This window comes from Shewanella sp. SR44-3, from assembly GCF_014163735.1.
Lineage (GTDB): Bacteria > Pseudomonadota > Gammaproteobacteria > Enterobacterales > Shewanellaceae > Shewanella.
The window spans coordinates 1-57,671 of the sequence record NZ_JACJDV010000005.1 but is presented as its reverse complement, the minus strand read 5'-3'; the positions used below and the strand labels follow the sequence as shown (position 1 = coordinate 57,671).

General features: G+C 44.7%; 54 protein-coding genes, 1 tRNA gene and 2 pseudogenes (1 of these 57 running past the window's edge). 30 read left to right on the top strand and 27 right to left on the bottom strand.

Annotated features, from left to right (window positions below; translation table 11 throughout):
- From H5073_RS04390 to pepN, 6 genes are all read left to right on the top strand, one after another.
- Nucleotides 1-584: the 3' portion of a WD40 repeat domain-containing protein gene (locus H5073_RS04390; RefSeq protein ID WP_182677368.1), read on the top strand. Its footprint begins 373 nt before the window's first position; the window shows 584 of its 957 coding nt (coding positions 374-957); its start codon lies off the left edge, out of view; the stop codon is at nucleotides 582-584.
- A 52-nt stretch (nucleotides 585-636) separates the two neighbouring features.
- A complete protein-coding gene (locus tag H5073_RS04385; RefSeq protein ID WP_182677366.1) occupies nucleotides 637-849 on the top strand; it encodes a SlyX family protein in 213 nt (70 codons plus the stop codon).
- 165 nt (nucleotides 850-1,014) lie between these two features.
- Nucleotides 1,015-1,527, top strand: coding sequence for a peptide deformylase (gene def, locus H5073_RS04380; protein WP_182677364.1), 513 nt, complete (start codon nucleotides 1,015-1,017; stop codon nucleotides 1,525-1,527).
- Nucleotides 1,524-2,885: a COG3014 family protein gene (locus tag H5073_RS04375; protein ID WP_182677363.1), complete on the top strand. Its 1,362-nt coding sequence runs from the start codon at nucleotides 1,524-1,526 to the stop codon at nucleotides 2,883-2,885. The genes def and H5073_RS04375 overlap by 4 nt, the downstream gene beginning before the upstream one ends.
- 80 nt (nucleotides 2,886-2,965) lie before the next feature.
- A complete protein-coding gene (gene lpoB / locus H5073_RS04370; RefSeq protein WP_182677361.1) occupies nucleotides 2,966-3,559 on the top strand; it encodes a penicillin-binding protein activator LpoB in 594 nt (197 codons plus the stop codon).
- Between the two features lie 78 nt (nucleotides 3,560-3,637).
- A complete protein-coding gene (pepN, locus tag H5073_RS04365) occupies nucleotides 3,638-6,274 on the top strand; it encodes an aminopeptidase N (RefSeq protein ID WP_182677359.1) in 2,637 nt (878 codons plus the stop codon).
- Nucleotides 6,275-6,418: 144 nt separating this feature from the next.
- Here pepN and H5073_RS04360 read toward each other — a convergent pair whose 3' ends face one another.
- From H5073_RS04360 to H5073_RS04305, 12 genes are all read right to left on the bottom strand, one after another.
- Nucleotides 6,419-8,605: an OsmC domain/YcaO domain-containing protein gene (locus tag H5073_RS04360; RefSeq protein WP_182677357.1), complete on the bottom strand. Its 2,187-nt coding sequence runs from the start codon at nucleotides 8,603-8,605 to the stop codon at nucleotides 6,419-6,421.
- 237 nt (nucleotides 8,606-8,842) lie between these two features.
- Nucleotides 8,843-10,135: an O-acetylhomoserine aminocarboxypropyltransferase/cysteine synthase family protein gene (locus tag H5073_RS04355; RefSeq protein ID WP_182677355.1), complete on the bottom strand. Its 1,293-nt coding sequence runs from the start codon at nucleotides 10,133-10,135 to the stop codon at nucleotides 8,843-8,845.
- A 141-nt stretch (nucleotides 10,136-10,276) separates the two neighbouring features.
- The gene (gene blaDIM, locus H5073_RS04350) at nucleotides 10,277-11,131 is read right to left on the bottom strand and encodes a DIM/SIM/IMP family subclass B1 metallo-beta-lactamase (RefSeq protein WP_259394819.1); all 855 of its coding nucleotides are present in this window, start codon (nucleotides 11,129-11,131) and stop codon (nucleotides 10,277-10,279) included.
- A gap of 31 nt (nucleotides 11,132-11,162) precedes the next feature.
- Nucleotides 11,163-11,510 (bottom strand): hypothetical protein, encoded by a 348-nt coding sequence (locus tag H5073_RS04345; RefSeq protein WP_182677353.1) that lies wholly within the window; start codon nucleotides 11,508-11,510, stop codon nucleotides 11,163-11,165.
- A 598-nt stretch (nucleotides 11,511-12,108) separates the two neighbouring features.
- Nucleotides 12,109-12,918, bottom strand: coding sequence for an ABC transporter permease subunit (locus H5073_RS04340; RefSeq protein ID WP_182677351.1), 810 nt, complete (start codon nucleotides 12,916-12,918; stop codon nucleotides 12,109-12,111).
- Nucleotides 12,915-13,820, bottom strand: a complete 906-nt coding sequence (locus tag H5073_RS04335) for an ABC transporter permease subunit (RefSeq protein ID WP_182677349.1) — start codon at nucleotides 13,818-13,820, stop codon at nucleotides 12,915-12,917. Before H5073_RS04335 ends, H5073_RS04340 begins: the two co-directional genes overlap by 4 nt.
- The gene (gene potA, locus H5073_RS04330; protein ID WP_182677567.1) at nucleotides 13,817-14,941 is read right to left on the bottom strand and encodes a polyamine ABC transporter ATP-binding protein; all 1,125 of its coding nucleotides are present in this window, start codon (nucleotides 14,939-14,941) and stop codon (nucleotides 13,817-13,819) included. The genes H5073_RS04335 and potA overlap by 4 nt, the downstream gene beginning before the upstream one ends.
- Nucleotides 14,942-15,130: 189 nt before the next feature.
- Complete coding sequence (locus tag H5073_RS04325) at nucleotides 15,131-16,231, bottom strand: polyamine ABC transporter substrate-binding protein (RefSeq protein ID WP_182677347.1); 1,101 nt, start codon at nucleotides 16,229-16,231, stop codon at nucleotides 15,131-15,133.
- A 339-nt stretch (nucleotides 16,232-16,570) separates the two neighbouring features.
- Nucleotides 16,571-17,926, bottom strand: coding sequence for a glutamine synthetase family protein (locus H5073_RS04320; protein WP_182677345.1), 1,356 nt, complete (start codon nucleotides 17,924-17,926; stop codon nucleotides 16,571-16,573).
- Between the two features lie 2 nt (nucleotides 17,927-17,928).
- Complete coding sequence (locus tag H5073_RS04315; RefSeq protein WP_182677343.1) at nucleotides 17,929-18,693, bottom strand: gamma-glutamyl-gamma-aminobutyrate hydrolase family protein; 765 nt, start codon at nucleotides 18,691-18,693, stop codon at nucleotides 17,929-17,931.
- 184 nt (nucleotides 18,694-18,877) lie between these two features.
- Nucleotides 18,878-20,377, bottom strand: coding sequence for an aldehyde dehydrogenase (locus H5073_RS04310; protein WP_182677341.1), 1,500 nt, complete (start codon nucleotides 20,375-20,377; stop codon nucleotides 18,878-18,880).
- A gap of 253 nt (nucleotides 20,378-20,630) precedes the next feature.
- Nucleotides 20,631-20,825: a hypothetical protein gene (locus tag H5073_RS04305; protein WP_182677339.1), complete on the bottom strand. Its 195-nt coding sequence runs from the start codon at nucleotides 20,823-20,825 to the stop codon at nucleotides 20,631-20,633.
- A gap of 255 nt (nucleotides 20,826-21,080) precedes the next feature.
- Here H5073_RS04305 and H5073_RS04300 point away from each other — a divergent pair, with 255 nt between their 5' ends.
- On the top strand, nucleotides 21,081-21,425 hold the full coding sequence (locus H5073_RS04300; protein ID WP_182677337.1) for a DUF3634 family protein: 345 nt from the start codon (nucleotides 21,081-21,083) through the stop codon (nucleotides 21,423-21,425).
- A gap of 141 nt (nucleotides 21,426-21,566) precedes the next feature.
- Here H5073_RS04300 and H5073_RS04295 read toward each other — a convergent pair whose 3' ends face one another.
- Nucleotides 21,567-21,806: a hypothetical protein gene (locus tag H5073_RS04295; protein ID WP_182677335.1), complete on the bottom strand. Its 240-nt coding sequence runs from the start codon at nucleotides 21,804-21,806 to the stop codon at nucleotides 21,567-21,569.
- Nucleotides 21,807-21,968: 162 nt separating this feature from the next.
- Nucleotides 21,969-22,045: transfer RNA gene (locus H5073_RS04290), tRNA-Trp, on the bottom strand.
- A gap of 269 nt (nucleotides 22,046-22,314) precedes the next feature.
- On the opposite strand from H5073_RS04290, the gene H5073_RS04285 reads away from it, so the two are divergent.
- The 7 genes and pseudogenes from H5073_RS04285 to H5073_RS04250 all read left to right on the top strand — a co-directional run bounded on the left by H5073_RS04285 (nucleotide 22,315) and on the right by H5073_RS04250 (nucleotide 28,863).
- Entirely contained in the window at nucleotides 22,315-22,599 is a 285-nt protein-coding gene (locus tag H5073_RS04285; protein WP_182677333.1) for a J domain-containing protein, read from the top strand.
- A gap of 7 nt (nucleotides 22,600-22,606) precedes the next feature.
- Nucleotides 22,607-23,143 (top strand): hypothetical protein, encoded by a 537-nt coding sequence (locus tag H5073_RS04280; RefSeq protein WP_182677331.1) that lies wholly within the window; start codon nucleotides 22,607-22,609, stop codon nucleotides 23,141-23,143.
- Entirely contained in the window at nucleotides 23,143-23,901 is a 759-nt protein-coding gene (locus H5073_RS04275; protein ID WP_182677329.1) for a hypothetical protein, read from the top strand. The genes H5073_RS04280 and H5073_RS04275 overlap by 1 nt, the downstream gene beginning before the upstream one ends.
- Before the next feature lie 10 nt (nucleotides 23,902-23,911).
- On the top strand, nucleotides 23,912-24,802 hold the full coding sequence (locus tag H5073_RS04270; protein ID WP_182677327.1) for a hypothetical protein: 891 nt from the start codon (nucleotides 23,912-23,914) through the stop codon (nucleotides 24,800-24,802).
- A 338-nt stretch (nucleotides 24,803-25,140) separates the two neighbouring features.
- Nucleotides 25,141-26,964, top strand: a pseudogene (locus H5073_RS04260) (FAD/NAD(P)-binding protein).
- Nucleotides 26,954-28,174: a YbfB/YjiJ family MFS transporter gene (locus H5073_RS04255; RefSeq protein ID WP_182677321.1), complete on the top strand. Its 1,221-nt coding sequence runs from the start codon at nucleotides 26,954-26,956 to the stop codon at nucleotides 28,172-28,174. The pseudogene H5073_RS04260 and the gene H5073_RS04255 overlap by 11 nt, the downstream one beginning before the upstream one ends.
- A 20-nt stretch (nucleotides 28,175-28,194) precedes the next feature.
- Nucleotides 28,195-28,863, top strand: a complete 669-nt coding sequence (locus H5073_RS04250; protein ID WP_182677319.1) for a glutathione S-transferase N-terminal domain-containing protein — start codon at nucleotides 28,195-28,197, stop codon at nucleotides 28,861-28,863.
- A 9-nt stretch (nucleotides 28,864-28,872) separates the two neighbouring features.
- On the opposite strand, the gene H5073_RS04245 is transcribed toward H5073_RS04250, so the two are convergent.
- The 3 genes from H5073_RS04245 to H5073_RS04235 form a co-directional block, all read right to left on the bottom strand.
- Complete coding sequence (locus H5073_RS04245; protein WP_259394818.1) at nucleotides 28,873-29,319, bottom strand: alpha/beta hydrolase; 447 nt, start codon at nucleotides 29,317-29,319, stop codon at nucleotides 28,873-28,875.
- Nucleotides 29,320-29,785: 466 nt separating this feature from the next.
- The gene (locus tag H5073_RS04240; protein WP_182677317.1) at nucleotides 29,786-30,733 is read right to left on the bottom strand and encodes a sterol desaturase family protein; all 948 of its coding nucleotides are present in this window, start codon (nucleotides 30,731-30,733) and stop codon (nucleotides 29,786-29,788) included.
- 88 nt (nucleotides 30,734-30,821) lie between these two features.
- Nucleotides 30,822-31,847 (bottom strand): DUF2804 domain-containing protein, encoded by a 1,026-nt coding sequence (locus H5073_RS04235; RefSeq protein ID WP_182677315.1) that lies wholly within the window; start codon nucleotides 31,845-31,847, stop codon nucleotides 30,822-30,824.
- 278 nt (nucleotides 31,848-32,125) lie between these two features.
- Here H5073_RS04235 and H5073_RS04230 point away from each other — a divergent pair, with 278 nt between their 5' ends.
- From H5073_RS04230 to H5073_RS04215, 4 genes are all read left to right on the top strand, one after another.
- The gene (locus H5073_RS04230) at nucleotides 32,126-32,692 is read left to right on the top strand and encodes a YajG family lipoprotein (protein ID WP_182677313.1); all 567 of its coding nucleotides are present in this window, start codon (nucleotides 32,126-32,128) and stop codon (nucleotides 32,690-32,692) included.
- A gap of 17 nt (nucleotides 32,693-32,709) precedes the next feature.
- On the top strand, nucleotides 32,710-33,294 hold the full coding sequence (locus H5073_RS04225) for a peptidylprolyl isomerase (RefSeq protein ID WP_182677312.1): 585 nt from the start codon (nucleotides 32,710-32,712) through the stop codon (nucleotides 33,292-33,294).
- 536 nt (nucleotides 33,295-33,830) lie between these two features.
- A complete protein-coding gene (locus tag H5073_RS04220; RefSeq protein WP_182677563.1) occupies nucleotides 33,831-34,187 on the top strand; it encodes a hypothetical protein in 357 nt (118 codons plus the stop codon).
- A 177-nt stretch (nucleotides 34,188-34,364) separates the two neighbouring features.
- The gene (locus tag H5073_RS04215; protein ID WP_182677310.1) at nucleotides 34,365-35,747 is read left to right on the top strand and encodes an AmpG family muropeptide MFS transporter; all 1,383 of its coding nucleotides are present in this window, start codon (nucleotides 34,365-34,367) and stop codon (nucleotides 35,745-35,747) included.
- 74 nt (nucleotides 35,748-35,821) lie between these two features.
- Here H5073_RS04215 and H5073_RS04210 read toward each other — a convergent pair whose 3' ends face one another.
- Nucleotides 35,822-36,307 carry a YajQ family cyclic di-GMP-binding protein gene (locus H5073_RS04210; protein WP_182677562.1) on the bottom strand — a complete coding sequence of 162 codons (486 nt, stop codon included), beginning with the start codon at nucleotides 36,305-36,307 and terminating at the stop codon, nucleotides 35,822-35,824.
- Between the two features lie 169 nt (nucleotides 36,308-36,476).
- Here H5073_RS04210 and H5073_RS04205 point away from each other — a divergent pair, with 169 nt between their 5' ends.
- On the top strand, nucleotides 36,477-36,857 hold the full coding sequence (locus H5073_RS04205) for a VanZ family protein (RefSeq protein ID WP_182677308.1): 381 nt from the start codon (nucleotides 36,477-36,479) through the stop codon (nucleotides 36,855-36,857).
- A gap of 2 nt (nucleotides 36,858-36,859) precedes the next feature.
- Nucleotides 36,860-37,852 (top strand): ketopantoate reductase family protein, encoded by a 993-nt coding sequence (locus tag H5073_RS04200; protein ID WP_259394817.1) that lies wholly within the window; start codon nucleotides 36,860-36,862, stop codon nucleotides 37,850-37,852.
- Here H5073_RS04200 and H5073_RS04195 read toward each other — a convergent pair.
- The 3 genes from H5073_RS04195 to H5073_RS04185 form a co-directional block, all read right to left on the bottom strand.
- Nucleotides 37,841-38,236, bottom strand: a complete 396-nt coding sequence (locus H5073_RS04195; RefSeq protein ID WP_182677306.1) for an ACT domain-containing protein — start codon at nucleotides 38,234-38,236, stop codon at nucleotides 37,841-37,843. The two genes, H5073_RS04200 and H5073_RS04195, sit on opposite strands and share 12 nt — an antisense overlap.
- Nucleotides 38,237-38,285: 49 nt before the next feature.
- Nucleotides 38,286-39,443, bottom strand: coding sequence for an endonuclease/exonuclease/phosphatase family protein (locus tag H5073_RS04190; protein WP_182677304.1), 1,158 nt, complete (start codon nucleotides 39,441-39,443; stop codon nucleotides 38,286-38,288).
- Between the two features lie 67 nt (nucleotides 39,444-39,510).
- Complete coding sequence (locus H5073_RS04185) at nucleotides 39,511-40,179, bottom strand: hypothetical protein (RefSeq protein WP_182677302.1); 669 nt, start codon at nucleotides 40,177-40,179, stop codon at nucleotides 39,511-39,513.
- A 139-nt stretch (nucleotides 40,180-40,318) separates the two neighbouring features.
- On the opposite strand from H5073_RS04185, the gene H5073_RS04180 reads away from it, so the two are divergent.
- Nucleotides 40,319-40,912 (top strand): HAD family hydrolase, encoded by a 594-nt coding sequence (locus H5073_RS04180; protein ID WP_182677300.1) that lies wholly within the window; start codon nucleotides 40,319-40,321, stop codon nucleotides 40,910-40,912.
- Nucleotides 40,913-40,928: 16 nt separating this feature from the next.
- On the opposite strand, the gene H5073_RS04175 is transcribed toward H5073_RS04180, so the two are convergent.
- Nucleotides 40,929-41,693, bottom strand: a complete 765-nt coding sequence (locus H5073_RS04175) for a ribonuclease H family protein (protein WP_182677298.1) — start codon at nucleotides 41,691-41,693, stop codon at nucleotides 40,929-40,931.
- Nucleotides 41,694-41,846: 153 nt separating this feature from the next.
- Complete coding sequence (locus H5073_RS04170) at nucleotides 41,847-42,674, bottom strand: hypothetical protein (protein ID WP_182677296.1); 828 nt, start codon at nucleotides 42,672-42,674, stop codon at nucleotides 41,847-41,849.
- A gap of 448 nt (nucleotides 42,675-43,122) precedes the next feature.
- Between H5073_RS04170 and yjjX the strand changes: the two genes are divergently transcribed.
- The 7 genes and pseudogenes from yjjX (at nucleotide 43,123) to H5073_RS04135 (ending at nucleotide 49,840) form a co-directional block, all read left to right on the top strand.
- Complete coding sequence (yjjX, locus tag H5073_RS04165) at nucleotides 43,123-43,689, top strand: inosine/xanthosine triphosphatase (protein WP_182677294.1); 567 nt, start codon at nucleotides 43,123-43,125, stop codon at nucleotides 43,687-43,689.
- 37 nt (nucleotides 43,690-43,726) lie between these two features.
- Nucleotides 43,727-44,197 (top strand): annotated as a pseudogene (locus H5073_RS04160) (GNAT family N-acetyltransferase); the annotation flags it as partial.
- 148 nt (nucleotides 44,198-44,345) lie between these two features.
- Complete coding sequence (locus H5073_RS04155; RefSeq protein WP_182677290.1) at nucleotides 44,346-45,386, top strand: NADP(H)-dependent aldo-keto reductase; 1,041 nt, start codon at nucleotides 44,346-44,348, stop codon at nucleotides 45,384-45,386.
- A 117-nt stretch (nucleotides 45,387-45,503) separates the two neighbouring features.
- Complete coding sequence (locus H5073_RS04150) at nucleotides 45,504-46,772, top strand: cysteine desulfurase (RefSeq protein ID WP_182677288.1); 1,269 nt, start codon at nucleotides 45,504-45,506, stop codon at nucleotides 46,770-46,772.
- A 122-nt stretch (nucleotides 46,773-46,894) separates the two neighbouring features.
- Nucleotides 46,895-47,338 carry a SufE family protein gene (locus tag H5073_RS04145; RefSeq protein WP_182677286.1) on the top strand — a complete coding sequence of 148 codons (444 nt, stop codon included), beginning with the start codon at nucleotides 46,895-46,897 and terminating at the stop codon, nucleotides 47,336-47,338.
- A gap of 17 nt (nucleotides 47,339-47,355) precedes the next feature.
- Nucleotides 47,356-48,531, top strand: coding sequence for a membrane dipeptidase (locus tag H5073_RS04140; RefSeq protein ID WP_182677285.1), 1,176 nt, complete (start codon nucleotides 47,356-47,358; stop codon nucleotides 48,529-48,531).
- Nucleotides 48,532-48,859: 328 nt separating this feature from the next.
- Nucleotides 48,860-49,840: a sensor domain-containing diguanylate cyclase gene (locus tag H5073_RS04135; protein ID WP_182677283.1), complete on the top strand. Its 981-nt coding sequence runs from the start codon at nucleotides 48,860-48,862 to the stop codon at nucleotides 49,838-49,840.
- A 28-nt stretch (nucleotides 49,841-49,868) separates the two neighbouring features.
- Here the strand turns inward: H5073_RS04135 and recJ are convergent, their stop codons facing one another.
- The 4 genes from recJ to brnQ all read right to left on the bottom strand — a co-directional run bounded on the left by recJ (nucleotide 49,869) and on the right by brnQ (nucleotide 54,992).
- Nucleotides 49,869-51,593 carry a single-stranded-DNA-specific exonuclease RecJ gene (recJ, locus tag H5073_RS04130; RefSeq protein WP_182677281.1) on the bottom strand — a complete coding sequence of 575 codons (1,725 nt, stop codon included), beginning with the start codon at nucleotides 51,591-51,593 and terminating at the stop codon, nucleotides 49,869-49,871.
- An 80-nt stretch (nucleotides 51,594-51,673) separates the two neighbouring features.
- Nucleotides 51,674-52,402 (bottom strand): bifunctional protein-disulfide isomerase/oxidoreductase DsbC, encoded by a 729-nt coding sequence (gene dsbC, locus H5073_RS04125; RefSeq protein ID WP_182677279.1) that lies wholly within the window; start codon nucleotides 52,400-52,402, stop codon nucleotides 51,674-51,676.
- A 194-nt stretch (nucleotides 52,403-52,596) separates the two neighbouring features.
- Nucleotides 52,597-53,508 (bottom strand): site-specific tyrosine recombinase XerD, encoded by a 912-nt coding sequence (xerD, locus tag H5073_RS04120; RefSeq protein ID WP_182677558.1) that lies wholly within the window; start codon nucleotides 53,506-53,508, stop codon nucleotides 52,597-52,599.
- Nucleotides 53,509-53,663: 155 nt separating this feature from the next.
- Nucleotides 53,664-54,992, bottom strand: coding sequence for a branched-chain amino acid transport system II carrier protein (brnQ, locus tag H5073_RS04115; protein WP_182677277.1), 1,329 nt, complete (start codon nucleotides 54,990-54,992; stop codon nucleotides 53,664-53,666).
- Between the two features lie 639 nt (nucleotides 54,993-55,631).
- Here brnQ and H5073_RS04110 point away from each other — a divergent pair.
- On the top strand, nucleotides 55,632-56,447 hold the full coding sequence (locus H5073_RS04110) for a methyltransferase (protein ID WP_182677275.1): 816 nt from the start codon (nucleotides 55,632-55,634) through the stop codon (nucleotides 56,445-56,447).
- Between the two features lie 247 nt (nucleotides 56,448-56,694).
- On the top strand, nucleotides 56,695-57,671 hold a 977-nt coding region (gene srmB / locus H5073_RS04105; RefSeq protein WP_182677273.1), incomplete at its 3' end, for an ATP-dependent RNA helicase SrmB.

Sequence of the window (57,671 nt, the reverse complement as noted above, 5' to 3'; positions counted from 1 at the left end):
GACAAGTTTTAGTGGGTTTAGTGGATGGTTCAGTCTTGTCTCTTGCCCATGACAGGCAAAGCTTAATTAAATTCCTCGGTCACACAGAAAAAGTCACTAGCGTGTCAGTGTCTGCCGACGGTCAATATGCCCTTAGTGGCGGTAATGATGCCCAAGTCATTCTTTGGCATGCCCAAACTGGCCAACCGATTCACCGCTGGCTGATGAAATCACGGGTCACTAAAGTATTACTCAATGATGACGCCAGTATTAGTTTTGCCAGCGATATCATGGGCAATGCTTCCTTGTGGAACAGCCAAAGCGGCAAGTTAAAGACCCAACTTGATATCAAGCGTCGCCAGATGACCTTTTCTGCGGCGCGCTTTATCGACCAAGATAAATACTTATTGACAGGTACGCCCTCCAAGGAAGTGTTTCTCTGGGACAGTAAAACCGGTAAAAAAATCGCCAGACGTCAAGTTCAAGTGACTAAGGATAACCAAAATCGCGGCGCCGTTGTATACTCGGTGGCACGCCAGAGTCCAAGTAGGCTGGTGAGCATTAGCAGCCAAGGCTTGCTGGAGTCTTGGGACATTACGCATTAATTATTTATCGGTTAGCGTTAAGCGTTAGTCGGGTGAACTTTCAGAGGTATCAATGCAAGAGTTGCAACAAAAAATCGAAGACTTGGAAACTAAATTGGCTTTTCAGGAACTAAGTGTTGAAGAGTTAAATCAAGAAGTGATTAAACTCAACCAATTAGTGGCTAAACAGCAACAGCAAATATCATTAATGGTCAATAAGTTAATGGATATAGAGCCCAGCAATATGGCTTCAGAAGCCGATGAAACACCGCCGCCCCATTACTAATATTAAATTAATAGTGAATGAGAATTAGCTAAGCTTATGAGTATTAGCTAGATTGCAACTGGTGGGATTTATTAGCCTCAGCAAATTTACTGTATTTTATGGCCATTACGACCATTGCCAATAGCACAGCCATTAGTCCTAACAATCGGAGTACCCATACTGATTATGCCCGCGAGCCAAATACTGCCCATAGCGTTAACCGGTGAGTCTATTCTTAATCGAGTTGCTCTCAAGGTAAGTCAATTTGATGCCAGCTTAGCTCAGTTGGCAGAAGATATGTTGGCGACCATGATGGAGGCAAAAGGTGTAGGCATAGCTGCAGGGCAGGTTCACAGTCCATTGGCGCTATTTATTATGGCATCGCGCCCCAATGAGCGTTATCCCGATGCACCGCTGACGGCGTCTAGAGTCATTATCAACCCACAAATATTGTCTTATTCCAGCCAGACTCAAGCGGGCATTGAGGGTTGCTTATCAATTCCAGGGTGCAGAGTGAGTATTGTACGCGCGCAACATATTGAGACTCGATTTCAAAACCTAAAAGGCGAATTTATCGAACAAAGCTTCAGTGATTTTGAGGCGCGTATCTTTCAACATGAATTTGACCACCTCAATGGCATCACGCTCATTGAGCGACTAGTTAAGCCGTCACCACAGCTGCAGGCATACCCAGTATGAGAATCGCCTTAATACTTTGCCTAAGCTTTTGTCTATCTGGCTGTGCCATGAATAGCATTTTTATTAACTACCCATCACAGATCCAGCCGTTAAAACAAGCTTTGCGTAGCCAAAGCGCCCCTAAGCTTGATGAACTTGCCGATAACATCAATGGCAAGGATGGCTTACTCTACGCCCAAGAAGCTGGCCGTATTGCGCAAGTGTCCGGTAATTTCACGACCAGTAAAAATTATTATCAAAGTGCAATTAACGCCTATCAAGCATTTGATGAACAAGCAAAAGTGAGCCTGTCTAATGTAGGCGCCAATGCCACTAGCCTAGTGCTAAATGACAATAGCATTCCTTATCGCGGCCCAGGGTTTGAGCGCATTATGTTGCACCAATACCAAGCCTTTAATTACTTGTTCAGTGGCGATTTGCAAGGGGCGTTAGTAGAAGTGCGCCGCAGTAACGAGCTACAAGCTAGCGAGCAAAAGCGCTACCAAAAATCTCAAAAATCGGTGCAATCTATGGCTAATGGTGCCATAGACAATGAAGTCAACCGCTTATCCAGCTCCGCAGGCACAGTCACTAGCTCATTTTTAAATGCTTACAGCTACTACATCACAGGATTGCTACATGAACTACTCGGCGAGCCTAACGATGCTTTTATCGATTACCGAAAAGCTGCGCAAATAAGCCCCAACAATCCCAGCTTACAGCAAGACTTAGTCCGACTAGCTGAAGAGTTAGGCATGGATGAGTATGAAGATTATCGCCGCCGCTGGGGAGAGATAAAAAAACCTAAGGCTGATGAGGGCCAAGTGGTGGTTATCGTCGAGCGCGGCTTTGTACCAGAAAAGCAGAGTATTACGATCCCTTTTAGGCTGCACGATAATTGGCAAACCGCTTCCATGGCCACCTATGCCAACAATGGATTAGCACCAATGCCTAGCCCCATTTATGGCCTGCCTACGCCCTTAAATGCTGCGCCCATTGCCAATATTGATGCTTTAGCTATCAATGCATTAAAAGAGGATTTGCCTGCCGCATTAGTGCGCCAAGCACTGCGTGTGTATACTAAATCAGAGATGGCCCGCAGGGTGCGCAGCGACTCAAAGAATCGCCACAATGAACTCGACCCCGCCGCTATTTTAATGCAAATATTTAATGTGGTGTCAGAGCAAGCCGACAGGCGCAGTTGGCTGACCCTACCAAGGCAGGCACAAATCGCTAAGCAATATCTGCCAGCAGGGAGTTATCCACTGCGGTTAACCCAAGCTAGCGGTATTAATATTCAAGTAGAAACCAACCGAACAACCTTGGTCTGGGTGATAGAAACTGCGGGAAATTACCGCTATTACTCGATCATATTGTAATTCAATTTAAACACTGAACATTTATTGCTAAATTTAATGTTATCAGAAACTAAGGCCCACTTTAACTAATGGAAATGACTATGAAACAGTTAAAAATTATTTTTGTATTAGCCGCCGTCATGGGCCTAAGTGCCTGTCAATCTAAGGTTGAGTATGGCGATGCCACAGAAGTTGAAACCGTCAACGAAAACTTTGGCTCCACAGATTTGCAAGCCATCGCCGCTAAGATGGTCGACAGCATGATGGTGTTCCCACCTGTGATGTCGATTACCGATACAGGTCGTCCGATCATCTTTGTAGATAAGATCAAAAACAAGACCTCTGAGCATATCGACACAGAATCGGTGACAGACACCATAAGCAACAAGTTACTGCGCTCAGGTAAATTCCGCTTTATCGATATGACTAAAGTCGACACTGTACGTAAACAGCTTGATTATCAAAACAATGCTGGCATGGTGGATCCAAGCACTGCCATCAAGTTTGGTCGCCAGATTGGTGCTCAATTTATGCTTTACGGCAACCTATCTAGCATAGTTAAGCAAGATGGCAGCACCACAGATGTGTATTACAAGATGACAATGCGTCTGATGGACTTAGAAACAGGCTTGATTGAATGGTCAGATGAAAAAGAAATCAGAAAAACGAGATCTAAGTCATTCTTAGGATTATAATCCTGAGCTAACTTAGCCCAAAAAGCCGACTACCTTGTCGGCTTTTTAGTGACCTTTTGAACCCATAGGAAAATAGTCGTGGATTTTTTTAAAGTTGTCATCCTGTCAGTCACCCTTGCAAGCCTTGCTGCCTGCTCAACGAACCAGAGCACCTCCCCTTCAAAGCGCGATGGCAGCGCCTCTATTAGCCAATTTCAGGCCCAAGAACGTGCCAAGGTGATTTCCGATGTCAACTATCAGCTCACCTATAACTTAACCGGTGATAGTCGCTTCAGCGCAACCACCAAGGTGACGTTTAACTTATCCAGCACCAGCAAAGCCATCACCTTAGATTTAAATAAAGCTGATATCAGCCGCTTTGTGGTCAACGGCACTAAAATTTACCCCAGCTACAACGGCGCTTACATCACAATTAATGCCAGCTTATTAAGTAGCGGTGAAAACATAATAGAAGTTGATTTTAGCCGCGAGCACAGCACCAATGGCGAAGGATTACACAGATTTGTTGACCCAGTGGATGGCAAGGTTTACTTGTATTCCCATTTTGAGCCCGCGGCAGCTCAGCAAATGTTTGCGGTGTTCGATCAACCCGATCTTAAAGCGAATTACCTGCTGAGTGTTATCGCTCCCGCCGACTGGCAAGTGGTCAGCACCATGCGTGAAACCAGTATAGAAGCACGGGGCGCCACTAACTTATGGCAATTCCCGCTAACGCCTAAACTCAGTCCATATAACTTCTCTATGCACGCAGGTCCTTACCATGTGTGGCAAGATGACACCGCCGCCTACCCCATGCGCCTGTTTGCCCGTCAGTCGGTAGCAAGCCAAGTCGCGCCGGAGGATTGGTTTACTTACACTCGCCAAGGCCTAGCCTTCTTTGACCGTTATTTTGGCATTAACTACCCCTTTAAAAAGTACGATCAACTGCTAGTGCCTGATTTTCTCTATGGTGCCATGGAAAACGCCGGTGCGATTACTTTTTCAGAAAATTACTTCCTGACTAGTGCGCCAATGACCGCCCAGCAGAAAGAAAGCTTAGCCTCGGTAATCATGCACGAAATGGCCCACCAATGGTTTGGTAACTTAGTCACCATGAAATGGTGGAATGGCCTATGGCTTAACGAATCCTTCGCCTCATTTATGGGCACCTTAGCCACCAGCGAAGCCACAGAGTTTCACCATGCTTGGCGCACCTTTTATGCCAAAGGTAAGCAAAAGGCTTACCATCAAGACAGCTTAGTCACCAGCCATGCTATTGAAGTGCCTGTCGCTACTACGGCCAATGCTTTTGATAACATCGATGCTATTACCTACCAAAAAGGCGCTTCGACTTTAAAGCAGTTGCGTCATTTGCTCGGCGATGAAATGTTTCGCCAAGGAGTGAGTCAATACTTAACAAAATACAGCTATCAAAATGCGCAGCTCTCTGATTTTATTGATAGTCTTGCTGATGCAGGTAATAGAGATTTAAGCCGCTGGACCAAAGAGTGGCTCTACAGCGCTGGGGTTAACAGCCTTAAAGTGCAGTTCCAGTGTAGTGGTAATCAGATAAGTCAGTTTGCGTTAATTCAATCCGTACCGGGTCCTGAATTTCCGACACTAAGAGAGCAAAAAGTCCAAGTGGCGCTGTTTAATAAAGGCCGCCATTACCTTGAGCAGCAGCAAGTGGTTGCAGTGACATACAAAGGCCGCTTCACCAAGGTGCCTGAACTCATTGGTGAAATTTGCCCCGACCTTGTTTATCCCAATTTTGACGACTGGGGTTTTGTTAAGGTGCAACTGGATGACAAATCATTCCAAACCGCCAAACAACAACTGAGTAATGTCCACGATCCGCTGCTGCGCTCCATGTTGTGGCAAAGCTTGTGGGACAGTGTCGTCGACGGTAAAACAGGCTTAGATCAGTTTATCAATGTCGCCTTAGTCAACGCGCCTTTAGAGCAAGATTACACCATCTTGGGCCAAGTTATCGCCAACTTACACCAAGCCATGGACTACCTCAATGCGATGGCGCCAAGCCAAAAGAACTACACTGACAAAGTCGCTAAAGCCTTTAGCCAAATGAGCCTACGCCGCGCGATGGAAAGCCATAAAGACAGCGACTTCCAGCGCCGCTGGTTCGATGCTTACGTGGCCTTCTCACACAATGGCGCTGCTTTAAGTCACCTCAGTCAGTTATTAGATGGCAAGGTTAAGGTGCAAGGGTTAACCCTAGGCCAAGATTTGCGCTGGGATATCATCAGGCAGCTGAATCGCTTCGATTTCCCCCAAAGCCTTCAGCGTCTACAGGCCGAAAAACGCCGGGACAACTCAGATTCAGGTGAGAAAGCCGCCATTGCTGCCGAAGTTATTCGCCCAGAGGCCGCCCTTAAGCGCCGTTGGTTAAACACCATAGAAAATAATGAGCACATGCCGTTTTCTAAAATTCGCGTCGCCATGGAGAACCTCTACCCCAGCGAGCAGCAATTGTTTAGTGCCGCTACTGCAGAGCAGCGCCTTGCCAATCTGCCATACACAGATAGCAAAGGCCCAGTGTTTATGCGCAGTTACGGCACCACACTTATCCCAACCTCATGTAGCTATGCCGGCATCAGCGCCTTAGATCAAGTATTAAATACTAACACTAGCCTGTCCGCCCTCACCCGCAGAGCGGTGCTGGAAGCGCGCCAGGAAGAACACCGCTGCGTACGCATAAAGGCCCAGATGAGCAATTAGTCTCAGCTTATTACAGTGATCGAATTACAGTGTTCGAACACTGCGTTTAGCGTAACGTACAGATAAAAAAATGAGCCACTGGATCATCAATGGCTCATTTTTTATCTGCAGCTTTTTACTTAGCGTTTATTTAGCTTAGGTGACTTACAAGCCGGCTTTAATTTTGCGGGCTAAGTGAAGCTTTTTGTAGCTTTCAATCAAGCGTAAATGCGGCTCTATACCTTCGAGTTGCATACTGGTCTTGGTGAGGCCGTAAAAACGCACCGTGCCATTGACTGAACCGACGACATTATCCATGACGTCTTTGCCATACATTCTGTTAAAGCTTTCGATAAAGTGCTCAAGCTCGAGATCTTCATCTAAGGTGACTTCAAGCACCGCGCTCACCGCTTGATAGAACAAACCGCGCTGAACAGTATTGTCGTTAAACTGCAGGAACTCGCCCACCAACTCAATAGCATCTTCATGGGAGCCAAGCGTCAAATAAATCAATATCTTAAGCTCGATAATAGTCAACTTACCCCAAGGAGTATTCTCATCGAACACTATGCCAATTAAGGTGCGAATATCCGTGTGATTATCCAGCTGGCTCTCTTCTAAACGATTGACTAACTTCACCAAAGCTTTAGTGCTCAGCGAGTGCAGATTTAAGATATCTTCACGGTAAAGTAGCGCTTTATTGGTGTTGTCCCAAATGAGGTCATCAACGGGGTACACTTCTGAATAATCGGGCACCAGAATACGGCAAGCACTGGCGCCAAGCTCAGTAAATTCGGTGATATACACCTCTTTACCCATGGTTTCTAAAATGCCGAATAAGGCGTTTGCTTCTTCTTCGCTGGTACCAGAAAAGTCCCATTCGCAGAATTCATAGTCATGCTTGCTGCTAAAGAAGCGCCATGAAATTACCCCAGTTGAGTCGATAAAGTGCTCAACAAAGTTCTCGGGCTCTGTCACTGCCATGCTGTTAAAGGTCGGCTTTGGCACATCATTTAAGCCTTCAAAGCTGCGGCCTTGCAGTAACTCAGTCAGGCTGCGCTCCAGTGCCACCTCAAAGCTTGGGTGGGCACCAAATGACGCAAACACACCGCCGGTTCTTGGGTTCATCAAGGTCACGCACATCACAGGAAACTCGCCGCCCAATGAGGCATCTTTCACCAGGATTGGAAAGCCCTGTTCCTCTAACCCCTTAATGCCGGCTAGAATACTTGGGTATTTCTCAAGCACGCTCATGGGCACGTCCGGCAGGACAATTTCTTGCTCGATAATTTGGCGTTTCACCGCCCGTTCAAAGATTTCCGATAAGCACTGCACCTCGGCTTCTTGCAGGTTATTACCCGCGCTCATGCCGTTACTTAGGAATAAGTTTTCAATCAAGTTTGACGGGAAATACACTGTCTTGCCATCTGACTTGCGACGATAAGGAATGGCGCAAATACCGCGCGCGCTATTACCTGAGTTAGTATCAATCAGGTGCGAGCCTTGCAGCTCGTCATCGGGGTTGTAAATCTCTAAACAATAATCATCTAGCATGCCTGCTGGCAGGGCGTCGTCATCTTCTAGTGGGAACCATTTCTCATTGGGGTAATGCACAAACTCGCTGTTAGCTATTTCAGTGCCAAAGAATTGATCGTTATAGAAAAAGTTATTATTAAGACGCTCAATGAACTCGCCTAATGCCGAGCATAACGCGCTTTCTTTGCTGGCGCCTTTACCGTTAGTGAAACACATGGGCGAGGCGGCATCGCGAATATGCAAGGACCAGACGTTTGGCACTATGTTGCGCCATGAAGATATTTCTATCTTCATTCCAAGCTCGGCCAGCATGGCGGTCATGTTGGCTATGGTCTGCTCTAGGGGTAAGTCTTTACCGAGAATAAAGGTGCTGGCATCTTGGTCGCTCGAACCCATTAACATGGCATTGGCGTCGGCACTTAGGTTTTCAACGGTTTCGATTTTAAATTCAGGCCCAGTCTGAACCACTTTTTTTACCGTACAGCGATCGATTGAGCGCAGTATACCTTCCCTGTCTTTAGCTGAAATATCATCAGGCAGCTCAACTTGAATTTGGAAGATCTGGTTATATCTGTCTTCGGGGTCGACGATGTTGTTCTGAGATAATCTAATATTTTCAGTAGAAATATCCCTAGCCTTGCAGTAGACCTTAATAAAATAAGCGGCGCACAAGGCAGAAGATGCGAGGAAATAATCAAAGGGGCTAGGCGCTGAGCCATCGCCTTTGTAGCGGATGGGCTGATCGGCGGTGACGGTGAAATCATCAAACTTGGCTTCAAGTCTAAGATTGTCGAGAAAGTTAACTTTGATTTCCATTACTTGGTACCCATTGCTTTATATCTAGAGTCGGCTGCTAAGTGCTATAAGAGTCATATCAGCGAGCCGTATAATTGAGGGGAATTATCGGTGTTTTTGCCCCAATAGTCTTGGGTTAATTGCAAGATAGATGAATAAAGCGCCCGTAGGCGCTGTTAGTTGGGATGGGTGATGGCTTGCGATACCGAATATCTAATATCTAATATCTAATATCGAATTGCGCGCTTAGTTGAGCCTTTAGCTTACGCTAGCGGCCAGAGCCTGCTCTACATCGGCGATAATGTCATCTAGGTGCTCTATACCCACTGAAATCCGAATTAAATCCTCACTCACGCCGGCTTTAGCTAATTCCTCGGGGCTGAGCTGCCGATGAGTCGTGCTGGCTGGATGACAGGCGAGGGATTTAGCATCGCCAATATTCACCAGCCTTAAGATCATTTTAAGCGCATCAATAAAGCGCCCACCGGCAACTTTACTATCTTGACTCGCCTGAGCCTTAATCCCAAAGCTAATAATCCCTGAGGCTTTGCCTGAGGTGATTTTATGGCAATTATCTTTATAAGGGCTATTTTCTAAGGCGCCATAATTCACCCAGCTGACATTAGGATGTTGCTGTAAATACTGGGCTAACGCTAAGGCATTACTGCAATGGCGCTCCATTCTAAGGCTTAGGGTTTCTAAGCCTTGTAGCAATAAAAAGGCACTCTGAGGCGCCAGCGCCGCGCCGGTATTTCTTAAGGGCACCACGCGGCAACGACCGATAAAGGCAGCGGGGCCAAAGGCCTGAGTGTAAACCACCCCATGATAGGAAGGATCTGGCTCATTGAGCAGGGCGAACCTGTCTTTATTAGCGGCCCAATCAAACTTACCCGAGTCAATAATCGCGCCGCCTATTGTAGTGCCGTGGCCGCCTATGTACTTAGTTAATGAATGAATAACGATATCGGCGCCATGCTCAAAGGGGCGGCACAATACTGGCGTCGCCACTGTATTATCGACAATTAAGGGGACGCCGTGGCGGTGCGCAATTTCGGCCAAAGCCTGCAAATCGACAATATTCCCCGCCGGATTACCGATAGATTCACAAAAAAGCGCCTTGGTGTTGTCGTCAATGAGCGCTTCAAGCTCATCGAAAGCATCAAAGGCAGCCATGCGCACTTCAACGCCTTGGCGCGGCAAGGTATGGGCAAATAAATTATAGGTGCCGCCATAGAGCTGACTGGTGCTGACAATATTGTCGCCAACTTGAGTCAATGCAGCGATAGCATAAGTAATGGCGGCCATGCCAGACGCCACAGCTAGCGCTCCTATACCACCTTCAATTGCCGCTAAGCGCTGCTCTAACACATCAGTGGTGGGATTCATGATACGGGTGTAGATGTTACCTGCCACTTTCAGGTCGAATAAATCGGCCCCATGCTGGGTATCATCGAAGGTATAAGAGGTGGTTTGATAGATGGGCACCGCCGCAGCTTTAGTGCTTGCCTCAGATGTATAGCCAAAATGCAGTGCCAGTGATTCAAGTTTCATGATGCCATCCTCTTATGCTATTGGTGTTGAGTCGCTTGTGCTTAAGCTGCTTGTGTTTAAGCTGCTTAAGTTTAAGTACAAACCTAACAAATAGCCATCTAGATGTCCAAACTATTTTTTACTGCTTTCCCAATCCCTGCTTTATTTAGCTGACGCTTGCTTAGCGCCAGTTTCGGCCAAAGCCTGTGTGTGAATTAACAGCTGTTTATCACCGGTGTTTCCATGCCCTGGCACCACAAGTTCTACATCAGGGTATTTTGCCAGCACTTTCGTCGCCGATGTCGGCCACTCGGCTAATACCGCTTCTCCGGTGTAGCCTAGGCTTGTCGAGTCTAAGCTGCGCACTAAACAGCCGCCAAAGAGAATATTGGATTGAGGCAGCCAGACCACTAAGTTATCTTTCGCATGGCCGCCACCTGGGTAAAAGGCCTCCAGCTTGCCGTCAAATAAACTCGCCTGTGGCAGTGCAAAAGGATGGTTTGCCAGCGGTTTTTTCGATTCATGTAAAATCTGATTGGTTAATTCAGAGGCAAATGTCGCAATACTTTGAGCATTGAGCCAGCCTATGCCTGCGGTTCTGTCTTCATGGGAGTGAGTCGATACACTGCCAACCAATTGATAGCCTTTAACGCTAATCCAATCAACCAGCGCCGCAGTGTCAGTTTCAGACCAAGGGGTGTCGACGATAAAGGCTTTGCCTTGGTTTACCACCACTAAGCCATTGGCACTCACCAAGCCAAAACCCTCAACCCGCTGGAAAGACTGATGCAAATACACATTTTCGGCCAATGGCTCAATACTAAGTCCAGGTAAGCTTTCCTCGCTAGCCGCCTGCACCATGCTTGTACCTAATGCACTAACACTTAATAGCGTTAAACTTAGCGTACTAATACTTAATACTTTAGCACTTAGCACTCTAATGCTTAGTAAATTGAAACTGAGCTCCGCAGTGAACGCCCTGCCCATAGCCTTTAACATCACTCCTGAAAATCCCATGTTGAACTCCTTAATGCTTATTTATTCAGCTTTATTCTGCTAAAAAAGGCATAAAATGACGCACGAGCAAAACACTTAGCAGACCTATTCCTAGGACGATATAAGCATTAATCTTGGTATTAGTTTGAATATGGTCGAGAACGAACACTCGAACGTTCAGCAGTAGCACACTGATGCTAAGCAAGATGGGAATTTCAATCAGATGTGCCAAGCTTTGATGCCCATATCCGGCCATCACTAAGCCCACCCAACACAAAGGGATCAGCACTGGCGCACTGATATCGCACCAATGCAGGCTGCCACGGCGACTAGCATTAAACCAAGCCCCCCCTGCTAATAGCAAATATACAACAAGAAAAGTCAGCGAAATGTTCATCATAGTCACTATCCGTAATGCAATAATCTTAATCTAGACAGCATGCCCGATGAGATGTAAAAAAACTAGCTTTGTTATAGCTTTACGCTGGATGGCAGGGTTAATTTAAAGCCACCATTGAGTTGGGAAGAATTAAATCGTCATTGGTATGAGTAGAACCAAAATCATGTACTTCAAGATGACCTCCTTGTCTTATAGCGTCTTAGTCTTGATGCCTTGTGCTGTTTGCAAAGCATAAATCAGCACACTTAGGCTAATCGGTTGTTATAGATAGATCTTTTAAGGGCTAAACTAAAAATCGAATACTAATGGGAGGATATTGGGCTAAAAGGCTCGAGTCTCGAATTGCTCTATTGAATTAGGCCGCTGGGATATTGCGCCCGAGCCCATAGGGACCTTTTACCGTTGAACTTTTTCAGTAAGAATGGGCGTCACTCGGGACGTTAGCCCATTACAGGCCGAGGTCACCTTACAACAAATCACAGTACACCAAGAAGCTTTGCAGCAAGACAACATCATTCGGTAGCGGGATAAAAAAGTCACGCACTGCTGCGCAAACAACTGTGCGTGACTGCCTTTCAAGTATTAACGTATTAGCGCATCACTGCATCTTGGCTTTCTTCTCTGCCCTTCTGGCAAAAAACCACATCAAGAAGGCTATCAAAGACACGCTTAAAATGATCAAGGTGGCTAGCGCATTGATCTTAGGCGAGACCCCGAGGCGCACCGAGGAAAATACTATCATCGGCAAGGTGGTAGCCCCAGGTCCCGAGGCAAAGCTTGCGATAACTAAATCATCCAATGACAAACTAAATGACAATAACCACCCTGCCGCCAGTGCAGGCGCTATCATGGGCACAGTTATCTGCATAAAGGTCTGAAACGGTGTTGCCCCTAAGTCCATAGCAGCTTCTTCGATGGAAATATCAAGATCTCGCAGCCTTGAGGACACTACCACAGCGACGTAGGCGGCGCAGAAGGTCGAGTGTGCCAGCCAAACGGTTAACATGCCGCGCTGGGTCGGCCAGCCAATTAAATCCGCCATATGCACAAATAGCAGCATAAGTGACAAACCTGTTATTACTTCTGGCATCACCAAGGGCGCAGTGATCATATTTGATAAGGTCATTTTCCCCCAAGAACGACGAAAGCGGGTCATCACGAAGGCGGCCATAGTGCCTAAAATCACCGCCATGCTAGCACTGTAAAAGGCGATTTGTAGACTGGTCCAGACGGCGTCTAAGATCTGTTGATCCGCAAACAGTTCGCCGTACCATTTAGTGGAAAATCCGCCCCACACTGTCACAAGCTTTGAGCCGTTGAAGGAGTAAAAAATCAGAATAAACATCGGCGCATAGAGGAAAATCAGCCCTAGCCACAGCATGACATTGGAAAAACTTAACTTCTTCATAGGTCTTTCTCCAACTCTTTGGCCTGATAACGGTGGAACAAGGTAATAGGGATGATAAGCAGCGCCAACATCACAATTGCCAGTGCCGATGCCACAGGCCAATCGCGGTTATTGAAAAATTCTTGCCAAAGAATTTTACCTATCATCAAGGAGTCTGGGCCGCCAAGAAGCTCAGGGATAACAAACTCACCCACGGCAGGAATAAACACCAACATAGAGCCGGCAATCACGCCACTTTTTGACAAGGGCAAAGTCACCTGCCAAAAGGTATTGATGCTGCGCGAACCTAAATCTGATGCGGCTTCTAGTAGGCTCATGTCTAGCTTCACTAAATTGGCGTATAAGGGCAAAATCATAAAGGGGAGATAGGCATACACTATGCCAATATAGACGGCAAAATTAGTATTAAGCATCTGAATAGGTTCACTTATTGCCCCAGCCCAGATAAGAAAATTATTAATCAGGCCGTTGTTGCTCAGTAGCCCCATCCAAGCGTAAACCCGAATAAGGAACGATGTCCAAGAAGGCAGTAAAATCAGTAATAACAATACGGTTTGCAGTCTCGCTGGTGCTTTGGCGATGGCATAAGCCATGGGGTAGCCCAAGAGCAAACAACCCAAGGTCGCCACAAAGGCTGTTTTTATCGAACTTAGGTAGGCCATGTAATAGAGCTGATCATCAAGCAATAACAGGTAGTTACCCAGATTAAGAAAGATGTTCAGCGCTTCATCGACATAGTTAAAGGTCGGCTCGTAAGGCGGGATGGCAATCGCCGCCGATGAGAAACTTATCTTAAGTACGATGGCAAAGGGCAGTGCAAAGAACAGCAATAACCACAGGTAAGGAATACCCATGGTCAGGTGCCGCCCCTTGATAAAACCAAACAGGGATTTTATTTTCATGATCTTAATACCACGCCGCTGCTGGCCTCCCAACTAATGAAGACTTGATCTTCCCAAGTGGCTCGATCGCTACGGCGCTCGCGGTTTGCCATACTCGACTGCACAATTTGACCATTTTCAAGCTTAATGTAATACACGGAAATGCCGCCAAGATAAGCGATATCGTGTACCACACCTTTAGCCCAATTGAATTCACCTTCGGGTTGCTCACGGGTAATGATGGTTTTTTCAGGACGCAGCGCCAACCAGACATGCCTGTCTTCGACACTAGTAGAGACACCATAATCAACATGGAAGCGTTGCGATAATGACTCGGAAGCTATGATCACATGGTCCGCTTCATCTTCGACAATCTCACCTTCGAATAAGTTAACTGTGCCGATAAACTCTGCGATCATTCGGCTATTAGGGCTCTCATAGATATCCATTGGCGAGCCTGTCTGGGCTATCCAGCCTTCGCTCATGATGGAAATACGCCCCGCCATGGTCATGGCTTCTTCTTGATCGTGAGTCACCATCACGCAGGTCACCCCTACTCGCTCAAGAATTTCAACCACCTCAAGTTGCATTTGAGTGCGCAGCTTTTTATCCAGCGCCCCCATAGGTTCATCCAATAATAACAATTTAGGGCGTTTAGCCAATGAACGGGCCAAAGCCACCCGCTGGCGCTGACCACCTGATAATTGGTGCGGTTTACGCTTAGCGTATTTTTCCATGTGAACAATTTTAAGCATTTCAGCCACACGCTGAGCTATTTCAGCCTTAGGCAGCTTGTCTTGCTTTAAACCGAAGGCAATATTTTGTTCCACCGTCATGTGCGGAAATAAGGCATATGACTGAAACATCATATTGATAGGACGCTCATAAGGCGGTAAGTCGGTAATATCGATGCCGTCTAAGTAGATACGGCCTTCGCTGGGACGCTCAAAACCGGCTAGCATCCGCAGTAAGGTCGATTTTCCTGAACCCGAGCCACCAAGCAGTGCAAATATCTCACCTTTTTGAATGGTCAATGACACCTTGTCCACGGCGCGAACACCATCAAACAATTTGCTCACGCCATCAATTTTCAGTAGCACTTCAGGCTTAGAAACCGTGTTTTGTGAGCCTGTTAGTGGCATTGCTTGCTGTGACTGCGCCATTGGTTGGGCTGCACCCGAGGTATTTGACATACTACTTCTTCTCCGTCTTACCGGCCCAAAGCCAAGAGGCTGAAACCTTTGTATTTTATTATTTTTACATTAAAAAATCATGGAGAAGCTAAGCTTCTCCATGATCGGTTAACATTAAATCGCTATTGCCTAAAGTGCTTATTGACCAGATTTAACCTTGGTCCAAGCACGGGTCATGGCGCGCTGCACTTTAAGAGGACGGATCTGACCTATGTAGAGCTTGTCGATCACTTCCTGAGAAGGATAGATAGCCGGATCGGTGCGAATCGCTTCATCCACTAAGGCTTGAGCAGGCTTATTGGGGTTAGCGTAAGCCACATAATTAGTGATAGGAGCTATGACTTCTGGACGCAGTAGATAGTTAATTAGCTTGTGCGCGTTTTCAACGTTTTCAGCATCCGCTGGAATCGCCAGCATATCAAACCACAAGTTAGCGCCTTCTTTTGGAATAGCGTAGCCGATTTCATGACCATTTTTAGCTTCATCGGCGCGGGCCGCGGCTTGGAAGACGTCACCTGAGAATCCATAAGCGACACAAATATTGCCATTGGCAAGGTCTGAAATATAACGCGATGAATGGAAGTAAGTGATGTATGGACGGATCGTCATCATTAGATCAGCAGCTTTTTGATAGTCACCAATATTTTTGCTGTTGGGATCAAGTCCTAAATAGATCAATGCCTCAGGCATCATGTCTTCTGATGAGTCCAGCATAGCAATACCGCACTCGGCTAATTTGGCTGAATATTTAGGATTGAATATTAATTCAAGTGAATCTACTGGCGCATCGTCACCTAGAATGGCTTTTACTTTGCCTTTGTTGTAGCCAATACCATTGGTTCCCCAAAGATAAGGTACAGCAAACTTGTTACCAGGATCGGCGCTTTCTAGCTGCTTCATTAGATCCGTGGCTAGGTTGCCATAATTAGTCAGTTTAGCTCTGTCTAATGGTTGGAATGCACCAGCAATAATTTGCTTAGCAAGGAAATGGTTTGATGGCACCACAATGTCGTAGCCACTGCGGCCTGAAAGCAGCTTAGCTTCCACTAGCTCGTTACTGTCGAACACGTCATAAATAACCCGAATACCGGTTTCTTTATGGAAATTTTCTAAGGTATCTTCAGCAATATAATCAGACCAGTTGTACATGCGTACCACTTCTTCGGCCTTTGCAACTGTGGCAGACAATAGACTGGCAGAGACCAATGCTAGTGTGGATAATTTGGTTAATAACTTCATATAAACTCCCTGGTGTAAATGACCCAAGCATTCGACTATTTATTAGTTATTAGACGAAGACCAAGGCCAAGTTATGCCGTTCTATGCGGCTTACCTTGCCCAAACTGACTTTGGGCTCTTATCCCGTGCCACCACTCATGTGCACAGATTAACAATTTGCATGATTAATCAGCCAATGCCTTAGCTAAATAATCGCCAGACTTATTAAGGCGCGGATTTTATCAAAAAAATCGCATTTGGCTAGAGGCTATGCTCTATTTGCATAAAAATTCACAGTTGATGTTGAAAATAACACCCACTATTAGTGCCAGAATCCTCACAACGACTCACCTAAAAACACTATACCGTCAGTAACAGAAACTCACGTTCCCACGAACTCACCACCCGACGAAAATTCTCAAGCTCGGCCTGCTTCACAGCAATAAAACCAGTAGTAAAAGACTCACCTAAATAGGTCTTACAAGCATCACTGTCTTGCATTGCAGCCAATGCCTCTTCTAAGGTCACAGGTAAACAATTAGGGTTATTGGTGCGGCTCTCGTTCGCACGCCCCTGCACTGGCGTCGATGGTTTAAGCTCATCCACCATGCCGATATAACCACATAACAGGCTTGCGGCTATGGCCAGATAACAGTTGGCATCCGCCCCTGGTATGCGGTTTTCAATACGACGATTTTGCGGTGATGATTCTGGTATACGCAGACCACAAGTGCGGTTTTCATCACCCCATTCTAAGTTTACTGGCGCAGAAGTACCCGGTAAGAAGCGTCTAAAAGAGTTAGCATTTGGCGCCATTAGCGGCAACAATTCAGGAATATATTTCTGCAAACCGGCAATATAACCTAAAAACAGCGCACTTTTAGTGCCATCGTCGTTAGTAAATATGTTCTTGCCTGTGTCTTTATTGATAATACTCTGGTGAATGTGCATAGCACTGCCCGGCTCATCGGTGACAGGTTTGGCCATAAAGGTGACACACACATTGTGCTTAAGGGCCGCCTCACGCAAAGTGCGTTTAAACACAAACACTTGGTCGGCAAGGTTAAGTGCATTACCGTGGCTGAAGTTAATTTCCATCTGTGCAGGGCCATCTTCATGGATTAAAGTATCGATATCTAGGCCTTGGATTTCACACCAATCATACATGTCTTCAAATAGGGGATCGTATTCATTGGCAGCATCAATAGAAAATGACTGACGCCCAGCTTCAGGTCTACCAGAGCGGCCAATAGGCGGTTTTAGCGGTAAATCATGATCGTCACTGCGAAGGGTTAGATAGAACTCCATTTCAGGCGCAATCACTGGCTCCCAGCCTTTTTCGTCATAAAGGGCGATGACTTTTTTAAGCACATTACGCGGCGATAACTCAATAGGATTACCCATTCTATCGTAGCAATCATGGATGACCTGCGCCGTGGCTTCAGCGGTCCAGGGCAGCATAAATACTGCGTTCTCATCGGGCACGCAATTAAAGTCGACCTCGGCATCATCGAGTAATTGATAATAAATATCTTCTTTGATGTAATCCCCCGTCACAGTCTGTAGCAATACAGATTCAGGTAAGCGCATGCCACGCTCAGAGACAAACTTATCCACGGGGGCGATTTTTCCTCTGGCAATCCCTGTCATATCACTGATCACGCATTCTACTTCAGTGATCTTTTTTTCTTTTAAAAACGCTATTAGCTTATCCATGTTTATCTCGCTCGAGTTGTAGCACGATTTCTGCACGCATCACCAAAGGACTTGAAAATCGATGAGTAAAACGGATTTTCGGTAACTTTCCATTCGGGATGCCATTGGACACCTAAGGCAAACGCCTTGGCATCGGTAACGGAGAAGGCTTCGATCAAGCCATCTGGGGCCCAAGCTTCTACTTTAAGCCCAACGCCAAGACGGTCGACGCCTTGAGTATGCACTGAATTTACCTGGGCTTGTGTTTGCCCCCACGCCTTAAACAGCAGGCTATCAGCTTCTATTTTAATCTCATGAGCTGGGCCATATTGCACATCTATAGAGGCAGTTTTATCTTCTCTGTGCTCAATAAATTGACCTACTTCATGGAGTTTTTGGTGCAAGCTGCCGCCAAAAGCGACGTTCATTTCTTGAAAACCACGGCAAACCCCTAAGATGGGAACGCCTGCTGCCACTGCGGCTTTGATTAACGGTAAGGTACTGGCGTCACGATTAGGATCGTGATGGGTGCCTTCCACACTAGCAGGACCTTGGTAATGATGAGGTTCCACATTGGAGGGTGAACCAGTAAAGAGGATGCCGTCTAGGCTATCGAGTATGGCGTTGATAGGTTGAGCTCCGCCCAAGGAAGGAATAACCAGTGGCCATCCTCCAGAACCGTGCACCACGCTGAGTAAATATTTCTCACCCACAATCGAAAAAGGGTGTAATCCGAGCTGACGATTACAGGCAACGACACCGATCAGAGGAGGCTTTGTGCTTGTCATATCTCACCTTAAGTAATCCTACTATTATCACCAACCTTAGATGCTATAAATGGCGCAATAACAAAGCACTAGTGCTAAATATATCGGCCATTTTTCCCACACTACACTCAATATTAACCTCAAGCAAGAAGTTACATGCATGTTAATTCAAGTTTAACAGTTGCAACATTAAAACCTGACGCTCTTAATCCAGCGCAATCCAAGTTGCTTTTATTTCAGTATATTTATCAAATGCATGCAGTGACTTATCACGACCATTGCCGGACTGTTTATAACCACCAAAGGGCGCTGTCATGTCGCCGCCATCGTAATGATTAATCCACACCATACCTGAGCGCAGCGCCTTGGCGGTTTTATGGGCCTTGCTCAAATCACTGGTCCACACCCCTGCAGCTAGGCCGTAAATAGTGTCGTTGGCGATTTCAATCGCTTGCTCCATGCCTTCAAACTCAATCACCGCCAGCACTGGGCCGAAAATTTCTTCTTTGGCTATGGTCATTTGATTAGTAACGCCGCTGAAAATAGTGGGCTGTACATAAACGCCGCCAGTTTCAGCCAGCACTTGCGCCCCGCCAGACACCACCGCCGCACCTTCGCGTTTACCCGCTTGAATATGACCCAGCACATTGTCTAACTGCTGCTTGTCCACCATGGCGCCGCAGGTAGTGGCGGGATCCAATGGATTAGCCGGTTGCCAACCTTCAAACTCCTTGGCAATCAGGGCTATCAACTCATCTTTAATACCAGATTCGACTAATAATCTAGAGCCCGCAGTGCAGACTTCACCTTGATTAAAAGCGATGGCGCAGGCAGCCGCTTCAGCAGCGGCCTGTAAATCTGGGGTGTCATTAAAGACGATATTTGGACTCTTACCGCCAGCCTCAAGCCAAACGCGCTTCATGTTTGACTCACCAGCGTAAATCATCAGCTGCTTGGCAATCTTGGTTGAACCAGTGAACACTAAGGTGTCGACGTCCATGTGCAGCGCTAACGCCTTGCCCACAGTGTGACCAAACCCCGGCAACACATTGAGCACTCCAGCAGGCATGCCGGCATCCAATGCCAGTTGCGCCAGTCGAATGGCAGTAAGCGGCGATTTTTCAGAAGGTTTTAAGATAACGCTATTGCCCGTAGCAAGGGCTGGACCTAATTTCCAACTGGCCATAATCATTGGGAAATTCCACGGCACAATCGCCGCCACCACCCCAACGGGTTCACGGGTGATCATACCGATTTCATTGTGTGCAGTTGGCGCAATTTCATCGTAAATTTTATCAACCGCTTCACCGCACCAGCGTATAGCTCTGGCGGCGGCCATAACATCCACAGATCTTGAATAGCGGATAGGTTTACCCATATCCAAGGTTTCAAGCAAAGCTAATTCATCGGCATTTTCTTCCATCAGCTCGGCAAAACGGATCAGCACTTGCTTACGCTTAACCGGCGGCAGTTGTGACCAAGTGCCAGCTTCAAATACATCTCTGGCATTATCCACGGCTAAATTAGCATCGGCGAGATCGCAACTGGCAACCTTGGCGACTAAACGGCCGTCTATTGGGCTTAAACAATCGAATGTCTGCTTAGACGCTGCAGCTTGATAGTGGCCATTTATGAATGCTTGACCTTGGATAGATAACGACTGTGCCATGCTTTCCCAATCACTGCGTGTTTTTGCTGCGCTCATACTGACCTCTTGTCTAATGGGGGCGATAATCCAGTGCTCATTAGGCACATTTTCATCATGTCTCTTTGACTTAGATTACGCTGCCAAGGATAAAAAACTCAACACTTAGTTACATCTGATTAATAATTTTTACATTTGCAGTAAAAATAACTGCAGGTTTAGTCACTAGGTGTTCAAATACAAATAAACACCTTAAGCTCCGGATACAAAAAAACCGCTCAAGGCGGTTTTTTACACTGAAAGCATTGCATTATTAAAGTGCTAAGCTATGCATGCTTTTGCCTTCATTAACTTGTTGCTGCATGACTTCCCAAGTATGCGACAGAGCAGCAATCTGTTCACTGCGCTCAGGAAAACTTGCAGACAATCTATCAAGCACGGCGATCTGCTTGTCACAAAGTTCAGACCAACGATCAGCATTTGATAAACGAGTATGAGATATAGACATAACATCATCCTTAATGTAGTTGCGGGCATCGCCGCCTTTGAATTAACAGCGACTGGTTAACCTTTCGCATTAATCTAACTTTAAGATTAAGCTAGCTTTGATATTAACCTGACTTTGATATTAACCTGAGTTTGATATTAACCTAAGTTTGATATAGCGCAATATTTAGCCACGGTAAAAGTAAAAAATATTGCTTTTAACTTAAGTCTTAGTATCTTAAATATAGTGTTATCAATCACTTTATAGGAAATTAGCATGCTAGAAACAATCTTTAAGATAAGCTTTATATTGGTGTTATTTGTGCTCGCCTATAAACTTATTTTCAACTCAAACAAAGGCTTAACTGTTTTTGAGATGCATTTCAAAGATGGCAAACTCATTAGCCACAAAGGTAAAATTCCTGAAAAATTTAAGCAAGATTGCCGTGCGCTGGCTAAATCTGACAAGCTAACCATGACGGTACGCTGTGAAAAGCAAGGCGATATTCGATTACATGTATCGGCCAATGTCGGTGACAACCTGACTCAACAGATCCGTAATCTATTTCCCTTTGAATATTATGATAAAAAAATTACAGATAATTCAAAAATTAATGGTTAACTTTGTCCCTATGGGGCTAGGGCTAAATTGTGCTGTAGTGCGAGAGGCTTGCCATTAATCGCAAGGAGCATCTTACCCTATGCTCCTTTGTTACTTAGCAGAACGCAGTATTGATGACACAAAAATCAATGTCCACGGCGGTTATTGAGTTATAATCTGCTGCCTTTGATGCATATATTCCTCGTAACTCATTCTTTTTTCCGCATCGATAAGGCATAAATCCCTGTCTTCTGGTAATAAGTATTGGCAATCATTAGCCGGCGTAGGCTGAGTGAGTTCATAAAAGATTTCACTGCCCACGCTACTTGAGCAAGCACTCGCGCAGACAACAAGCGCTGTAAAACCAAGCCCTAGATAAATTTTTAAGATCCCCTTGCCCACACCTGACTCCTGCAATATTTTTATTTTGAATAAATAGGTATTAAAAGCCCAATAATAATCCAACCAAGGAGAATGTGGAAAATTAACGGAAGATTAACTTTAGATAATAATTTTTGAAATGAAAAACGGCTCGCATATTTCTATGCAAGCCGCTGTTTTATTTGGCAGGGGTGGCAAGACTCGAACTCGCAACCATCGGTTTTGGAGACCGCTGTTCTACCAATTGGAACTACACCCCTGTTGACGTGGGGCATTATGCTAAAAGGCCTCTCAAAGGTAAAGCATTTTTTATTAAAAGTGTTTTGACTGGAGTTTTTTCAAACAAATCTTTCTCAAAGAGTGCCATTAACGGCGTATTAATGAGCGCCTATGTCACTAGAGTTATAGTTAAGGTTAATTGCTGAAAATGGGCTATCTCTGGTATCATCCAAAACTATTACCGTCCCATAAAATATTCATCCGCCCAAGGATGAGGTTTCGATAGCATTATCGCCTACAGGTAACCTTTATGATTAACCACTTCACTGTACTGGGCGTCAAAGCCAGTGCCAAAGAAGATGAAATAAAAAAAGCCTATAAACGCTTATCCAACAAGTACCACCCAGATAAACTACTCTTAGCCTCCGATGAGGAGAAACAGCAGGCCGAAGTTCAGCTACAACGAGTGAAACAAGCCTATGATGTGCTGAGCGATAAAAAGCTAAGAAACGCGTTTATTAAAGATTTTAATAATGTAATTGTGACAGATCCTACCACCGCCATGCGCGAGTTGTGGGACCAATTTTACCCTTGAGTACCCCATGGCCAAATCATTAAACCTTGCTCGCATCCATGAGCTTAAAAGCAATGCCTATGACAATATTGAGTCATACAATGACCCCGATACCCCAAAGGCGTTGGACAATTTCACCCGCCAGATAAAGCAAGTGTTGCTGGCGGATGTCAGCATGTTGGCGTCAGTCCCTGAATACTTGCCAGTGGCGCTATTTGGTCAGGTAAAGTTCGCCCCTGAATCCATGCTTAAGTGGTCACACTGGCTTGATAACGCCATCCAACCTGAGTGGGATGAGTTTAAAGTGAGCATTGCCTTTAATAATAGCGATATTCCTTTAGTGCAGGCGGTGCGCGCGCACAGTGAATCTTTGCTGATTGAAAGCTGTGCGGTATTGTTCTTGCTCAATCAAGAAGCCAGTGGCGCCAAGAAAAAGGCTAAACCATCGGACAATGATGACGATGAAGCAGAGTACGGCCAGTCAAATAGTGATTATGATGACGAAGACGATGAAGATAGCGAAGAAGAAGGCTATTACGATCAATACGATGACGAGGACAGATAATGACAACCAGTCTGATTGAGATTACCGCAGCGGAAATCAAACAGCTCGCCGATGTAGAGCCAAAGCAGGCCAGTAAGCGGTTTGAGATCATCGCCAACACCATGACAGACGAGCAGTTAGTGGAAGTGATTGAGCACATGGATATCGTCACCCTGACTCAAATTAATAGTCATCATGACATCTCTTGCCCGTCAATCATGTCTGAGCTCATGAGCCCTGAGCAAATTCGCGACATCGTTTGTCAGCAGCCCTTGTACTGGGAAGAGCAAGTTAAAACCAACGCCGATGAGCTTATTGCCCATACATTCGAGTTTTTAACCTATTTAATTCGTATTCAAGAAAGTGAAGAAAAACAAGCCGCTATTTTAGAATGTATCGCAGAAGATCCAGCGGGTTTGTTCTACTTGTCGATCCCTTTTATCGAGCTTATCTTAGCGCCGAGCGAATTTTCCGAAGACGGCGGCCGCGACGTTTATGATGATGAAGATGACGGCACCACTGTCGGTTACGATAGCTGGCATGCCACAGAAGAATCTCACAGCCTAGGCATTGACGACCCACGCAGTCTGATGGCGCTCATTCAAGAGCTGGCCCCAGAAGTCGCCAAGTCAATTAAGAACTTGCTTCGCAATGAAAGCTCTGGCTGGGAAATGATCATATCTAAGTTTGTTAATGAGTTAGTACTGCAAGCGAAAGAGAAAAACCAAGTGGCGGACGAATACGCTGAAGTTGATGATATGTTTAGCTTTTTAGATTAAGGACCCAGATATGCAACTCGCATTACGGGACCCCAATCAAGGCCCATATTTAACTAAAGTGCTGGCCTATGGCCAGAATGAAGAAAAACTAACTCAACAAGAGCTGACCCAAATCAAGGCCAAGGCCATCTTAATGAGCCTTAAACTTGCGGATAAGTTCTACAACAAGCACAAGATGCATTTGCTTGAACAGGCCGCCCACGATGTTATTGGCGTGGTAAGTATCGGCCTCATCTCCTTAACTGGAGACGAGCCTGCTATTTCATTGCCACTACTGCAAACTCCTGATGGCGTGCTTAAGTGTTTCCAAAAAGGCTGGAGTTTATTGACTCAAGCGAGCAAGCTTAACACCACAAAATCACTCTACGGTGATGTGAGTCAAAGCCTGCTTGAAAACGTCTCTAGCCCACCGGATATGGATGAATGGCAGGGCTGGCAAAGTTACTTAGACGCCTTAGCCGAGCACGATCGTCAGCAGGCCATTAGCGCCTTACTGAAGCAGTTTTATTTAACTTCAGATCACGATCCTCTTGATTGCCTCAACCTTGAAGCCGTATTGGCCGAAGCTGTGCTGTATCGCACCTTGTTTGCCGGCAGTGGTGTAAGGCAAGATCTTAAAAAGCGTTTAGGTAAAATTGAACTGGATGACGCCTGGTTTGATAGCGACTATTTAATGGCTCAAACTGACCAAGCCCTTGCACTATTGCCCCAGGAGTTAGCCGACATTATTCGCCAAGATTTAAGCAAGCATTACACCCAAGGCATGCTGCGCACCCTGCATTTTGCCAAAGGTTACCGCGAGCTACAGATGCAAGGCGCAAGTCCAGAAAAGCTCGAGCGATTTGAGCACAAAGAAGGCCTACACGGCTTACTTGGCTGGCCGCAATATTTAGACTTTTAAAAATGGCTAGACTGTTAAAAACAGCTAGATTGTTAAAAACGGCTAGCTCAGCAATGAGTTCAAAAATAGCGACCTCACTCAGGTCGCTATTTTTTTAGCTGTATTTTGAGCTTGAATATTTTCACGATCAAGGATCACGCTATCAAAGAACACAGCGACATATACCCAAGCCGCTTCAAAATGATCGTTTCAGAGCCCCCGTAGGATTATCCAGTGAATATACGACTAAAGGAGAAGTGAAAAAGCAAATTTCGCTGATATTATTAGAGTTGTTACACTAAATATTTTGAACTAGCACATTAAAAATGTACAGCTAAACAGGGAATGGAAAGTTGTCTATGACAAATATTGGGATTATTGGCGCAGGCCCAAGAGGGCTGAGTATATTAGAGCGGATAGTGGCTCTCTCTTTAAGTTATCAAGAGGAAAAGATTAATATTATTATTTTTGATCCTTACCTCCCAGGTTCTGGCTGCCATACTTTAGAACAGCCTGACTATCTACTCGTTAATACTGTAGCTGAACAGATTACTATGTTTGCAGATGACTCTGTAACGGAAGCTAAGAATGTGCTTTCAGGCCCAACATTTTATCAGTGATTGTGCGAACAAACCCCAGCCGAAGACATTCCATTAACTATTCATGCCGATGGTTATTATTCTCGAAAACTATTTGGAAAGTATTTAAACTGGGTATTTTATTATATTCAGGAATTTTCAAGTTCAGATCTCAATATCAGCTATATCCCTTTAGAGGTTATCGATATTGATAATAAATCTCATTCTTGGTCTGCTAAAACAGAAGATGGGAAATATCATTCACTGGATTATGTTTTTGTAACAACAGGGCATACAAAACCAAAAAAACCAAAAAAACCGGTAAATGATAGTGTTATTGAAATAAGAGATCCCTACCCGATCACTGATAAATTAACAGGGTTAAATAACAAACATACAGTTGCCATCAAAGGAATGGGATTAACAATGTGCGACGTAGTTGCAGAGTTAACTCAAGGTAGGAATGGCAAGTTTAATCGGGATAACAGCGGTAAATTAATCTATAGCCCGTCAGGTAAAGAACCTAATATTATCGCTTATTCTAGGGCTGGATTACCTTTATCTGGTCGTGCAATGAATCAAAAAGGCGCATCGGTTCAATATAAAGCTAAATTCTTAACTACAGCCAAAGTGAAAGAGCTTAGAAATAAAGGCGCTATCGACTTCCTACAAGATGTACTTCCGTTACTAGTCAGTGATATGGAATACGCATACTACGAGGCGTATATTACCGATAAACAAGGTACTATAGAGGCGAAAAAGTTTTGTAATAGTTATTTATTTTCTTCTACAGAAAAACGAGCCGAGTTAATAAATAGATTCGTTCAATTAGAAGACCGTTTTTCATGGCAAAGATTAATTACCCCAATACCTATGAGTATCCTTTCTTCTAAAGAAAAATACAGTAACTGGCTTAAGAAATACCTTGAAAATGATTTGTTTGAAGCTAAGCGTGGAAACCTTAGCAGTCCAATTAAATCTGCTAGTGATGTACTACGTGATCTTAGAGATATGATCCGTGACGTGGTTGATTATAAAGGTTTAACTGAAGAATCCCATCGCTGGGTAGATGCTATTTTTATCCCTATCATGAACCGCATTGCAGTCGGGCCACCAAAAGAACGAATTGAAGAAATGCTAGCATTGGTTGATAGTGGAATATTAAGTATTGATATGGGGCCATCCCCTAATGTGGCATTAAATTTGGAAACGGCGCAAGTCACGATTCAGTCATCAGTCTGGCCTGAGTATGAAAAAATAGCAGACGTCTTAGTCCACGCACAGATTTCGATGCATAGCCCTAAAGATGACGGCACTGAACTTTGGCAACAGTTACTATCTAAAGGGTATGCTCGATTATATTTCAACGGTAATTATCATCCCGGTGGGATCGATGTCTCGCACAATATGCAAGTCATCAATAAGGATGGAGCAACGCATACAAATATGTGGGCATTAGGCGTGCCTACTGAAGGTAATAAGTTTTATACTTTTATTGTCCCTAGGCCAGGGGTGAACTCCACCGCCATTGTTGATGCCGGAAAAGCCGTTAATCAACTATTTAGCGCTATAGCGCAGCAACAAGAGATCTCCTATGCCCAATAATCCTCTTTTAAACCGTTATAGTCTTGCAGGTTTAGCGGCTACGCTTATTGGCAATGGGATTGGCCGGTTTGCTTATATTGCCTTAATGCCTGCACTAATACAGGCAGGTTGGTTTAGTCAGAGCGACGCCTCCTATCTTGGGGTTGCCACTCTGATTGGTTATATCTTCGGTGCCCCTGCCGCCAACCTTTTAATCAAATATTTCACTGTCGGCCAGCTGATACGCACCTCGATGTTAGTCAGTAGCTTCAGCTATTTAGGCTGTGCATTTGAAGGAGCCCCTATCCTTTGGTTTTATGTATTACGCACTTTGGCCGGTGTAGCAGGCGCGATGTTAATGGTACTCGCTCCGCCGGCCATAATGAGGATGCACGACAGCAAGATAAAGGCGCGCATTAGTGGCGTCATTTTCTCAGGCATTGGTCTTGGCGCCATGTTATCGGGCACTCTGATCCCTTTGCTGATTTACCACAGTCTTGTTTCTGCCTGGCTTGGTATGGGCTTTGTTGCTCTGGGCGCGACGTTATTGACTTGGAATGCTTGGAGCGCTGTGGACACTTGGCTGATAAATCAAAATCTTAGTCAAACAAAGGGAGCGGCTTCATCTTTTAAAGATTTATCTAAACCTCAGGCGATGACACTTGCTTTAATATTATCGGCATATACGTTTAACGCTATTGGATATCTACCCCATACATTATTTTGGGTAGATTATATTGTACGTGAACTCGAAATGTCATTGCTAAGCGGCGGCCTTTACTGGGCGACATTTGGTATTGGCGCTGCAATTGGCCCCATCTTAACTGGCATGCTTGGGGATCGACTTGGGAGCAAGCGTTCACTCCTAATTGCATTTACGTTGAAAGCTCTGGGGGTATCCCTTCCCTTGTTAAGTACAGAGCCCATCAGTTTGTTTATGTCTTCTTTGCTAGTGGGGATATTTACGCCTGGTACTGTCACGTTAGTATCTACCTATACATTAGAATCTGTAGGCTATGGGTTACATACTAAAGCCTGGAGTATGATGACGTTATCCTTCGCTATATCACAAGGCGTTGTAGGCTATGCAATGGCATTTTATGCCACGACACTCACCTCTTACACTCTGTTGTTTGGAATTAGCGCATGCGCATTGTTTTTGTCAGTACTGTGTATCGCCTTTACCTCTCATAAACATGCTGAGATGACGGTTATCCAGCCCATATCATGAATAAAGTTAACGGAATAACTATGAATTTATACTTAAATGAAACATCGCCATTTTCCCGCGTAGTACTTGCGACCGCGCTTCTAACAAACACAAACAAGCTTAATATGGTCTGGGTTGATCCATGGCAATCCCCCAATGAACTCAGACGAGTGAATCCCTTTTGCACTGTTCCTGTGTTGGAATTAGCCGAAAGTACTGCGCTTAGCGAGAGTATCTGCATCTGTGAATTTTTAATCGCAACGGCAGCGAGCGCTAATACCGCCTCTAAAGCGGACACAAATGTTAGCATTGGGTTAGTGGGAGTCAATTATCACAATGCAGAAGATGTTGCAGTCATGGGGCTGGCTAAAACTATGATGGAAACCGCCTTTCGCACTGTCGCTTTGGGGCGATTTGTTGACGCCGAGAACCCACTCAGTGAGCGAGGTAAAGTCGGGCTAGCCCACAGCCTTAATAAATTAAATACCGATTTAAGCTCAACGCAAAAGGTGGGGTATTTCAAGACGACTCTTGCAAACTTATATTTAGCGATTGCCATCGAATATGTGCAATTTCGCCATAGCGATATTTTTAATGAGACAGCAAGACCCGATATAAAGGCTTTTCTTGAGCAATCCCCCTTTAAAGCCATATTAAATCGAGTCAACCTAGCCACACTGTCAATAAAGCCAGACTTTAAATCGCTTTAGCGCAAATGGTTAATTCCCGAATTCAAATAATGACTGATTTAACCAAGCTTTTACTGGGTCAACCCATTCAGGTCGCGGCCGATAAAATGCACCATGACCTTGGCCGGTACTAATGGAAACTTCATTAAAGCTTGTTACCTGTGGGCTTTGATCGATTAAGAACTGGCAAGACCTCACACTGTCTGAGGTTTCAAACATAGAATAAACGTGGCCATATAATCTTAACTCGGCGCCGTCTTTAATGTCTCTGGGGCAAGCCGCTAACAGCCCAATACGCACCTTGGGAGACTTAAGATAGTGCGATGCCTTAATTGTGATCACGCCGCCACGAGAGAAACCCAGCAAGGTGATATTCTCAGGCTTGACGCCTTTTTCTATCAGTAAATTCACATCTCTAACTAATTTCTTGGCAAACGCCTTCACCTCGGTATTCTTCGGCCTGTGGTAGGCAATCAAGTGATAACCATCATCGGCTAGCGCTTGCTTAATTTTGGGGAATTCATACTTGCCAAATAGCGGGCTAATGGGCGTAGAGTCATCGCCTTCAACAATTAAACCATGGGAATAAAATACGTATTTCTCGCTGGCATTAACCTTAGCAGGGAATTGTTCATAGATGTTCCCCGCAAAGCTAAGTGGCGAGAAAAGTAAACACAGGACGAGTAAATATTTGATAGCAAACTCCTTAACGGCTAACCCCTTTAAACGCGATTTTCTAAATTTAAGTGAATACTAAATTTAAGTGATTATTGAGGATTTATTAGTGTTATTGAAGAAAGAGTTCTTCCGTTTTTGCTTCGCAACACTCCCTTTAGTTAATCAAATACTAAGAAATATTCTGGTTAATCATCCACTAAGCCTTGTTCCTCCCCTTATCTTGAGTAATTCTTGTCATCCTAGGCTCAACCCTCTGGCACTAAGTTTAGGCCTGATGCTTGGTTTCAGATGCGATGATGCCATCATCATTATCTTGCCCATCATGACGGCTTGCAGAGCCATTTAGTGAGTGCCTATCCTGAGTAGCGGGCGGTGCGAATAATATTTTTAAGCGGCGGCTTAAGCTTAAGTTAGCACTGAAGGCTTCGGCGAACATATCGCGCCATTCGCTAAACGTCACTTTAATGGGGTTGAAGCTATTTACGGGTTTAGTGATGCCGTACTCCACGGTTTCGACTTCTTTTTCATAGGTGCCAAACAAGCGATCCCAAATGATCAAAATGCCGGCATAGTTTTTATCTATGTACTGCGGGTTGCGGCCATGGTGCACCCTGTGGTGAGACGGTGTATTGATTATCCACTCAAGCGGCCCTAAGGATTTAACTGCCTGGGTGTGGACAAAGAACTGTAAACCCAAGTTCAGCAGTACCACAAATATCACCCAGTTAGGGTCAAAGCCAATAACGACTAAAGGCAACCAAAATACCCACATACCCGCTAAGGGATACATTAAGGATTGCCTAAAGGCAGTGCTAAAATTCATGTTCTCAGAGCTGTGGTGCACTACGTGGGCCGCCCACATCCAGCGAATTCTATGACTGGCACGGTGGAACCAGTAGTAGCAAAAATCTTGCGCTACCATCAAGAGTAAAAACGCCTGCCAATTCATGTCTATATCGAATAATCGCCAATCAAACAAGCTGAGGTACACACTGGCAACGAGTAGCCCTGTGAGTAAGTCGGCGCCTTGGTGCATGCCGGCTAATACAAAATTACAGGCCACTTCCGCGGGGCGATACTTAGCGCTATTAGGCAGTTTATTGCCTCTGTCCCCCCACAACCATTCAAATAAGATGCACACAAAAAACACTGGCGCCAGCGCCAGCAGCAGTAATTCCGGGTGTTCGACCAAGGCCGAAAAACTAAAATCCATTATCTTTATCCATAGTTGTTATTATTTAGGGAGCCTTGGTTAATTTGGTTGTTTTGCCTTAATTCGGTTCGGCTTACATTCAAGGCCATTACCACTTAGCAAAGTGATCTTCGGTAAGGCCTAAGTGGTTACTTAAGTGATATCTAACGCCGTTGCCATCAATGATATCGCCGCTGAAATAGCCAATATTTTGCCTGAAATTACTCTTGAGAAAACCGAGGTTTATCTTCTCTTTACGGCAATTTAGCGCCCTAAAGGTTAAATCGACTCTGCCATCCAAAGTATTAATTTGCCAATAATCTGGACTCAACTGACGGTTAAATTCAAAGTTAGCGGCGCCAAGGAAGTGACGCTCGCCATTGATCCACATGACGTTTTCGCTATTGCCCGTTTCATTAACCCCTGCAGCCAAATTGAGCCCTAACTTTCCTTGTGGCAATTGCGCATTGATACTGGCCCAGCGCCAACTGGTTTCTCGGCGCATAAAGCCGGCTGAAAAGTCATAGCTGGCTAAGGCTAAATTAAGCGGTTGCGGCTCGTGTTTAATGGTCAATTTTCCGTGAACGGACAAGGCATTGTGCTTTTGAGTGTAAGTCCAGCCACTGTAGGCCGTTGGCGTACACATGCTCATGGGTAAGCTTAATGCAGGTGGTGTCAGGCTAAGCTCGGCTTGAATATCAGCAGAGTCGATGCTGAGTTGCCATTGGCCTTCATGCACTTTAAATTCAATGCGATTTTTAGCAAATTTGATGTGAGTGGTGCCAAATTTTGGCGATGGCGCCATCTTGTAGCCCATGGAGAACGGCTTTAAAGATTTTATTTCGGTTAATTGATTTTTTTCAACATCATAGAGGTAGCAAAAACTGCTGCCCACATAACGGATCCCCGCGATAGCCACCCCAATAATATACCTAGGGGTGATGATATTAACGAATTGGAATTGCTTGTAATCAAAATATTTTTTGAGCCATGACGCCCGCTTGTCCATCTCATCAAAATAGACAAACTGCTTAACCCCAAGGGACTCTGGAATACCATCAAACTGACCATACTGAGCCTGTCCTTCGGCATTAATAAGATTAGCAGGGGCGAGCTGTGGTAACAGGGGTTGCATATTTAGGTCCATGTAAAGATTTAACAACTTGGCAATAACTTAAAGTATTAGCCCTAAATGTCAATGATCTTATTGCGATTCAGAGCGGCTGATGACGATGAATGTTTTTAAAAAACATGATTAAAAACATTGATTAATGATTTATCAATACAAGATCCCCCCCAAAAGCCTTAGCCTTAGAGCTTGAGCTAAAAAGCGGCTAATTTAGCGTCGGCAAAACTGGCAAGCTGGCAGATTTCTGGTATTCTGGTGCTACTCTTCACGACTCAGTAGAACTTATGAAATCAATCACTTCGCTATTTATTACTCTAATATTGCTATCAGCTTGCGCCAGTAAAGGCCCGACTCATATCGCCCTAAACCCAACCTTACCTCAAGTGAGCCAGCAAACAGACTCAGTAATATCACTGATGCTAAACACAGTTGATAGCCGCAGCGATGCCACTGTAGTGCGTTTTATTGAAGATGAAAAAGTCATGCGTACGGTATCTTTAGGTGAGCCTATCGCCAGACAGTTAAACCAAATTTATCGCCAAGGGATGACAAAATCGGGCTACCAAATTGATCCCAGTGCCACTAATTCAGTGCAGTTTCAGGTCACCCACCTTCAAAGCGATGTTATAGACACAACGTTTGGTTATGACACCAAGACCCGCATCACTGTCACAGCGCTGGCTAAAAATGCGCAAAAGACCTTAACCAAAAAATACAATATCAGAGGTTCAAACGAAGGCGCGTTCAGTCCAGACTTTGCCACCTTAGAACTTGAATTTAACAAGTTACTTGGTGAGTTGAATCAGCAAATCTTAAACGATCCAGAATTACACCAGTTTTTACAGCAATAAAATAAAGGATTAACGCCATGTATAAATGGATAAGTTTAGCCATTGCACTGTTACTCAGCATGAATGCGCAAGCCTTGGATATTCAACAAGATACCTTGTACCCTAAGGTCGAATTTGAAACCAGCATGGGCAAAATTGTGGTCGAACTTGATCGCACTCGCGCACCCATTACTGTGGATAATTTTCTCACTTACGTGGTGAAAGGTGAATATAACAACACCTTATTTCACCGCGTAATTGCTGATTTTGTGGTGCAAGGTGGCGGCATAACCCCAAATTTTGCTGAAATCCCGACACGGGATTTTATAGTCAATGAATCAGGCAATGGCTTGTCAAATTCCATTGGCACTCTGGCCATGGCCCGAGATAACGATCCTCACTCTGCCAATAGCCAGTTTTACTTTAATGTCGCCGATAATAAAAAACTCGACCCCTCTAAACGTCGCTGGGGGTATGCAGTGTTTGGTGAAGTTATCGAAGGTATGCAAGTGCTTGAAGCCATGGCATTAGTGGAAACCCAATTAAATCCTAAGCTGAATTGGCCCGATGTCCCTGTGACACCAATTGTATTGAAATGGGCAAAGCTGCTGCCTCGCCAATAACCAATATTAACGATTAGGCGGTAACTAACACCTTTGGCTCATTTTAACCACGCCTTTTCAGCGGTAAAGTGAGCTAGCTTTATTACTCGCATTTCAAACATCAATGCCAGGCACACAGCGAATTTTCCTGCATAAATAACCCGTTAAAATTGATTAATGAGAATTGTTCAACTTTTGTTGCAAGTGGACTAAAACTCAGCTAAATTAATTGAGTGTTCAATTTATAACCGTGGAATAACAAGGACGATAAGTTATCCGACTGTTATGTATGAAGTTATATTTCAGTAAAGCCAGTGACCGTTTTTTGAGTAAATACTCCAATTAACAGTTATACTCACGTAGTAGACGCACTCTTGTTACGCTTGAATCCTTTAACCCAATTGGGTTAGTGCCTTGTTCAGTCATTTGCAATTTTGCTGGCATAACAAGGTAAAAGCAAAATGAGCGATAAGCATTAGAATGCGCCGTTTCGAGTTTTACAGACCTTTACTATTGTTGCACCTAAAACAATAACAACTATCAAGGATGTAGACATGATAACGCCCAATGATTTTATCGAAACCAAAGCTCCACAACTTGCCTACTACGGCAAAGCTTTTCTAGACAACCAGCTAGATTATGAAGAAGTTAAGCTCTATATGTGGGATGTACTAGAAGAATGGCAATGCGTTAATTATGCTCACCAGTCAAAATCCACTCAGCTTACAGTTTTACAAACCCAAACCGAGACAGATACTGAAAAAGTGTTCTGGCATCTGTTAAATTGTTTTGATACTTGGTCTGAAATGATGATCCGTGGTAATCAGTACCTTAGGCAGCAAGTCAACGAGTGTTGTGACTACATCAACCTTGGTGGTGAAATGCCGCAAAACTGCGTCGGAGTTCGCCCCTAAAGCCTACTCGCCAATGAGTTGATATCTAGGATATGCCTGTTTATCAGCGCATATCCTTTTTATTGTCTCGCAAATTCAGATAATAAGCATGACTTAAGCGATTTCAAAGCTTGAACCATTTCTCGTCCCCCCTTAAGCTAAGGGCCTTGTTACCTTAGCGCATTCGCACACTCAATTATGAACCAGTTTTTTAGCGCCTCAATCGATGCCTTGCGTGTTTATTATCATAAACGTGTGCTGACTTTACTCTTGCTGGGGTTCTCCGCCGGCTTACCGCTGATGCTGGTCTTTTCCACCCTAAGCTTTTGGCTTAGAGAAGCAGGTGTTGACAGGGCCGCTATTGGCTATTTCAGTTGGATAGCCTTGGCCTATGCCTTCAAATGGGTCTGGTCCCCCTTAGTGGACAGAATGTCATTGCCCTTATTGACCCGCTGGTTTGGCAGACGCCGAGGCTGGATGCTGTTTGCGCAACTGTTACTGGTACTGGCGATATTAGGTATGTCAGTCAGTGATCCCTTGGAAGATTTAGATAAATTAGTCTGGTTTGCCCTGATGCTGGCTTTCGCTTCTGCCACCCAAGATATTGTTATTGATGCCTTTAGAATTGAGTCCGCACCAGAGAAAATGCAAGCGGCCTTAGCTGCGGCTTATCAAGTGGGTTATCGCAGCGCTATGATTGTTGCTACAGCCGGTGCTCTTACCATAGCCGCTTGGGTGCAACCTGGGGATGACACTTACAACTTGGAAGCATGGCAAACCGCCTACGCCATCATGGCGGGCCTTATGGGTATTGGTATATTAACCACGCTATTGAGCAGAGAGCCCCTTGTTGATACCAAGGAAGCCGATGCCACAGAAGATGCCTTAAGGCAGCGCTTAAGTGATAAATACCCTAGACCAATCGCGGCAACTCTATCATGGGTTTACACCGCCAGCGTATTACCATTTTTGGATTTTTTCAAACGCTATGGCAAGAGTGCCATACTGATTTTATTACTGATTTCATGCTATCGTATTTCCGATATTGTGATGGGTATTATGGCTAACGTCTTCTATGTGGACATGGGCTTTAGCAAGGAAGAAATTGCCTTTGTCAGTAAAGTTTATGGTTTAATCATGACTTTAGTGGGCGCTGCGTTTGGTGGGATGCTATTAGCCCGCTACGGCACCATGAAAATCCTGTTTTTAGGTGCCTTACTGGTGGCGCTAACCAATTTACTGTTCGCTTGGCAAGCCATAGTGGGTTACGACGTCAGCTTGTTAACCTTAGTCATTTCTATCGATAATTTCAGTGCCGGCATCGCCACAGCTGCTTTTATTGCTTACCTTTCAAGCCTGACAAGCTCAGGCTACAGCGCCACTCAATATGCCTTGTTGTCATCGATTATGTTGCTGTTCCCTAAATTTATTGCTGGGTTTTCTGGAGAATATGTGGATGCCTTCGGCTACGTTAATTTCTTTGTCGCCGCCAGTATCATTGGGCTTCCGGTGCTCATTTTGATTGCATTATTGCAAAGGAGAAACCGCTTAGCTGAAGGGGGGGGGAAGCCAAACCTTTAGCAACAAAGACAGAAATTGAATAACAAAAAAGGGCAAACTTAAGTTTGCCCTTTTTCATTTAAAGAAAAGTGCTATCAGTCTCTGAAGTTATTAAACTGAAATGGCTGCCCAAGTTCAGATTCTTTAGCAAGGCGCATCACAGCTTGTAAGTCATCACGCTTTTTACCTGTCACTCGCACAGTATCACCCTGAATAGCAGCTTGAACTTTAATCTTACTGTCTTTTATCTGCTTAACGAGCTTCTTGGCGACTAGGCTGTCGATGCCTTGCTTAAAGCTGACCTTTAAAGAAAAAGTCTTACCACTGTGGACGGCTTTATCATCGACTTCCATTGATGAAGGATCCACATCGCGCTTACTAAGCTGAATACGCAAAATATCCACCAATTGGCGGCATTGAAAATCATCTTCCGCCTTGAGGGTAACCACAAAGTCTTTGTGATCTATCTCGGCGTCTTTGCCCCTGAAATCGAAGCGACTGCTTAACTCTCTGCGAGAGTTTTCGACCGCGTTACGTAATTCTTCTTCGTTGACTTCAGAAACGATATCCATAGATGGCATAGCTGTTGCTCCTTCGATATTTTGCTCAAGTTTACCATCGTCACGAAAAAGTGGCAGCTTAGCTGAAGAATAAAACAATAATTATCGGTATTTAGGTGACTTTAGGCGGTAGTTTTTTTATGATTGGCGCACACTTTTTCGCTAACAGGCTGTTTAGATAGTTGACGCTATGACGTATAAATTATTTTTCAAGCTAGCATTAGCTGCTGCCGTCATCGTCATCAGTTATTTGGTCTTCTCAAAACCTAATTATTCTCAATCTTTTGCCCACATGGATAAGGTGGGTCATTTTGGCAGTTTCTTCTCTTTGGCGATATTGACCCATCTGGCATTTAAACCGCGCTGGTTTACCATGGTGGGGATTTTAGCCTGCTATGCCATCTTAATTGAAGTGATTCAATCACATTTACCCTACCGCAGTGCGTCTATGGGTGATGTGGCAGCAGATCTTGCCGGCATTGCCGCCTTCTTTATAATCAGTTGGCTGAGGCACAAATACAAGGCCAGTATCCGTCGTAAAGCCGCTAGTGCCAAAGAGTCAGACAGCTAACCATGAGTTCCTCCATTGAGGATATGTCTCAAGCGCCACATATTGCTTTATTAGGCGTCGGTGCCGTTGGTCAATTGATATGCCATCAACTCAGCTCTGTGGGCAGCGAAATACTGTTACTGACTCGCAGCAAGTCAGGCTTACAAACACTGACTTACCACCCTATTTCGAATGCCGATACTAATGTCAGTGCCTATACGACGATCTCACATCAGTATCACTGCCAAGCAATTGAAGCCGTCACGGTGGAACAGCTTGCTAATATCAGGCTCTTGATTGTGACCACTAAAGCTTATCAAGTGGTCGAGTTAATTAAGCCATTGCTAGCAATACTCAGAGCCGATTGTCACCTTGTATTACTGCATAATGGTATGGGGCCTCATTTAGCATTAAGCGCCATGCTAGCTCAATATCCCAATATAGGCTTAAGTTTAGCGACCACCTCACAAGGTGCGCTGCGGCTCTCTCAATGGCAGGTTAAGCACACAGGCGCCGGCCTAACTCACTTAGGTCACAGTTTTGGCAAGCCTATGGCTGATAACTATCGGCAATTACTGCTTAAGGCGATACCCAATAGCCATTGGCAAGATGACATTATCAGCAGTCTATGGCAAAAACTGGCGATAAATTGTGCCATTAACCCACTTACCGCCATTCATCAGTGCCAGAATGGTGCGCTAGCTGCACCTCAGCATCAAGACACTATTCGCGCGCTGCTTTTAGAGCTAATTCCAGTTGCCAAGGCCCAAGGGGTTGAACTTGAATTTGCTAGCTTGCTTGAAAAAGTGAATCAGGTCATCAGCCTCACAGCGCAGAATTACTCCTCTATGTACCAAGACATTGCCCATCATAGGCCCTCTGAGATAACTCAGATCAATGGTTATGTCAGCCAAAGTGCTCAACAACATGGCCTACAGACGCCGCACCATCAGGCCATGCTTAATGCCATCAAATCACTAGAGACAGCTAACAGATTAAGCGCTTTAAGCCGTTAACTCTTTAAGTGCTAACAAGGCTTGCTCACCTTGGCGACTTGGGACAAAAATATGATCATGATAATAGGCGGCGATAACATTAGCACTAATACCTTTTGAGGTCAGTTTAGTGGCCACTGCAGCGGTTAAGCCTACGGCATCTAAACTCGAATGCACGGTTAATGTTAGCTGCTTAAAGCATTGTTCAAATGCTAAACCCGCTTCACTGGCCGCCGCTTTAGTCAGTACTAAGGTCAAGCCTTCGGCCTCTATAAATGTCGCTAAAGGGGCTAAGTACATATAAGCTTCAAGCGTTCCCTTCACGCTGCAAAATACAAACTCCCCTTCCATAAGCTCAGGCTTCATTGAGGCCAATAATTGAGGTAACTCAGTCATTCCGCTCATTAATCATTCTCCAATTTTATTTAAACACTCTGACGTTATAGAGTATCGATTAGCCTCTCACGGCCAAGGTCATCATCACTGGAGCATGGTCGGTACTCATCTTGTCTCTTTCATAATCTGGCCGCACTAAGTGACGGTCAAAAGTTTGATAATCAATCACCTCACCCAGACTGGCATTTTGACTAGCATCAAATTCGCTGGACACTAAAATGTAGTCAAGTACAGAACCTGTATTACCAAAATAATGGGTCGAGGCACGCTGCCACTGATTTGGGCAGGGGCTTAAACTGGAACTTGGACTTAAACTGATATTTTCTTCATCATCTTCATGAAGGCTTGATTCAAACTCATCTTGTAGCAGATTTTGATTCAGTTTGGCGCCATGGCGATACAAGTCATAACTGTCAAACAAGCAAAAATGATTCAACGCTTGAGTGAGCTGCACCTCAAACATGGCCTTGAGTTTTTTATCTTCAATATCAGCGCGGTATACTTGTTTTGGATTAACTCTAAAGGCTTCCAGTGCTGAGCTTGATAGGCTGTCGTTAAAGTCCCCCATCAATACCATCGGCAAAGAGGTGTTTTGCCGGCGCAACATGATTTGATGAAACAATAATGCGGCTTCCGTGGCCCGCTGTAAATTAGAGGCCACTCGCCCCAATGCTTGACGCGCCATCAGATCGGCGCCGCCGTCTAACTCGGTTTCAACTTCACGACCTTGACCAAGATCGTTACGTTTAGATTTAAGGTGCACCACATACACATCACAGCGGCCAATTTGTGGTAAGTCTATGGTTGCACGCAGCGGCTTACGGCTAAAACTAAAATCTGCCACCACCCCAATATGCTGACATAATTGCGGCGCACTTTGCACTAATGCCATTTCCACGATAGGAAAACGTGATGCCAGTGCCACGACTGGGCTTTTATACACATAATCGCCCATAAGCTCAGGGGTATCGAGTACCGCAAAATGGGGGTAGCCTAGCGATGCCATTAAGGATTGCAGTTCATCTGGGCTAAACACTTCTTGAAACCCTATGATGTCGGGTTGGTTTTCTTCAAAAAACGCTTCAAACCAGCCAAGCTTCTTCGCCCATTGTTCATGGCTATAGATATTTTCAAAATCATAATAGGCATCTGGCGGCGCGATAAAGTTAAACAGATTAATGCTCGCAATGCGTATTGTCTCATGGTAACTATCCATACTTTTTGTCAACGAGTTGTCTGTTTTTATCACGAAAATCCCTACTGAGTTAACACGCTACAAAGGTCTAAATATCTAGTCTTTCTTTCTGGTGTAGCTTTTTATTTATGAATCGAGTAATACCATTGGTTTTCTTAATTTCAAGCAAAGGTAAATTAAAGCGTTTACGTTCATTATTGACCAAGACTAATGGCATGTTACTCTCGCAAAAAAGCGCAAATTGTTCTAAATAAATCCTTGAATATGCTCCTTCTGCCAAAGTCATGGGCTCCTCTAAATCTAATCTTTTATGTTTAACCCAAGGCTCTAACGCATACCAAGTTGATAAATACATTGGTCCCCAAATATTCATAAAATGATTTCTAGAAATAAGGTTATGCAATGCCATGTAGCCAATACGCTGTAATTTCACGCTCACCTCTTGTGCGGCAGCGAGTTCATCGTCCGTCCACTGAACGGCGTATTCTAATAGATGAGCATCAGCACAATCACAATAAGGTTGTTTTTTATGGGCATCAGTTAACACTCTAATTTTAGGCTTAAGTAAATCCATATCCGACATAGCCCAACGCAGAATATCTGCATCCCGTGACAATGTTGACTCACGAATATTCTTGGAACCTTGATAAAGACCCATTAACATAAAGGCCGTTAAGATAAGCATGAAAAAACTAATAACTGTCGATACTGCTGTCCAGTCGATGGTAGATAATTGAATTTTAATCTGATCAAACATGATTGCGATCCCTGAGTATATTTGTGATCTCGAGTGTAAAATAGTGTGCATAAGTATTATGCCATGGGCTTCCTTTCTGCCCATAAGCTGAACGAGCATTTTTATCAATTAATAATAGAAATAAAGTTGAAAACTCAAGATGATAAAACTTAAAGGCATTATTTTCGATCTCGATGGTACTTTGGTGACCTCGAGCTTAGATTTCAGCCTCATTCGACAACAAATTAACTGCCCTGAGCAGCTCGATGTGTTGGTATTTGTTGATACATTAACCTGCGTAAAAACAAAAGCTCATGCTAACAATGTCATTGCTTGGCACGAGCAACAAGATGCCCTTAGTGCTCAAGCACTGCCAGGAATGACAGACTTGTTTGACGCTTTAGAAAAAGCTCAACTCCCTAGCGCAATCGTCACCCGTAATAGCCAAAGCGCCAGTGCACTTAAGGTGTCAAATAACCGTATTCCAATCCAACTGGTGCTGACCCGTGAAGATTATCCGCCTAAGCCTGCTCCCGATGCGTTACTTGCCATCGCGAGCCTTTGGCAGCTTGAACCGCAATCAATCCTCTATGTTGGTGATTACCTTTATGATATTCAAGCAGCTTTTAATGCTGGGATGCAAAGCTGTTTTATTAATCATGGCCGCGAGAGCGCCTATCAAGCTCAAGCTGACTTAGTCATCACCCACTTAGATGAATTAACGGCTCTACTTAACTCCCTTGAGAATAATTAGCTCCCTTGAGAATAAGTTAACCAGCCCTTAGGGCTAAAATTTCGTTTAAATCTAGTGGCTTATCATATTTCACAAAGGCGGACGTTTGCTCTTCGATGGCTAAAATCGACATTCTGTCTGCAAGCTCATTACCTTCGATGCCCACGTGCGCGGCCACATGTTCAAGTCCAAGTCGTGTTTTAAGTTCATCAAATAATTCGTGAGCTAATTTTATGATCTCAAGATTGGCTATCTCGCCACCCTTCCTGCTCCAACCTTTGGCTTTCCAGCCATAGGCCCATTCAGTGATGCACTTAATGCTGTATTGAGAATCACTAAAAATCTGCACCTTATGGCCTGCATTAAGCTTAGTTTTGGCAATCAATAAGGCTTGGTAAAGAGCATTCAACTCAGCAGTATTGTTCGTGCCGTTGGGGTGATATAAGCCATACCAAAGTTCACTGAGTTGGCCTTTATGGTAAAGCGCCAGTCCAGAACCAGCTTTTCCTGGGTTTGGCTCACAGCCGCCATCGGTATAAAGCACAATATCAAGGTTCTCAAGCTCATTGTGGACAGAGGTCCTGTTGCCTTTACTTGATGAAGCACTTTTGGGCACAGTTTTAGCCCCTACGCCAATGCTCACCTGTGGCGATTTTGCAAATGCAGCTTTCGCTTGCGCTTCCGTGGGGAAGGATTTGTATTTAGCCTGAGGAAACTTATCTACCGAGCGTTTAGTCTGATCCCAACTGGTAAAAATACCTGTTTCACGCCCAGACCAGACCACATAATACTTTTTAGCCATAAAACTCATCTCTTTGATTGTGCCAATCATTAACCCCTATGGTCACAGGCAAAAGCACTAGGATCAATACAATCTTATTGAAAACCCAAAAATAATAATGCCGAGCTTATGGAGTAAGCTCGGCATCGTTTTTAAAAGTGTAAACCGTTAAATTTATAGGTTCACAGGCCCATCAATATCGGAGTAATTAACGCTACCAGAACCGGCATTCTTAACCGTCAACCCTTTAGCATGCTTCACATTAATGCTGCCAGAGCCATCATTGATCACCACCAGTCCTTGAACATGTTCGATATTTATACCACCAGAGCCATCTTTTATAGCCACATTTCCAGCGGCTTTGTTGATATTGATGCTACCCGAGCCATCTTCAATAGCCAGATCACCGCCGACGTTCTCAAGGTTGATGCTGCCAGAGCCATCCACCAAGGCTATATTACCTTGATTGGCTTTTATGCTGATGGAGCCTGAGCCATCCGTAATAGCAAGATCCTTGCCGCCATCGATGGCGATGCTGCCTGAACCATCATGAATTTTGATATCCGCCATCATAGCGTCAATCTTGATAGAACCTGAGCCATCTTTAATGTCTAGTACCATGGCCGCAGGCATGCGCACCATCAGGTCGATATAGGGCGATTGATCAAAATTGTACTCAGTCACTACCTTAGCGATAAGCTCGGCGCGATCGCTGTTTTTATTTAAACTAAGCTCAATTTCTGTGTCGTCATAGGCGTACACATTCGCCACCAGCTCAATCTCTGCTAAGCCTTCTACTCCCTGGATTTCAAGCTTGCCCGCGCCGGTTTCGGCCTTTAAGGTGCTTAACTCACTAGCACTGAGCGATAGCCTTTTTTCACTCATAATAAGCTCTGAGTCATCACTAAATATAGAAAGGTCACTTTGCACCTCAAACGAGGGACCGTAGATAACAATACCGCCAAGAATGGCCACGGCTAATAATTTTGAACGTAGATTCATGAGATTATTCCTTTAATTAATTCCCATACTAGGCGGGAGTCTTGAGTCGTTACCTTAGCATTAATGGCAATGACAACCACAATGGCAAAGCCTGAGTAACCAACATTATGCGCAGCACAGTGCGACTGTGCGTACAGCATCAAAGCTAGTGCTAAAAACAATGTAGAAAATAATGCAGAAAACAGGCCAAGTTAACGAAAAAGATAAGTCTTTGTATTTTTAGAGATTAGTTAAGCATGGCAATTTAGCTTAATCTTAATTATGGGACTAAGTTAACAAAAAGTGGTTAAATTCACCATGGCTAAACAAGATTTATATATCTTAAGGGGGATTAACGTTTTAAATAAAGAACTCAAGGCGCTAGTATAACAAGCGCACTAATACTCTTATCAATCAGTGACTGAATAAGCCCTCCCCAACACACTAAAAGGACGTAGTTTTTAAGCTTATGCAAACTCCCTCTATCCAAACCATCTCTATTTTAGTCGGTTCAACCAACCCAGTTAAAATCAACGCGGCTAAAACGGCTATCGAACAGTACTTTCCCCAAGCCAAGGTTCAGTGCAGCGGAATGCACGCTCCTTCATTAGTGCCAGAGCAGCCGATGACCGAAGCCCAAACTCGTTTAGGCGCCATCAATCGTGCCCGTTATTGCCAGCAACAAGCACTGGCGGATTTTTATGTGGCCATAGAAGGCGGCGTAGATAACTTTGAGTACGGCGCAGCGACTTTTGCTTATATGGTTATTCTGCATAAAGATAAACAGTCCATAGGCCGCAGCGCTCAACTGCCCCTGCCCAGTAATGTCTATCAGGCACTAGTCGCTGGGGAAGAATTAGGCCATGTGATGGACAGGCTATTTAATACCGATAATATTAAGCAAAAAGGCGGTGCTATCGGCCTATTAACCCAAGGTCTTGCTAGCCGTGAAGGCAATTATACCCAAGCCTTAGTGCTCGCCATGGCGCCGTTAATCAATGAGGATTTTTTCAATGACAACCCAGTTGCAGACTGACGAGCCAGCTTTGAATGACAGGACTCATGCACCTAATATTCGCAGCCTCACGCCACTTGATGATGCTGCAATTGCCGCCGTTATTCGCGCGGTTTCGGCGCAATATGGCCTCACGGCTGATAAAGGCTATGGGGTTGCCGATAAAACATTGGATACTTTAAGTGTTGTTTATCAAGCCAATAACGCTCATTACTGGGTTATTGAATATCAAGGAAGCATCTGCGGCGGCGCTGGCATAGCACCACTTGCGGGGCATTCCAAGGTATGCGAGTTACAAAAAATGTACTTCATGCCCGCTATCCGTGGTTTGGGCATGGCTAAGCGTCTATCCGCACAGGCAATTGATTTTGCTAAAAAATCAGGTTACAGCAGTATTTATCTTGAGACCACGGCAGTGCTAGTTGAAGCTTTAGCCTTGTACCAAAAGCTTGGCTTCGTGCCCTGTGAGCATTTAGGTGAAACTGGCCACGATGCCTGCGAAATCGCCATGAGACTAGAGCTAGATTGACTGGACTGAGTTGAATTGAATTGAACTGAGCTGAGTTAAATTGAGTTGAGCATTATTCAATCACTCACACAGCGTTTTATTTTTGCCACTTTGCAACACTGCCAAAGCTTGCTAGCCTCAAGCTATCTCTATTCCGTAGGAGAAATAAATGGAATATCAACGCATTGCTCATTCAAGTCTTGAAGTCAGTAAAATTTGCCTTGGCACCATGACTTGGGGTGAACAGAATACAGAGGCTCAAGCCTTCGAACAATTAGACTATGCCATCGGCCAAGGTATTAACTTCATCGATACTGCCGAAATGTATCCTGTGCCCCCCAAAGCTGATACCCAAGGGGAGACAGAACGCATTCTTGGGCGCTACCTCAAAGCTCAGGGCAATCGAGATGATCTCATCATAGCGACCAAGGTAGCCGCCCCTGGTGGAAAAGGCGATTATATTCGCCCAAAGATGGCGTTGGATTGGTGTAACATTCACCAAGCGGTTGATGACTCACTTCAACGCTTGCAGATCGACACCATAGATTTATATCAAGTGCATTGGCCGGATCGTAATACCAACTTTTTTGGCCAAATGATGTATGAAGATCAACAAGATGAGCAGTACACTCCCATCTTAGATACCTTAGAAGCATTAAGTGAAATCGTCCGCCAAGGCAAAGTTCGTTACATAGGGATTTCAAACGAAACCCCTTGGGGCTTTATGAAATATTTAAAGCTGGCAGAAAAACACGATTTACCAAGAATAGTTAGCGTGCAGAATCCTTATAACTTACTTAACCGCAGCTATGAAATTGCCATGTCTGAAATCAGTCACAGAGAAGAAGTCCCGCTACTGGCTTACTCTCCATTGGCCTTTGGCGCATTAACGGGTAAATATGAAAAAGGCCAATGGCCAGAAGGCGCTAGGCTTACTGTCTTCAAACGCTTTGCCCGCTATAACAGCACGCCAATGGCACTGGAAGCCACCCAAGCTTATGTGGATTTAGCCCGTGAGTTTGGGTTATCACCGGCACAGATGGCCCTAGCCTTTGTTAATAGCCGTAAATTTGTCGCAGCCAACATCATAGGCGCCACAAATTTACAGCAGCTAAAAGAAAACATCGACAGCCATAAACTAAGCTTATCTAGTGAGCTTATAGGGCGTATCAATGAATTATCTGACCTTTATCGCTTTCCATGTCCTTAAGGCAATACTGAAATAATAGGCTAAACTCAATATCGTCCACACAGACCTTGCAATGGGCATCAAGATCGCTGAAGATCTTGATGCCTTTTTATTTTATCAAGATAGACACACGCCTTTATGAGTCAAGCATCGAATAATTCAGACACAGCAGCAAACATCAGCCAGTGGCGCCACCAAAACATACGTGAGCAATTTCCGCTATTAGCTCAACGCTTCGATGCCATGCCTCTGTGCTACCTTGATACAGCCGCCACCAGCCAAAAACCACAAATAGTCATAGATGCCATGCAGCGCTATTATCAGCAAGATAATGCCAATGTGCACAGGGCAGCCCATAGACTGTCTGCTCGGGTAACCAGCCAATACGAAGCTGTACGCCACAAAGTCAGGCAGTTTATTCATGCTAAGCGCCTTGATGAAATCATCTTTACCCATGGCACTACAGAATCCATCAACATGGTGGCCTTTGGCTTAAGCGGTACGTTATCTAAAGGGGATATAATCCTTATCGATACCGCAGCCCATCATGCCAATATCGTTCCTTGGCAAGAGCTTGCAAAGCGCACTGGCGCAATTATTAAAGCCATCCCTTTGGATAAACAATGCCAAATAGACATCAGCGCCTATGAAGCGTTACTGACTTTAAGGCCTAAAGTAGTGGCCCTATGCCATGTTTCCAACGCTTTGGGAACATTGAATCCAGTCAAAGACTTAGTCAATAAAGCCAAACACTATAATGCTCTCACCTTAGTGGATGGCGCGCAGGCCATCGCCCACATGTCAGTGGATGTTGATGACTTAAACTGTGATTTTTATGTGTTTTCTGGGCACAAAATGTATGGCCCAACCGGTGTAGGTATTTTATATGGCCGTTTTGAAGTATTAGATAGCCTAAGCCCCATGATGACAGGCGGCGAAATGATAAAAACCGTAAGCTTTACTCATACCGAATTTGGTGAACTGCCTAATCGCTTAGAGGCTGGCACGCCAGCTATCGCTGAAGTCATTGGGCTTGGCGCGGCCATCGACTTTATAAATGACTTGCCAAGGGCGCAAATGTTCATGCATGAGCAGCAGCTGCTGCATTACCTGCAACAACAATTACTACAGCTTGGGGACATTGAACTCTACGGGGTAATAAGCGCAGTTAATACCAATGTCGGCGCGGTGGCGTTCAACCTTAAAGGTGAGCATCACCAAGATGTAGGGATTTTACTTGATCAGCAAGGTGTTGCGGTTCGCTGTGGTCACCACTGCGCCATGCCACTGATGCACAGCCTTAACCTAAAGGGCTGTTGCCGTGCCTCTATTGGCCTCTACAGTAACCAAGCTGACATTGACCAACTTATTCATGCCCTTAAAGAAGTGAAAGCACTCTTACTTTAATGGCTTTAGCTGTATTAATGACTTCATGGCTTGAGTTGCTTTAAGCACAAATCAGCCCGCTAGGTCAAATGTATTAACGCCTTAGCTAACAGAATGTCGATTTAATCTGGAATTTACCATCAATGAGTAACCTAAGTGTTCAAGACTGTGATAGCTTATTCAATGAGTTACCGCAGGAAATTAGTCAAGGCGTTAGCCTGATCAAAGCCGCTAACAACTGGCAAGAGAAATACCGCCAACTGATGTTGCTAGGCAAATATTTAACCCCAGTGCCATTGGCACTTCGCCAAGAGAGCGCCCAAGTAAAAGGCTGTGAAAGCCAAGCTTGGCTTTATCATCATCAGCAACTAGGCCAACATTTTTACCTTGCCGACAGCGAGGCTCGAATTGTTAAAGGCCTTATCGCACTCTTACTTGCAGCCACTCAAGGCCAAACAACAGCATATATACACGCATTTGACCTTGAGCAGTATTTTAATGATTTAGGATTAAGTGGCCAATTAAGCCCTTCCAGAACCAATGGTTTAACCGCTTTGGCAAATGAGATAAAAGCCTTGGCCACTTAACAAATAAAAGGATCACCATGACAAAAGCTCAGTACGATTCCACCCGCCGAACCCTATTAAAAGGCCTTGGCGCAGCCAGTTTACTGAGCCCTTTTGCATCACTGCCAACCTGGGCTAAAAGCCCACGTCTGTACATAGATGGACTGTCATTTTTACCTATTGATCTCCGTGATGTCCCCGCCTCTAAGCTCGATGCTTTTATCGCCGATATCTCGGCCATAGAAACCATCACCCAAGCTGATGGCACCTTAAACTACAAACGCACCTTTGATGCCTGCAACAAGAGTATCAAACAAGCCTCAAAGACAGTCAAAGACCACCCAGAAGTCTACCTTCAAGGGTTAAGCGGTAATGACATCATCTTAGCTCAGGCTCAATCTCGCACTGCGGTGTACTTTCAAATTCAAGGGGCTGATTGCGTCGAGCAAGACATTGAACATACTGGCAAGGCGGCGAATTGGCAGCAACTTGACACCTTGCACCAGCAAGGGCTAAGAGTACTGCAATTAACTCATCACTATGGTAATCAATTTGCTGGCGGTGCATTAGATAATGATGGCACACAGGGCTTAAACCTTCCCTTAACAGCAGCAGGTCATGAACTTGTCAGCGCGTTAAACCAACGTAATATGCTGATAGATGTAAGCCACTCAAGCCCGCAAACCGCCCTCGATGCCGCCAAGGCCAGCAATGCTCCTATAGTGCAAAGCCATGGCGCTGCAAGAAAATTCGTCAATCACGCCCGCTGCTCCCCTGATGAGGTCATCCGCGCAATTGCCAACTCTGGCGGTGTGTTTGGAGTGTTTATGATGAGTTTTTGGCTCACCAACAAGGCTAAGCCCACAATTGATGATTACATTCGCCAACTTGAGCACATTAACCGAGTAGGCGGCGTTGACTGCGTTGCCATCGCCAATGATTTTCCGCTCAGAGGCCAGGAAAACTTATTGGCCCTCGATAACGATAATAGCCAAGGCGTAAAGGAATACTTAGAGTGGTGGCATAGCTTAAGGGACAGAAATGTCCTAGGCTTTGAGCTGGAACCTCAGCATGTGGTGATCCCTGAGCTTAATCATATAGATCGCATGAGTCGTATCGATGATGCGCTGGCAAAAGCCCGTTTTAAATCAACGGATCGCGACAGGTTTATGGGTGGTAATTGGCAAAGAGTACTTAAAAGTGTACTGCTCTAAACAAGGCGTCAAAGCAATCAATCAGCCAATACCTCAATACACTTTTGTTACACAGCCCTGTGTGGCAAAAGTACAAAAAGCGCAATGACAGCAAAATAAAGGCGCAATAAAAGCTGCCTCTGACCTGTCGTGATACCTATCCCGCTAAGGTTTGCGGCAAGCACAATTATTAGCTAGGCTTTATTAAGATATTTCCACAGGCTTTCCATCATTCACCTAGCTAGCATTCAATCACACTAGATGACGGGGGCTCATACATAGCAAAGGATTAAATATGTATTTAATTTCAAATGGATAACTTGACCGTAATCTAATAAAGGAAACTGTCATGACCTTCACCAAGGCATCCCTTAGCGCTGAGCTGTACCTAAATCATTCTATCAAGAATATTGAAGTGAGCGAGATTGATTGGGACCGCTGGCAACGCCTTGTAGATTCTATAGCGAATATCTTCGATGCCCCCGCCGCCTTTATCACTCAAGCTAATCTTAAAGGCATTGAGATCTTATCTGCCGCTAATAAACCACAAAATCCGTATCATGCCGGCCAAAGCATGGGGCCTGAAGTCAACATTTATTGCCATGAAGTTGTCCGCACCGCCGCGCCGCTTTATATAAAAGATGCCAGTCAAGATCCAAAGTGGCAAAATAATCCCGAGTTAACCCAAGATAAATTAGTTTCTTACCTAGGCTTACCCATTTTCTGGCCTAACGGTAATCCATTTGGCACCTTGTGCGTCATGGATATTAAGGCCAGTGATTACCAAGAGCAATTTATTGAATTACTCACAGTGATCCGCGATGTGATCAACTCAGATTTATCTCATTTCTACGTACGCAATCAACTGCTTACCCAAAGCTACACAGATCCATTAACTCATATCTACAATCGCCGTGGGTTTAGTGATATATTGATTAAAAACAGAGAACTAGCCACAAGACTAAATCAAACCTTAGTGTTAATTTATTTTGACATTAACCAATTCAAACCCATTAATGACACCTTTGGTCATGCTGTCGGTGATGCGGTACTTGCCGATTTTTCAGCAAGACTACGTCAAAGTTGTCGCAGTTGCGATCTTATCTGCCGTTGGGGTGGAGATGAGTTTTTAATGTTGGCACAAATTCAAACCTCCGCCCAACTAAGTGGATTTGTTGAACGCTTGAAGCAAGACTCCCAAGTGGATGATTTGCCTTGTTATAGTTTCTCTTATGGTTATGTGTTTATCAGCCCTGAAAATACTGACACTTTCGACGATTTACTTGCCCTTGCCGATCAACAAATGTACCTCAATAAACAACAGCCATAAGACAAAGACTATTTATAAGTATACTTATTTAAATTGGCTCTAAATGCTCAATCATTAGCTGCAGGTTTTGCTTACCTCGGAACTCGTTAACGTCCAGTTTGTAGGCAACGCGAACTTGCCGGACAGTAGCATCGGGCCACATGGTTAAGTCGATATTAAATGCAATGGCATCGAGCATTAAACTGGAACAGGGCGTTTCCAGCAGCATTTTAAGGTGCTTCTCACCAACAAGTCTCTGCTGCACTAAGGTGAATACTCCGTCGAATACTGGCTCTTCAAAATGCTGTCCCCAGGGACCTGCATCTCTCAATAGCATGGCGGTTTCAAGCGTCATGTGTGCAGCCGCAAGCTCACCGTCTGATAACACTTCGCCAGTGAGTTGATCTTGGGTTAATAAGCCCCTAACCGCATCATCGAAAGCACGTTTAAATTGCTTAAAATGATCCGCCGCTAATGTGAGTCCTGCCGCCATGGCGTGACCACCAAACTTGAGGATCATTCCTGGATGCTGAGTATTGATTTGCTCTAATAAGTCCCGCATGTGTAGGCCCTTTATAGAGCGAGCCGAGCCTTTAATACTGCCATCACCGGCATCGGCAAAGGCGATCACTGGCCTGTGATATCTGTCCTTAATTCGCGATGCTAAAATCCCGATCACCCCTTGATGCCAGTCTGGCTGAAACAAGGCAATAGCCCATGGTAACTGGGTCTCATCTAAGGTGATTGACGCTAGCGTTTTAAGGGCCTCTTGCTGCATATCGGCCTCAAGTTCACGGCGCTCAGCATTTAATCCATCAAGCTCAGTGGCCATGCGCCTGGCAAGGTTGATATCCTCACACAATAAAGTTTCGACCCCTAAGGCCATTTCATCCAAACGACCAGCAGCATTTAATCTTGGGCCTACTGCAAAGCCAAAATCTGCGGCAACGATGCGCTCAGGGGTACGTTTTGCCACTTCAAGCAGTGCGGTAATTCCTACTCGACAGCGCCCAGCTCTGACTCTTTGCAACCCCGCTTGAACTAAAATACGGTTATTTCTATCAAAAGCCACTACATCTGCCACTGTGCCTAAGGCAACAATATCCAATAACTCGGCTAAATTTGGCTCAGCGAGTGCTTGAGTCTGATACCAATCTCTTGCCCTTAATTCTTGGCGCAGCGCCGACATCAAATAAAAGGCCACTCCCACCCCAGCAATGGCTTTACTGGCAAACTCACAACCATCTTGATTCGGGTTCACTATGGCATCGGCATTGGGGAGAGTTTTTCCCGGTAAATGATGGTCTGTAACCACCACTTGCATACCTAAAGCTTTCGCAGCTGCAACGCCTTCAATGGATGAGATACCGTTATCGACGGTTATCAATAATTGGGCATCTTTTCTATAGGCTAGTGCCACAATTTCAGGGCTTAATCCATAGCCATAATCAAAGCGATTAGGAATGAGATAATCAAGTTTTTTAGCTCCCATCATCCGCAGTGCCAATATGCATACACAGGTGGACGTTGCGCCATCGGCGTCAAAATCACCAACGATTAATATCGACTTATCTCCCATGATGGCATCCGCCACTATGCTTGCAGCAGCGGCTAAGCCTTTCATGCTCTTAGGATGCAATAATTTATTTAGCGCCAGTGTGCAGTCATCAAAGGCTGCACCACGTTTAGCAAAAATTTGTTGAAGCAATGGTGGCATATCAGCAGGAAGATGGCTTGTATCAAGCAATGGACGACGAACAATGGAATGGGACACTTAACCCCCTTGAAAACGGCATTAATAAAAAGGTGAGCCTAGGCCCACCTTTGAAGGGATAAACTGATGGCTTATTATGCCTATAGATGTGCTTCTAGGGTACGCAGTAAATCACTTGGCTGCTGATAGCCTGGCACTAAGGTGCCATCTTTTAAGATAAGTGCTGGTGTACCACTAACGCCAAAGGCCATGCCTAAGCGATACTGTTTTTCAATATCAATATTGCAGCTGGCTGCTTTAACATTCTCGCCGCTTTTAGCATCTGTCATGGCTTTTAGTGGATCTTTAGCACACCATACAGCCTGCATTTCATCGGCATTAGCTGATGGAATACCTGCACGTGGGAATGCTAAATAACGGATAGTAATACCTAAATCATTATAACCTTGCATCTGAGCATGCAATTTACGGCAATAGCCACAATCCACATCGGTAAATATGGTTACGACATGCTTTTCATTTTTAGCCTTATAGACCAGCATATCTTTCTCAAATGGCTTTAGCATGGTTACTCGCGGGCCAAGTAAGGCGGCTTCGGTGAGGTTTTTCATATCGTTATCAAGATCGTACAAATTACCGTGGAAAATTTTTCCACCATCTTTAGTTACATAAATAACCCCACGATCGGTTAACACTTGGTATAAACCTTCAACTGGAGAATCCTGCATCAAGCTAATGCTAACGCCTAAAGTATCTTGAAGCTTTTGTTTAATCTTGGTCTCGTTAGTGTTATCTGTCGCCGTGGCCGACATTGCCATAGGCACAAGTGCCAAGCCTGCAATAAGAGAAAAAAACTGAGCTAATTTCATTTAACATCCTAATTTGGTTGAGCCATCCACACAGTCAAATGCCATGAAGGGACAATATAGTGTCACTTAATTCAATAGACCCGATAATTACCGCAAAAGTTACAGCGAATAGGCAGATATTGCAACCAAGATACCCATAGAAAATGTAACTAAACTCATTCAATTGCCACCACGCGAAGCCAGCGCAGATTAACCTATCCTCTTGGGTGATGTTGGCGGTGTAAATCTTGTAGTCTCGCCTTTGCTACATGGGTATAAATTTGTGTGGTCGATAAATCACTATGACCTAAAAGTAACTGCACCACTCTTAAATCTGCGCCGTGGTTGAGTAAATGAGTGGCAAATGCATGACGCAAGGTATGTGGTGATAGCTCAGTGGCAATCCCTGCACGCAAAGCATAATGCTTGATACGATGCCAAAAAGTTTGTCTGGTCATCATGGTGCCGCGCCTTGAGGGAAACAATACTTCACTTTGCTTGCCTTTAAGCAATTCACTGCGGGCTAAACTAAGATAAATTTCCACTTCTGCAACCGCAAGCTCCCCAAGTGGCACTAAGCGCTCTTTGCCCCCTTTACCGGTAATACGTACTAAACCTTGGCGCAGGCTGATTTGATCCATAGTTAAGCTGACTAACTCTGTCACCCTAAGCCCAGTTGCATATAACAGCTCTAACATGGCTTTATCGCGAATTTCTATTGGCTCTTGAGCTTCAGGTTCAGACAAAAGCGCGTCAACTTCGGCTTCGCTAAGCGCCGCTGGAAGCTTTCGGCTCAAGGCTGGTGAAGCAAGCTTTGCACTCGGGTCGATATCAATGCGTTTAACTGACAACCAATAAGCATAAAAACGCCTTAAGCTGCTCATCAATCTTGCAGTGCTGCTTTTGGCAAACCCTTGCTCTTGTCGCCATTCAAGATATTGGCGAACCGTCTCTTGGTTGGCATCCAACAGGGCTAGATTTTTAGCTAAAAGGTAATTCTGAAAATGGCGTAAATCTGTACCATAGGAGGTAAGAGTGTTATCACTCAGTCCTTTTGCTGACCAGAGTGCATCTAAGAAGACATCGATAATAGGGTCGGCTGTTACGGGTCGTTTATTCACGGAAATAGTTTTCTTTACTTAAAACCACTGCACAAACGCTGATAGCTAAATTCAAAGGAGATACTCAATACTGAACACAGATAACTTAGATTAGCATAACCCAAGCCGTTAATGGCTAACGACTTGAGTTAATGGCTAACAGCTCACTAATATCTAACTTGTTAGCTTTGAGCAACTTGCGCTGATTTAGGCATGAATAAGCACGCTAGGATAGCGATAAAAGTCGGTGGTAACCAAGCCATACCTTCGGCATGTAAAGGCATAAAATCAAGCATGCTCATATCGATACCCGCAGCTTGCAAACCATCGAAAACACCAAAAAATAACGCCACACTTAGCACTGTTCTATGGGCGAACACAGGATGATTAAATCGATTGGTCAATAGCGTTACAATCACAAGAGCAATGGCCACTGGATATATAGTCATTAATACCGGGATGCTGATGCGAATTAGCTCACTTAGACCAACGTTAGCAACCACGGCACATGTCACACTGAACAGCACAGCCAATAAACGGTAAGACAATGCAGGAATAAGTTCGTTGAAATACTCAGAACAAGCCGTAACTAGGCCCACTGCCGTAGTCAAACAAGCCAATGTCACCACTAAAGACAACATAAAGGTACCAGTTACGCCAAATTCGTGATTAACAAAATTGGTTAGAATTTGACCGCCGTTAGTGGCTCCTTCAGCCAAGGTGCCTGCTGTAGCGCCAAGATAGAACAGGGACACATACACAAAGGCTAATCCGCCAGCAGCAATAAATGCAGCTCTTATCAGATATTTAGTTTGAGCCTTAGTATCCTCTACGCCTTTTTTACGCAATAAATCGATAATCAGAATACCAAACATCAAAGAGGCTAAGGTGTCCATAGTATTGTAACCTTCCAAAATCCCCTTAGTTAATGGACTCGTCTGATAAGCTCCCACAGCAGCGCCAACGTCGGCACCTGGTAGTAAAATAACAGCAAGCGCTAAGCCCATTAATAGCACAAGCAGAATAGGGGTTAATACCTTACCCACACTGTCAAGCAAGTTGCCGGGAAATAACGCCAGCAACATAGTGATAATAAAAAACACTGTGGTGTAGATAAGTTGCGGCAAGTTGAATTCACTGCCCGCTAACAAAATAGTGAGATCTGGATTGTCAATAAAAGGTCTTGCTCCAATTTCGAACGCCACCAAACTGGTTCGAGGGGCAGCGAAGGCTGGACCAATAATCACATAAATAGTAATAGCTAATGCGGTTGCAGCAAATGCAGGTAACAGCGCCGTCACTTTACCGTTAGATTTTGCAATAGCGATAAGCCCGAGCAAAGGCAAACCAACAGCTGTAATAAGAAAACCGAGCATGGCTGACATCATATTTTCGCCAGCCAGCATGCCAGCAAAAGGTGGGAAAATAATATTGCCCGCACCCAAGAAGAACGCGAAGGTCATAAAGCCTAAGCCGATAGTGTCAGTGACACTCATTTTATTATTCTGCACTGTAATTCCTTGTTAATGATTTATGTTTATTGCTTCTTTGAGCACTTCTTATCTTGGCCAAAACTCAGTAACCCGCATCAAGTAACTAATTTAAAATAACTGCTCTCAAGCAACTAACCTTCCTTCAGCTAGGGTTAGTTAAGAATCCATCTAAGCTCATGGCGGCAAAGCTAAAATAAGAGCTAAATTGTTAATTATTTGTATCCATTGGATTCAAGTTAAGCCATTGAGGCTAAATAATCCAGAGGATAACCGTCAGTAGCGCTAACAACTGTAAACTTTTCGATACTATTAACTTCATAAGAATATGCTTCAGACTAAGCTTGAAAACAAATTAAGTTAAGCCTTATTTTGCCAGTAACGTTTTAAACGCTCAAAAAACCTGCTGATCTTGTCAAAAATCAGCAACACCCTAGCATTGCTGGTCAAATTGCAAGCTCAAATCAACCTCGACTATCAAAAGCACTCTCTTGAAACAAGTCTTAGGCCGACGTTTAACTTTATGTTGCTGTAAAAAATAAGAGAAAGTGTTGAGTTCTCAAATTGCGCTAATAATTAATACCATTGGTAGGAGAAAAAAACGCTACAATAAAGGCCGTTTAGCTTCACTTACATTTCACTAATTATAGTTATGGCGTTATGGCATTTACCTTTAAGCAGTTTCATATCGATGACGGCCAATGCGCCATGGCAGTTAGCACTGATGGCGTGCTACTAGGTGCCTATGCGCCGTTGACTAAAGCAAAATCCATATTAGATATTGGTGCAGGTAGTGGCCTACTAAGCTTAATGGCAGCCCAAAGAACTCAAGCAGAATGCCAGATTGTCGCCATAGAGTTAGATGCAAAAGCGGCAAGAGCCTGCCAAGGTAACATTGCCAATAGCCCTTGGCACACACGCATTAAAGTTATTAATAGCTCGATACAAGCTTATTGTGATGACCGCACGCACAAGCTTAAAGCCAGTCACGACGCAAGCATCAACCCCAGCCAGCAATTTGAGCATATCATCAGTAACCCCCCATTTTTCGAACAAGGTCCGTTATCACAATCGACGCACAGAGCCACAGCCCGCCATACCCATAACTTGCCTTTTGAAGCGCTGTTTAATGCCATAAAAGGTTTGCTAGCGCCTCAAGGAGTGAGCACCATTATCTTACCGCTGCAAAGCTTAAACAGTGCCACTGCAGCTTACCTGGCTGCAGGACTTGAACTCAGCGACCAATGCCTGATTGCTAGCGTTAAGGGTAAAACGCCCTATCGAGTCATTCTATGTTTGCAGCACTCAGGAGCCGGACGCGAGCCCTTGCAACTGGCGGTAGGGGAAAGCCAATATTTGTCGATATTAAAAAGGCAGCTGCAAGGTGAAGAAAACAGCCTGTATATCCGTGATACACAGGGGGAATATGGCCCAGAAATGGCCCGTATCTGTAAAGATTTTTATTTGAAGTTATGACCATCAATTGAAATAGCAATTAAAAGAAGCGGCTAAAGGGGTAATAAAAACGGCAATTAGCATGTTAAAAGTGCGCAATAGCGAATCTCGAGTTCGCCTCAGTAATACCAGATAAATGGCCATGAAATCCCCTCTGATTTATGTGGCATAGTATTATCCTAGTGCGGTTTTTAATCTTGGGCTATAATGCACGGCTACCATGAGATAAGCCCATAAATTCCAGAGACACTTAAGAGACACTAAGCGCATGCTATTTGAAGATTTCCACCTAGACCATAGTCTACTCGACTCACTCAGGGCCATGGGGCATATCACCCCAACCACCATTCAGCAACAGACTATACCTTTGGCCATGGAGCAGGAGGACATTCTTGCTAAAGCCCCGACTGGAACGGGAAAGACAGCCAGTTTTCTCTTGCCTGCGCTGCAACACCTGATTGATTTCCCAAGACGCTTTGAAGGCCAAGCTAGGGTATTGGTACTGACACCCACTCGCGAATTAGCCAGCCAAATTCATCGTTACGCTTGTCATTTGGCAACAGATTTAGGCCTAGACATCTCTATCGTCACTGGTGGCGTCCCTTATGGTCCTCAGGAAGAAGCCTTAGCAGGCAATGTTGACATCATGATTGCCACCCCTGGCCGCTTGATGGAATACTTAGATAAGAACAAGTTTGATGCAACCGAAGTCGAAATCATGATCATAGATGAAGCCGATCGCATGCTAGACATGGGCTTCTCCTCAGTAGTGAAAACTATCGCTATTGAGGCTCAAGGTTGTAAGCAAAAAATGCTATTTTCAGCTACTTTAGAAGGCGGTGGAGTACAGCGTTTCGCGCGGGAATTGCTTGATGATCCTGTTACTATCGATGTGGAAGCCCCTCGCAGCGAAAAAGCCAAAATCCACCAATGGATCCACTTGGCTGATGATCAAACCCATAAGTTTGCTTTACTGTGCAACTTATTACGCCAAGAGTCGGTTAAGCGCACCATAGTATTCGTCAAGACTCGCGAAGTAGTTGCCAGCCTTGAGGGATTGCTACTAAAAGAAAGCATTTCTTGTGCCTTTATGCGCGGTGACATGGAACAGAAAAAGCGCTTCCAAGCCTTAGGCCGCTTTACTAAAGGCGAAGTCGATATTTTGCTGGCCACAGATGTCGCAGCTCGCGGTATCGACATTGACGATATCACCCACGTGCTTAACTACGACATGCCCCGCTCAGC

Coding starts and splice junctions, on each gene's coding strand:
- H5073_RS04255 (WP_182677321.1), top strand. CDS start 26,954: ATGCCCAATAATCCTCTTTTAAACCGTTATAGTCTTGCAGGTTTAGCG.
- H5073_RS04325 (WP_182677347.1), bottom strand. CDS start 16,231: ATGAAGTTATTAACCAAATTATCCACACTAGCATTGGTCTCTGCCAGT.
- H5073_RS04385 (WP_182677366.1), top strand. CDS start 637: ATGCAAGAGTTGCAACAAAAAATCGAAGACTTGGAAACTAAATTGGCT.
- H5073_RS04135 (WP_182677283.1), top strand. CDS start 48,860: ATGACCTTCACCAAGGCATCCCTTAGCGCTGAGCTGTACCTAAATCAT.
- H5073_RS04285 (WP_182677333.1), top strand. CDS start 22,315: ATGATTAACCACTTCACTGTACTGGGCGTCAAAGCCAGTGCCAAAGAA.
- def (WP_182677364.1), top strand. CDS start 1,015: ATGCCCGCGAGCCAAATACTGCCCATAGCGTTAACCGGTGAGTCTATT.
- H5073_RS04230 (WP_182677313.1), top strand. CDS start 32,126: ATGAAATCAATCACTTCGCTATTTATTACTCTAATATTGCTATCAGCT.
- H5073_RS04150 (WP_182677288.1), top strand. CDS start 45,504: ATGAGTCAAGCATCGAATAATTCAGACACAGCAGCAAACATCAGCCAG.
- H5073_RS04360 (WP_182677357.1), bottom strand. CDS start 8,605: ATGGAAATCAAAGTTAACTTTCTCGACAATCTTAGACTTGAAGCCAAG.
- H5073_RS04170 (WP_182677296.1), bottom strand. CDS start 42,674: ATGAATCTACGTTCAAAATTATTAGCCGTGGCCATTCTTGGCGGTATT.
- yjjX (WP_182677294.1), top strand. CDS start 43,123: ATGCAAACTCCCTCTATCCAAACCATCTCTATTTTAGTCGGTTCAACC.
- H5073_RS04300 (WP_182677337.1), top strand. CDS start 21,081: ATGCTAGAAACAATCTTTAAGATAAGCTTTATATTGGTGTTATTTGTG.
- H5073_RS04175 (WP_182677298.1), bottom strand. CDS start 41,693: ATGGCTAAAAAGTATTATGTGGTCTGGTCTGGGCGTGAAACAGGTATT.
- H5073_RS04250 (WP_182677319.1), top strand. CDS start 28,195: ATGAATTTATACTTAAATGAAACATCGCCATTTTCCCGCGTAGTACTT.
- H5073_RS04310 (WP_182677341.1), bottom strand. CDS start 20,377: ATGAGCGCAGCAAAAACACGCAGTGATTGGGAAAGCATGGCACAGTCG.
- H5073_RS04190 (WP_182677304.1), bottom strand. CDS start 39,443: ATGGATAGTTACCATGAGACAATACGCATTGCGAGCATTAATCTGTTT.
- H5073_RS04375 (WP_182677363.1), top strand. CDS start 1,524: ATGAGAATCGCCTTAATACTTTGCCTAAGCTTTTGTCTATCTGGCTGT.
- H5073_RS04215 (WP_182677310.1), top strand. CDS start 34,365: ATGAACCAGTTTTTTAGCGCCTCAATCGATGCCTTGCGTGTTTATTAT.
- H5073_RS04355 (WP_182677355.1), bottom strand. CDS start 10,135: ATGAAACTTGAATCACTGGCACTGCATTTTGGCTATACATCTGAGGCA.
- H5073_RS04155 (WP_182677290.1), top strand. CDS start 44,346: ATGGAATATCAACGCATTGCTCATTCAAGTCTTGAAGTCAGTAAAATT.
- H5073_RS04200 (WP_259394817.1), top strand. CDS start 36,860: ATGAGTTCCTCCATTGAGGATATGTCTCAAGCGCCACATATTGCTTTA.
- H5073_RS04145 (WP_182677286.1), top strand. CDS start 46,895: ATGAGTAACCTAAGTGTTCAAGACTGTGATAGCTTATTCAATGAGTTA.
- H5073_RS04315 (WP_182677343.1), bottom strand. CDS start 18,693: ATGACAAGCACAAAGCCTCCTCTGATCGGTGTCGTTGCCTGTAATCGT.
- H5073_RS04320 (WP_182677345.1), bottom strand. CDS start 17,926: ATGGATAAGCTAATAGCGTTTTTAAAAGAAAAAAAGATCACTGAAGTA.
- potA (WP_182677567.1), bottom strand. CDS start 14,941: ATGCCACTAACAGGCTCACAAAACACGGTTTCTAAGCCTGAAGTGCTA.
- H5073_RS04195 (WP_182677306.1), bottom strand. CDS start 38,236: ATGAGCGGAATGACTGAGTTACCTCAATTATTGGCCTCAATGAAGCCT.
- blaDIM (WP_259394819.1), bottom strand. CDS start 11,131: ATGGGATTTTCAGGAGTGATGTTAAAGGCTATGGGCAGGGCGTTCACT.
- H5073_RS04210 (WP_182677562.1), bottom strand. CDS start 36,307: ATGCCATCTATGGATATCGTTTCTGAAGTCAACGAAGAAGAATTACGT.
- H5073_RS04340 (WP_182677351.1), bottom strand. CDS start 12,918: ATGAAGAAGTTAAGTTTTTCCAATGTCATGCTGTGGCTAGGGCTGATT.
- H5073_RS04140 (WP_182677285.1), top strand. CDS start 47,356: ATGACAAAAGCTCAGTACGATTCCACCCGCCGAACCCTATTAAAAGGC.
- H5073_RS04185 (WP_182677302.1), bottom strand. CDS start 40,179: ATGTTTGATCAGATTAAAATTCAATTATCTACCATCGACTGGACAGCA.
- H5073_RS04275 (WP_182677329.1), top strand. CDS start 23,143: ATGACAACCAGTCTGATTGAGATTACCGCAGCGGAAATCAAACAGCTC.
- H5073_RS04305 (WP_182677339.1), bottom strand. CDS start 20,825: ATGTCTATATCTCATACTCGTTTATCAAATGCTGATCGTTGGTCTGAA.
- H5073_RS04280 (WP_182677331.1), top strand. CDS start 22,607: ATGGCCAAATCATTAAACCTTGCTCGCATCCATGAGCTTAAAAGCAAT.
- H5073_RS04180 (WP_182677300.1), top strand. CDS start 40,319: ATGATAAAACTTAAAGGCATTATTTTCGATCTCGATGGTACTTTGGTG.
- H5073_RS04110 (WP_182677275.1), top strand. CDS start 55,632: ATGGCATTTACCTTTAAGCAGTTTCATATCGATGACGGCCAATGCGCC.
- H5073_RS04235 (WP_182677315.1), bottom strand. CDS start 31,847: ATGCAACCCCTGTTACCACAGCTCGCCCCTGCTAATCTTATTAATGCC.
- H5073_RS04240 (WP_182677317.1), bottom strand. CDS start 30,733: ATGGATTTTAGTTTTTCGGCCTTGGTCGAACACCCGGAATTACTGCTG.
- lpoB (WP_182677361.1), top strand. CDS start 2,966: ATGAAACAGTTAAAAATTATTTTTGTATTAGCCGCCGTCATGGGCCTA.
- dsbC (WP_182677279.1), bottom strand. CDS start 52,402: ATGAAATTAGCTCAGTTTTTTTCTCTTATTGCAGGCTTGGCACTTGTG.
- H5073_RS04205 (WP_182677308.1), top strand. CDS start 36,477: ATGACGTATAAATTATTTTTCAAGCTAGCATTAGCTGCTGCCGTCATC.
- H5073_RS04270 (WP_182677327.1), top strand. CDS start 23,912: ATGCAACTCGCATTACGGGACCCCAATCAAGGCCCATATTTAACTAAA.
- H5073_RS04225 (WP_182677312.1), top strand. CDS start 32,710: ATGTATAAATGGATAAGTTTAGCCATTGCACTGTTACTCAGCATGAAT.
- H5073_RS04345 (WP_182677353.1), bottom strand. CDS start 11,510: ATGATGAACATTTCGCTGACTTTTCTTGTTGTATATTTGCTATTAGCA.
- H5073_RS04335 (WP_182677349.1), bottom strand. CDS start 13,820: ATGAAAATAAAATCCCTGTTTGGTTTTATCAAGGGGCGGCACCTGACC.